This window comes from Paenibacillus bouchesdurhonensis, assembly GCF_900155685.1.
In the GTDB taxonomy this organism is placed as follows: Bacteria; Bacillota; Bacilli; order Paenibacillales; family Paenibacillaceae; genus Fontibacillus; species Fontibacillus bouchesdurhonensis.
Genome location: NZ_LT732548.1, coordinates 3,752,402 through 3,810,072 on the forward strand (window position 1 = coordinate 3,752,402; position 57,671 = coordinate 3,810,072).

At 45.7% G+C, this 57,671-nt stretch carries 52 protein-coding genes, 1 tRNA gene, 3 pseudogenes and 1 other annotated feature (1 of these 57 cut by a window edge); of the genes and pseudogenes, 18 read left to right on the plus strand and 38 right to left on the minus strand.

Annotated features, from left to right (window positions below):
* The first annotated feature begins 60 nt into the window (after positions 1-60).
* Positions 61-1,224, plus strand: a complete 1,164-nt coding sequence (locus CZ379_RS21005; protein ID WP_199925716.1) for an FAD-dependent monooxygenase — start codon at positions 61-63, stop codon at positions 1,222-1,224.
* Positions 1,225-1,238: 14 nt separating this feature from the next.
* On the opposite strand, the gene CZ379_RS21010 is transcribed toward CZ379_RS21005, so the two are convergent.
* A complete protein-coding gene (locus CZ379_RS21010) occupies positions 1,239-1,898 on the minus strand; it encodes a DUF1266 domain-containing protein (RefSeq protein ID WP_110933408.1) in 660 nt (219 codons plus the stop codon).
* Positions 1,895-3,814 (minus strand): J domain-containing protein, encoded by a 1,920-nt coding sequence (locus CZ379_RS21015; protein ID WP_110933409.1) that lies wholly within the window; start codon positions 3,812-3,814, stop codon positions 1,895-1,897. The genes CZ379_RS21010 and CZ379_RS21015 overlap by 4 nt, the downstream gene beginning before the upstream one ends.
* A gap of 155 nt (positions 3,815-3,969) precedes the next feature.
* On the opposite strand from CZ379_RS21015, the gene CZ379_RS21020 reads away from it, so the two are divergent.
* The 3 genes from CZ379_RS21020 to CZ379_RS21030 all read left to right on the plus strand — a co-directional run bounded on the left by CZ379_RS21020 (position 3,970) and on the right by CZ379_RS21030 (position 6,986).
* Positions 3,970-4,299 (plus strand): winged helix-turn-helix transcriptional regulator, encoded by a 330-nt coding sequence (locus CZ379_RS21020; protein WP_110934490.1) that lies wholly within the window; start codon positions 3,970-3,972, stop codon positions 4,297-4,299.
* Positions 4,300-4,303: 4 nt separating this feature from the next.
* Positions 4,304-5,230, plus strand: a complete 927-nt coding sequence (locus CZ379_RS21025; RefSeq protein ID WP_110933410.1) for a DsbA family oxidoreductase — start codon at positions 4,304-4,306, stop codon at positions 5,228-5,230.
* 64 nt (positions 5,231-5,294) lie between these two features.
* Positions 5,295-6,986, plus strand: coding sequence for a methyl-accepting chemotaxis protein (locus CZ379_RS21030; RefSeq protein WP_110933411.1), 1,692 nt, complete (start codon positions 5,295-5,297; stop codon positions 6,984-6,986).
* 70 nt (positions 6,987-7,056) lie between these two features.
* Here CZ379_RS21030 and CZ379_RS21035 read toward each other — a convergent pair whose 3' ends face one another.
* The 5 genes from CZ379_RS21035 to CZ379_RS21055 all read right to left on the minus strand — a co-directional run bounded on the left by CZ379_RS21035 (position 7,057) and on the right by CZ379_RS21055 (position 12,285).
* Positions 7,057-7,851 carry a Nif3-like dinuclear metal center hexameric protein gene (locus CZ379_RS21035; protein WP_110933412.1) on the minus strand — a complete coding sequence of 265 codons (795 nt, stop codon included), beginning with the start codon at positions 7,849-7,851 and terminating at the stop codon, positions 7,057-7,059.
* Between the two features lie 107 nt (positions 7,852-7,958).
* Positions 7,959-9,113, minus strand: a complete 1,155-nt coding sequence (locus CZ379_RS21040; protein ID WP_110933413.1) for a Gfo/Idh/MocA family protein — start codon at positions 9,111-9,113, stop codon at positions 7,959-7,961.
* Complete coding sequence (locus CZ379_RS21045) at positions 9,097-10,260, minus strand: Gfo/Idh/MocA family protein (RefSeq protein WP_110933414.1); 1,164 nt, start codon at positions 10,258-10,260, stop codon at positions 9,097-9,099. The genes CZ379_RS21040 and CZ379_RS21045 overlap by 17 nt, the downstream gene beginning before the upstream one ends.
* A 368-nt stretch (positions 10,261-10,628) precedes the next feature.
* Positions 10,629-11,546: a ribokinase gene (gene rbsK / locus CZ379_RS21050; RefSeq protein ID WP_110933415.1), complete on the minus strand. Its 918-nt coding sequence runs from the start codon at positions 11,544-11,546 to the stop codon at positions 10,629-10,631.
* A 139-nt stretch (positions 11,547-11,685) separates the two neighbouring features.
* Positions 11,686-12,285 (minus strand): DUF1697 domain-containing protein, encoded by a 600-nt coding sequence (locus tag CZ379_RS21055; protein ID WP_110933416.1) that lies wholly within the window; start codon positions 12,283-12,285, stop codon positions 11,686-11,688.
* Positions 12,286-12,373: 88 nt separating this feature from the next.
* On the opposite strand from CZ379_RS21055, the pseudogene CZ379_RS26780 reads away from it, so the two are divergent.
* Positions 12,374-12,555, plus strand: a pseudogene (locus CZ379_RS26780) (cupin domain-containing protein); the annotation flags it as partial.
* Between the two features lie 8 nt (positions 12,556-12,563).
* On the opposite strand, the gene CZ379_RS21065 reads toward CZ379_RS26780, so the two are convergent.
* The 6 genes from CZ379_RS21065 to CZ379_RS21090 all read right to left on the minus strand — a co-directional run bounded on the left by CZ379_RS21065 (position 12,564) and on the right by CZ379_RS21090 (position 16,429).
* Positions 12,564-13,172 (minus strand): flavin reductase family protein, encoded by a 609-nt coding sequence (locus tag CZ379_RS21065; protein WP_110933417.1) that lies wholly within the window; start codon positions 13,170-13,172, stop codon positions 12,564-12,566.
* Between the two features lie 32 nt (positions 13,173-13,204).
* Positions 13,205-13,819, minus strand: coding sequence for an alpha/beta hydrolase (locus tag CZ379_RS21070; RefSeq protein WP_110933418.1), 615 nt, complete (start codon positions 13,817-13,819; stop codon positions 13,205-13,207).
* Positions 13,816-14,769 carry a ring-cleaving dioxygenase gene (locus tag CZ379_RS21075; RefSeq protein ID WP_110933419.1) on the minus strand — a complete coding sequence of 318 codons (954 nt, stop codon included), beginning with the start codon at positions 14,767-14,769 and terminating at the stop codon, positions 13,816-13,818. Before CZ379_RS21075 ends, CZ379_RS21070 begins: the two co-directional genes overlap by 4 nt.
* 21 nt (positions 14,770-14,790) lie before the next feature.
* Positions 14,791-15,417: a nitroreductase family protein gene (locus tag CZ379_RS21080; RefSeq protein ID WP_110933420.1), complete on the minus strand. Its 627-nt coding sequence runs from the start codon at positions 15,415-15,417 to the stop codon at positions 14,791-14,793.
* Between the two features lie 41 nt (positions 15,418-15,458).
* Entirely contained in the window at positions 15,459-15,854 is a 396-nt protein-coding gene (locus CZ379_RS21085) for a DoxX family protein (protein WP_110933421.1), read from the minus strand.
* 128 nt (positions 15,855-15,982) lie between these two features.
* Positions 15,983-16,429 (minus strand): MarR family winged helix-turn-helix transcriptional regulator, encoded by a 447-nt coding sequence (locus tag CZ379_RS21090; protein ID WP_110933422.1) that lies wholly within the window; start codon positions 16,427-16,429, stop codon positions 15,983-15,985.
* A gap of 253 nt (positions 16,430-16,682) precedes the next feature.
* On the opposite strand from CZ379_RS21090, the gene CZ379_RS21095 reads away from it, so the two are divergent.
* Positions 16,683-17,339, plus strand: coding sequence for an SGNH/GDSL hydrolase family protein (locus tag CZ379_RS21095; protein WP_110933423.1), 657 nt, complete (start codon positions 16,683-16,685; stop codon positions 17,337-17,339).
* 1,281 nt (positions 17,340-18,620) lie between these two features.
* Here the strand turns inward: CZ379_RS21095 and CZ379_RS27225 are convergent.
* The 5 genes from CZ379_RS27225 to CZ379_RS21120 form a co-directional block, all read right to left on the minus strand.
* Entirely contained in the window at positions 18,621-18,740 is a 120-nt protein-coding gene (locus CZ379_RS27225; protein ID WP_199925718.1) for a transposase, read from the minus strand.
* Entirely contained in the window at positions 18,689-18,958 is a 270-nt protein-coding gene (locus CZ379_RS26360; RefSeq protein ID WP_199925857.1) for a hypothetical protein, read from the minus strand. The genes CZ379_RS27225 and CZ379_RS26360 overlap by 52 nt, the downstream gene beginning before the upstream one ends.
* Positions 18,959-19,467: 509 nt before the next feature.
* A complete protein-coding gene (locus CZ379_RS21110) occupies positions 19,468-19,941 on the minus strand; it encodes a low molecular weight protein-tyrosine-phosphatase (protein WP_110933425.1) in 474 nt (157 codons plus the stop codon).
* A 246-nt stretch (positions 19,942-20,187) separates the two neighbouring features.
* A complete protein-coding gene (locus CZ379_RS21115; protein ID WP_110933426.1) occupies positions 20,188-20,904 on the minus strand; it encodes a response regulator transcription factor in 717 nt (238 codons plus the stop codon).
* Positions 20,901-22,433: a sensor histidine kinase gene (locus tag CZ379_RS21120; RefSeq protein ID WP_110933427.1), complete on the minus strand. Its 1,533-nt coding sequence runs from the start codon at positions 22,431-22,433 to the stop codon at positions 20,901-20,903. Before CZ379_RS21120 ends, CZ379_RS21115 begins: the two co-directional genes overlap by 4 nt.
* A 196-nt stretch (positions 22,434-22,629) precedes the next feature.
* Here CZ379_RS21120 and CZ379_RS21125 point away from each other — a divergent pair, with 196 nt between their 5' ends.
* The 4 genes from CZ379_RS21125 (at position 22,630) to CZ379_RS21140 (ending at position 27,102) form a co-directional block, all read left to right on the plus strand.
* Positions 22,630-23,922, plus strand: coding sequence for an ABC transporter substrate-binding protein (locus CZ379_RS21125; protein ID WP_110933428.1), 1,293 nt, complete (start codon positions 22,630-22,632; stop codon positions 23,920-23,922).
* 67 nt (positions 23,923-23,989) lie between these two features.
* Complete coding sequence (locus CZ379_RS21130; RefSeq protein WP_110933429.1) at positions 23,990-24,877, plus strand: carbohydrate ABC transporter permease; 888 nt, start codon at positions 23,990-23,992, stop codon at positions 24,875-24,877.
* A 13-nt stretch (positions 24,878-24,890) separates the two neighbouring features.
* A complete protein-coding gene (locus CZ379_RS21135; protein WP_234404968.1) occupies positions 24,891-25,733 on the plus strand; it encodes a carbohydrate ABC transporter permease in 843 nt (280 codons plus the stop codon).
* A gap of 28 nt (positions 25,734-25,761) precedes the next feature.
* Positions 25,762-27,102: a glycoside hydrolase family 5 protein gene (locus tag CZ379_RS21140; RefSeq protein WP_110933430.1), complete on the plus strand. Its 1,341-nt coding sequence runs from the start codon at positions 25,762-25,764 to the stop codon at positions 27,100-27,102.
* 86 nt (positions 27,103-27,188) lie between these two features.
* On the opposite strand, the gene CZ379_RS21145 is transcribed toward CZ379_RS21140, so the two are convergent.
* The 7 genes and pseudogenes from CZ379_RS21145 to CZ379_RS21175 form a co-directional block, all read right to left on the minus strand.
* Positions 27,189-28,109: an aminoglycoside phosphotransferase family protein gene (locus CZ379_RS21145; RefSeq protein ID WP_234404969.1), complete on the minus strand. Its 921-nt coding sequence runs from the start codon at positions 28,107-28,109 to the stop codon at positions 27,189-27,191.
* 157 nt (positions 28,110-28,266) lie between these two features.
* Entirely contained in the window at positions 28,267-29,013 is a 747-nt protein-coding gene (gene map, locus CZ379_RS21150; protein WP_110933431.1) for a type I methionyl aminopeptidase, read from the minus strand.
* 40 nt (positions 29,014-29,053) lie between these two features.
* Positions 29,054-29,572 (minus strand): hypothetical protein, encoded by a 519-nt coding sequence (locus CZ379_RS21155; protein WP_110933432.1) that lies wholly within the window; start codon positions 29,570-29,572, stop codon positions 29,054-29,056.
* A gap of 242 nt (positions 29,573-29,814) precedes the next feature.
* A pseudogene (locus CZ379_RS21160) lies at positions 29,815-29,964 on the minus strand (FMN reductase); the annotation flags it as partial.
* A 41-nt stretch (positions 29,965-30,005) separates the two neighbouring features.
* A complete protein-coding gene (locus CZ379_RS21165; RefSeq protein WP_110933433.1) occupies positions 30,006-31,061 on the minus strand; it encodes an LLM class flavin-dependent oxidoreductase in 1,056 nt (351 codons plus the stop codon).
* 31 nt (positions 31,062-31,092) lie between these two features.
* Positions 31,093-32,034 carry a ring-cleaving dioxygenase gene (locus CZ379_RS21170; protein WP_110933434.1) on the minus strand — a complete coding sequence of 314 codons (942 nt, stop codon included), beginning with the start codon at positions 32,032-32,034 and terminating at the stop codon, positions 31,093-31,095.
* Positions 32,035-32,081: 47 nt separating this feature from the next.
* Positions 32,082-32,525 (minus strand): MarR family winged helix-turn-helix transcriptional regulator, encoded by a 444-nt coding sequence (locus CZ379_RS21175; protein ID WP_110933435.1) that lies wholly within the window; start codon positions 32,523-32,525, stop codon positions 32,082-32,084.
* A 218-nt stretch (positions 32,526-32,743) separates the two neighbouring features.
* On the opposite strand from CZ379_RS21175, the gene CZ379_RS21180 reads away from it, so the two are divergent.
* Entirely contained in the window at positions 32,744-33,727 is a 984-nt protein-coding gene (locus CZ379_RS21180) for a glycoside hydrolase family 43 protein (protein ID WP_110933436.1), read from the plus strand.
* 314 nt (positions 33,728-34,041) lie between these two features.
* Here CZ379_RS21180 and CZ379_RS26785 read toward each other — a convergent pair whose 3' ends face one another.
* From CZ379_RS26785 to CZ379_RS21225, 10 genes are all read right to left on the minus strand, one after another.
* Complete coding sequence (locus tag CZ379_RS26785; RefSeq protein ID WP_234404970.1) at positions 34,042-34,158, minus strand: YjcZ family sporulation protein; 117 nt, start codon at positions 34,156-34,158, stop codon at positions 34,042-34,044.
* Positions 34,159-34,270: 112 nt separating this feature from the next.
* Positions 34,271-36,205 (minus strand): TOMM precursor leader peptide-binding protein, encoded by a 1,935-nt coding sequence (locus CZ379_RS21185; protein ID WP_110933437.1) that lies wholly within the window; start codon positions 36,203-36,205, stop codon positions 34,271-34,273.
* On the minus strand, positions 36,202-37,740 hold the full coding sequence (locus CZ379_RS21190; RefSeq protein WP_110933438.1) for a hypothetical protein: 1,539 nt from the start codon (positions 37,738-37,740) through the stop codon (positions 36,202-36,204). Before CZ379_RS21190 ends, CZ379_RS21185 begins: the two co-directional genes overlap by 4 nt.
* A 152-nt stretch (positions 37,741-37,892) precedes the next feature.
* Positions 37,893-39,182, minus strand: a complete 1,290-nt coding sequence (locus CZ379_RS21195) for a sensor histidine kinase (RefSeq protein ID WP_110933439.1) — start codon at positions 39,180-39,182, stop codon at positions 37,893-37,895.
* The gene (locus CZ379_RS21200; protein ID WP_110933440.1) at positions 39,175-39,849 is read right to left on the minus strand and encodes a response regulator transcription factor; all 675 of its coding nucleotides are present in this window, start codon (positions 39,847-39,849) and stop codon (positions 39,175-39,177) included. Before CZ379_RS21200 ends, CZ379_RS21195 begins: the two co-directional genes overlap by 8 nt.
* Positions 39,850-39,874: 25 nt before the next feature.
* Positions 39,875-41,305 (minus strand): alpha/beta hydrolase family protein, encoded by a 1,431-nt coding sequence (locus tag CZ379_RS21205; protein ID WP_110933441.1) that lies wholly within the window; start codon positions 41,303-41,305, stop codon positions 39,875-39,877.
* 112 nt (positions 41,306-41,417) lie between these two features.
* Complete coding sequence (locus CZ379_RS21210) at positions 41,418-42,401, minus strand: ABC transporter ATP-binding protein (protein WP_110933442.1); 984 nt, start codon at positions 42,399-42,401, stop codon at positions 41,418-41,420.
* Positions 42,402-42,412: 11 nt separating this feature from the next.
* Positions 42,413-43,216: an ABC transporter permease gene (locus CZ379_RS21215; RefSeq protein WP_110933443.1), complete on the minus strand. Its 804-nt coding sequence runs from the start codon at positions 43,214-43,216 to the stop codon at positions 42,413-42,415.
* A 2-nt stretch (positions 43,217-43,218) separates the two neighbouring features.
* Positions 43,219-44,007 (minus strand): ABC transporter permease, encoded by a 789-nt coding sequence (locus CZ379_RS21220; protein WP_110933444.1) that lies wholly within the window; start codon positions 44,005-44,007, stop codon positions 43,219-43,221.
* A 386-nt stretch (positions 44,008-44,393) separates the two neighbouring features.
* Entirely contained in the window at positions 44,394-44,876 is a 483-nt protein-coding gene (locus tag CZ379_RS21225) for a nucleoside deaminase (protein ID WP_110933445.1), read from the minus strand.
* A 444-nt stretch (positions 44,877-45,320) separates the two neighbouring features.
* Between CZ379_RS21225 and CZ379_RS21230 the strand changes: the two genes are divergently transcribed.
* A complete protein-coding gene (locus CZ379_RS21230) occupies positions 45,321-45,977 on the plus strand; it encodes a transcriptional regulator (RefSeq protein ID WP_110933446.1) in 657 nt (218 codons plus the stop codon).
* 407 nt (positions 45,978-46,384) lie between these two features.
* On the opposite strand, the gene CZ379_RS21235 is transcribed toward CZ379_RS21230, so the two are convergent.
* Positions 46,385-47,026, minus strand: a complete 642-nt coding sequence (locus tag CZ379_RS21235; protein WP_110934493.1) for a nitroreductase family protein — start codon at positions 47,024-47,026, stop codon at positions 46,385-46,387.
* Positions 47,027-47,145: 119 nt separating this feature from the next.
* Between CZ379_RS21235 and CZ379_RS21240 the strand changes: the two genes are divergently transcribed.
* From CZ379_RS21240 to CZ379_RS21255, 4 genes and pseudogenes are all read left to right on the plus strand, one after another.
* Entirely contained in the window at positions 47,146-47,523 is a 378-nt protein-coding gene (locus tag CZ379_RS21240; RefSeq protein WP_234404971.1) for a MerR family transcriptional regulator, read from the plus strand.
* Positions 47,524-48,178: 655 nt separating this feature from the next.
* Positions 48,179-49,775, plus strand: a pseudogene (locus CZ379_RS21245) (spore germination protein).
* A gap of 46 nt (positions 49,776-49,821) precedes the next feature.
* A complete protein-coding gene (locus CZ379_RS21250) occupies positions 49,822-50,925 on the plus strand; it encodes a GerAB/ArcD/ProY family transporter (RefSeq protein ID WP_110934495.1) in 1,104 nt (367 codons plus the stop codon).
* Positions 50,847-52,109 (plus strand): Ger(x)C family spore germination protein, encoded by a 1,263-nt coding sequence (locus CZ379_RS21255; protein WP_110933447.1) that lies wholly within the window; start codon positions 50,847-50,849, stop codon positions 52,107-52,109. Before CZ379_RS21250 ends, CZ379_RS21255 begins: the two co-directional genes overlap by 79 nt.
* A 244-nt stretch (positions 52,110-52,353) precedes the next feature.
* Here CZ379_RS21255 and CZ379_RS21260 read toward each other — a convergent pair.
* Positions 52,354-52,427, minus strand: a tRNA-Ala gene (locus CZ379_RS21260).
* A gap of 425 nt (positions 52,428-52,852) precedes the next feature.
* Here CZ379_RS21260 and CZ379_RS21265 point away from each other — a divergent pair.
* Both CZ379_RS21265 and CZ379_RS21270 read left to right on the plus strand, forming a co-directional pair.
* Entirely contained in the window at positions 52,853-54,664 is a 1,812-nt protein-coding gene (locus CZ379_RS21265) for a hypothetical protein (protein WP_110933448.1), read from the plus strand.
* 97 nt (positions 54,665-54,761) lie between these two features.
* Positions 54,762-55,034 (plus strand) — a binding site (T-box leader).
* A 94-nt stretch (positions 55,035-55,128) separates the two neighbouring features.
* On the plus strand, positions 55,129-56,832 hold the full coding sequence (locus CZ379_RS21270; RefSeq protein WP_110933449.1) for a 2-isopropylmalate synthase: 1,704 nt from the start codon (positions 55,129-55,131) through the stop codon (positions 56,830-56,832).
* Between the two features lie 114 nt (positions 56,833-56,946).
* On the opposite strand, the gene CZ379_RS21275 is transcribed toward CZ379_RS21270, so the two are convergent.
* Positions 56,947-57,671, minus strand: partial view of a DEAD/DEAH box helicase gene (locus CZ379_RS21275; RefSeq protein WP_110933450.1) — the final stretch only. Its footprint extends 2,722 nt past the window's final position; only the last 725 of its 3,447 coding nucleotides appear in the window; its start codon lies off the right edge, out of view; it ends in the stop codon at positions 56,947-56,949.

The window sequence follows — 57,671 nt, forward strand, 5'->3', positions numbered from 1 at the left end:
ATGTACGTGAGCTTCCAGCAGCATTCGTCTATTAAATATAGGGAAAGGCGGCTGTTTAACTTGAAAGCAATCATCGTTGGAGCAGGTATTGGCGGGTTATGCGCGTCGATTGCGCTGCGCAAGGTCGGCGTGCATACTGTCCTTTTTGACAGACGGACAGAGGTTCATCTTGGCGGCGCCGGGCTCGGCCTCGGGGCTAATGCTGTACGCGCGCTACAGATGCTCGGGGCAGGCGAAGAACTATTCCGCTCGGGTAAGACGATGAGCAGCATTCAAATCATGACGGAGCAGGGGAAAGTTCTAAGCACAACGCATACCGCAGCAATTAGCCATAAATATGGCCCGGATAATGTGAATATCGACCGGGCCAAGCTGCTGGACATTTTACTTCGCGCGGCTGGAGATGAGCATCGCATCCACACGAGGAAAGAATGCGTAGGCTTTGAACAGCATGCGAAAGGCGTGAGAGTATGGTTCAAAGACGGAAGCTTCGCGGAGGGCGATCTGCTAATTGCTGCCGATGGACTACGTTCAATCATTCGCAGAAAGCTGCTCCCGCGAACGGAACCGCAGTACGCAGGCTATACCTGCTGGCGCGCAGTCGTGCCCGTGAACCCTTCCATGGCGTCGTTCAACCCCAATATATTTACAGAGACTTGGGGAAGGGGAGGACGACTGGGTCTGGTTCCATTGGCCAATGATTGGATTTATTGGTTCGCATGCTTAAACGCGCTGGAAAGCGATCCACGGTTTGCGGAATATACAGCCGGTGACCTTGCCCGGCACTTCCAGCATTATCATGAGCCCATCCCTCAAGTGCTCTCCGCCTCCCGGGAAGGGACTCTCCTTCACCATGACATTATGTTCCTGCCTCCAATTCGCCGCTATGCCTTTGGAAGAGTCGTACTGCTTGGAGACGCAGCGCATGCTACGACGCCGAATATGGGCCAGGGCGCCGGGCAAGCGATTGAGGATGCGATAATCCTAGCTGGAAATCTCAAGCGGTCGCAGGACGTAGTAGCAGCTCTGGAACGTTACAGTAAGCAACGCGTTAAGCGAACATCTTCTATTACCCGAATGTCGGGACGGGTTGGAAAAGTAGCCCAGTTGGATCAGCCAACCGCCGTATCGCTTCGAAATGCACTCATGCCGCTGCTGCCTGACGCGATTATTGCATGGCAAATGAAATACTTGTATCGTATTCGCCTTGAAGGCTTGATATAGTGACCCGCTTTTTTCTAAAGTCGGGTATGCCATCCTACGAATTTCTTAGCACTGAGCCTCCGAGCCAGCAATCGGGTGTACATGTATTGGTTATAAGTGCTGTACGGCATAATATCCGCGCTCTTTTTCGGAGCCAAATAATACATTCCGGCGATACAAGCAAGATTATAATCATCCCAACTTGCATATTGGCGCTGAGCAATTCGGGCGATCTCCCGGGAAAAGACTCTGGCTTCCCTCCACGCTAAATAACCTAATCTGACACCGGATTGGGCCAATGCCAGATAAAGCGCGTAGTCGTAAGCAGCAATTCCCCCCGCACCTAAGTATGGCATGATCTTGTCAACGCGCATCAGCTTTCTTTTTTGCTCATCCGCTTCGGGCAAGCTGGCGATGTATTCGCTTCGCTCCATCATTGCCATGGCGGATAGGCCATTTTTCAAACGATTGTATTCCAAGCGATATCCCTCGTATAAGAGCCACTTCAGCTTCTTGTTGCAAGAATGGGAATCCTTTATCCGGTGGCGACGATATATCCAGTTATCAAGCGCATCTCGCGAGGTCACTCCGAGTAAATTCAAGCTTCTAATGCTCGGATCATGTAATGGATCGTCCACAAAAAGGGCGTCTGTCATCGCACTATAATAAATTCTTCTTTTCGCTATTCCTATCATGGGTTATTCCTTTCTTTAAAAGCATCCTGTAACGTTCTTTTCTGCTCTTTTTGCAAACGTATAAACCAGATGAGGAAGAACAGCACGAATGCAAAAGCAAATACATTCATTTCTGTAATGAAAGATCGCTTATACTGCGGCCCCTCTTCAATATATTTAGAGTAGTAGCTCTCGGGCTTCTCCCTTTCCGAAGGAAGCCACTGCAATGCCTGAAATGCAGCAGATTCAACATCCGTAGAAGCTAGCTTATGGAAATATCCAGAGATGGCCACGGAGTACTCTTTTTCCTTTGCAGCATCTCCAAGCCATTTTTTTGATAAAAATATAACGTTCTGCTGCTTAAAGCTGCCTACATAAACATAGCTCTTTGCAAAGCCGTAATCCCTCAAATTCTTCTCAGCAAAAGTTCTTTCCTGAATTACAACCTTAGGATTTCGCGTGTCCGCTTCAAGCTCATATTGTCCTAAATTTAGATCCTTAACATCCGTCAAAGATAAGGTTACATAGCTCCCCTTCTTAGCGTTGTACAACTCATTCAGATTCGTGATGTTGATCGTTCCCCTGCTCCTTGTAGCTGTACCGTCCACCACGGAATAGACGAACCACCCTATGCTCATTAACAAAGCTGTAAATACGCATAGTAGCCGCCAGAAGAGCCTGCGATTTCTAACAAGCTGTCGTCTCTCGGCTTGCCTTCCTTGGCTGTGCAGCACCTTTACATATTCGGGATGCACAATTGCCAAGCCATTAAGCGCCTGGATCGCTTCCAGCGAGCCGGGTTCTGCTTCCCCAATCACTTCAAGAAAGCCATCTTTGGCTCTGTCGCCCTGGCCAAGCTTCAGCCAGCAATGACAAAGCAGCAGCCTCGCTTCGACAAGGCGAGGAACACAGGTTAGCAGCGCCTGAAGCTCCTCTGCCGCTTCGGCATACTCTCCTTGCTGAAATTTCATGCGTGCCAGCTGGAAATAACCGTCCATCTCTTCAGGCACCACTTGGATTAATTTGTCATAGGCCTCTAATGCTTGCGCATCGTTCCCCACTCGCGCATAATACTCTCCCATCAAACGCAGAAGATCGGGATCATCAGCAAATATTGCATAGGCTTGTTCGAGGAACGAGCCCGCTTCGTACAAATTGTTTGCCATCAATGCTTGATAGCCCTTATATCGAAGCCTTAAAAACTGTTCGACATTTTTATCGCAGGCATTCAATAAAAATTCATAACGCAGACCAGGTTCATCCAGCTGCTTGACGTAATATTGTGCAAAAGAATGAGCTCCCTCGTGTTCATACCCATTCCATCGTTCGCCTAGATCAAATCTCCAACCAAAGAAGCCCTCAAGCAGCTTCCATATCTCCTTTGGAAGAAAAGGGCGGCCTTCCAGCACTACGAGCAATCGTTCACTGATCTCTTCTATGTTGTAAATATTCCAAGTCACCTTCGAATTCAGCAACCCGACCCAGTCTTCGCTTGAAATTCTTGAAGGATAATGATCATATAAGGCGATCGCTCGCTCTATAAATTCATCGATTTTCTGGCTGCCTTCTGCCCATTCATCGAAGTCATGATCCAAAGAGGCCATATCCAGCGCGATGGGCAGTCTAGGTGGAATAAATACAGTTCGCTCAGGCTCGTCTGTATGTTGGCTCTCTGCTTGTTCAATCTGTCCTTCCTGTCGATCTTGCTGATCCTGTTCTATGTAGTTTAGTTCATTGAAACTTTGCTCCATTTCATTTCGCTGCTTGGCTATCTTTAATGCCCGATCATACGCCTCGCGAAGTTCCTGATAACCCGCCGGATCATCTTCAGGGTGATATACCTGAAGCTGCTTTTTATAGGCGCGTTTGATTTGTTTGATATCATTTGTAGGCTCGATGCCAAGCCACTGCCAAATGGTCATATAGGGTTCAGCCATACTGTACTCTCCATTAAAAATGTAATTTTTTCGAATATCCCCCTATTTTTATCGGAAGCTGAGAAATTTTCATTAATCATCTTGTATATATTTTATACTTGCTATACTTTTTATATTAAGTATAATTATTATATAAAGTTATGGAGGTGATATCCATTCAAATTTGCCCATACTTAGAGTATTCCTTCAGCATCCTCGGAAAGAAATGGAACGGATTAATCCTTCACTATCTCTCCCTCTGCGAGAATGGTTCTGCCCATTTCTCAGATATTAAGCGGGATCTGACTGACATAACATCAAGGGCATTGTCCTTGAAGCTGACCGAGCTCATCGATTACGGATTAATTGAAAAAAAGGTAACGGCGGAGCCCGCAGTCACCATTTCGTATGATTTGACTGATAAGGGTCATTCCTTAACAGCAGCACTCGTGCCTATCCAAAAATGGGCTCAGCAGTATGAAAATCCATCTAGAAAAGAGGAATAGAACGATGACAAACCAGAATATGATATGTGATTTACAAACAGGCGTATGCGGAGAAGTGAACGAAGACGGGATACAGGTTATCAATTTGAATGGGCCTGAGAAAAAGATTCGTCTCTATTACGTTACCGATCCGATTTGCTCCCATTGCTGGGCGCTTGAACCGGTACTGCGCCGTTTTGAGGCTCAGTACGGACGCTATTTCCAGTTCCAGACGGTTATGGGAGGTTTACTGGAGAGCTGGAACGGATTTGCCGACGTAAAGAACGGAATTAACAGCCCGGCAGATGTAGCCGGTCACTGGCGCGAAGTAGGAGCGCATTCCCGCATGCCGATCGATGGTACGCTATGGCTGGATAATCCTGTACGATCCTCCTTTATTCCTTCTCGTGTGTATAAAGTCATTCAGCAGCAGGATGAGCAGCTGGCGAACACGTTTTTACGCAGAGCTAGAGAAGCGGTATTTGCCTTTAACAAAAATATTGGAGAAGACGAAGTACTAATCGACATCGTGAATCAAATCGGTTTAGACGGTGCCTCCGTCGTAGAGCAAGCTGGGATGCCCGCTGCACAAAGCCTATTGGAGCAGGACTTCGAGCTGTCCCGTTCGCTTGGAGTACGGGGTTTTCCAACGATCATCATGGTCAATCAAGACAATAAAGGTGTGAAAATCGTCGGTGCAAGATCTTTAGCCGATTATGCGAACGCGCTGGAACAAGTATTGGAGGCAGGGACTCCACAAGCAGGCGCCCTTCCGGAAATGGCAGGCCTCCTGCAGAGGGAGCAGCATTTATTCTCTAAGGAGATTGAGGTTATGTATGATTTGCAGCCGCATGAGGTTAACGACTTTCTGGAAAAGTCGCTCTCATCTAGCGATTATACGCTATCAAAAATTATGGGCGAAACGTTTGTAGTGTCAAATTTATCCACTTAAGAATCGCATGCTTTATGTCGATAAATAAAGAAAAAATATCGATTCGATTCATAGGGGGAACAGTATGAGATCAGTCAAGGTAAAGCTTATCGGGTCGTTTGTCATTGTATTATTGTTTGTTGGCGTTATAGCATTAACGGGACTATTCCAGATTGGGAGAATGAGCGATTTTTCAAAAGAGCTTGCCCAGCGATGGATGTACGGGACTGCCATAGTAGACAAGATCAACTTGAATATCGAGCAATTTATGAATAATTATAATCAAACATTAACTGCGAAGGATCCGGAAAAGTTACAACAGCTTAACACGGCGATTGATTCTCTGTTACTCGAAATTGACGAAGGTATCATAAACTATGAAAGCACACTCCAAACCAATGAAGACAAGAGCTTGTATGGAGAGCTTGCAGATGCCTGGAGCAGATTCAGAGCTGGAATGGAGAAATTAAACAGCAACCAACTCAGTGCGGACGAGAAATCAATCACCACTGAAGAGGTTACGAAGGCGTTTGAGGAAATCAAGTCTTCCATTGCACAAATCAATGAAATTAATCAAACTGCAATCGAGCAAACCAATCAGCGTATAGATGAGCTATTTATTACAACCTCATCCATTGTATTTTATCTCGGAATTGGCATTCTAGCTGTGGTTGTGGTACTTGCTTGGCTGCTTGTCCGCAACTTAACAAGACCCCTGATCGCCACTACCGCAACGATGAACCGCATTGCCGCCGGCGATCTGGCCGTTGAGAAGCTGACCGTGAACCGTAAGGATGAGTACGGAACAATGATGGAAGCCGTCAACCGAACCATCGTTAACTTGCAGCTGTCTGTCAAGCAAATGCAGGACACCTCCAATGCCGTAGCCGGCGCTTCTACGCAATTGTTCGCCAGCTCGGAGCAGAACTCGGAAGCGGCGCGCCAGGTAGCGGACATGATCCAACAGGTGGCTACCGGCTCCGATGATCAAGCTACGACAGCGATGGAATGCGGAAGAGTCGTTGATGAAATGGCGGAAGGCGTTCAGCGTATTGCCGAGTCGGCCGGAGAAGTGTCGGAACTATCGCAACATGCCGCAATGCAAGCACGTGTTGGAGCAGATAAAATCGTAGAAGTCTCCGGCAATATGAAAAAGCTGAGCGTAACGGTTGAAGAAGCCAGCCATACCATTCAAAAGCTGGAGCAGCAATCACAGCAAATTAGCGAGATTTCATCACTCATTAGTCAAATTGCCGCCCAGACGAATTTGCTGGCCCTCAATGCGAATATCGAGGCTGCCCGAGCCGGGGAGCATGGCCGCGGATTTGCAGTCGTAGCAGGAGAAATCCGTAAATTGGCTGGTCAAAGCGATGAGTCCTCCCAAAATATTAGCGAGCTGATCGAGACGATTCAGCAGGATATGCTGCTTGCCGTTTCTTCTATGAGCCGCAGTCTGGAAGATGTTCACGAAGGAGTGGGCACTGTAGCTCAAGCAGAGCAAGCATTTAAAGAAATTGCCACATCCACGGGGGATGTTTCCCTAAGGGTTCAGGAGACAGCTGCCGCAACCGAGCAGCTTTCGGCTTCAACGGAAGAAGTTGCCGCATCGATCGCCAATATGGGCCAAATCGCTAAGCGAACGGCTGAGATGTCGCAGCAGGTAGCAGCCTCAACGGAGGAACAACTGGCATCCAGTGAAGAGATTACGAGTTCCTCCGAGTCCTTGTCGGCTACTTCCGTAGAATTGAATAACCTAGTCAATAAATTTACGCTGTAATGCAAAAAAGCCGACTGCTGCGAGAAACTCTCACAGCAGTCGGCCTTTTTCGGAAACTTATTGCTATAAATTATACGATTTGAAATAGTGACGGCTCCTCCAAGTTATAAACGGGAACCGAATGAAATGATGCTTGCAGTTGCTTCGCCAATGCTCTCATTCCCGGGGCTTCGCTTTCTGCATGACCAAGTACGATGAGAGCCGTCTGCCTTCCCTGCTGAACAGCATCTCTAACATACTCCGGCGTTTCCCACTCCGGGCCTTCCCCAATTATGACCAAATCGAGATGCTCTGCCGTGAATAAAGGAATCACATTAGCGCCTCCGCCCCGGTAACCGACCAATATGCCCGCTCGCTTGCAACTCATCGACATGTCGCCGACAACGCGCACATAGGGAATCCGCAACTTGCGCTTCATATAATCCGCAATCTCTTCTACAGTCATCTCAGGTAAATCAACTATTGTCGAAGTCGGGTGAACACGCTCGATGCAATCTTCCCATTCCAAAGCCTGAACCAGACCAGCCGTGATCCCATCCGGATTATATTTGTGAATGTAATCATGCAGCCGAAAAATGGCAATGCCCGACGCTTCCAGTAATCTTCGCTTCTGCAAATATACCGGGTCGCCCTCCAGCATATCTGTATTATGATGATGACTATAGCTGCTGCCCTCGTGAGCGATTAATAAATTGATTCCCAGATCGGCAGCACGCTGGGCAACATGGTATGTCGGCATAAAGGTGACGCCGATTCCGGCAACCAGTGTGTCGGGATTTCCAAATTCCAGTCGATCCACGGTATTTTCCAAAGAGCCGATTGGAGCGGTTAAATGATCCAATATTTGCTGTATCGTTATCGTCATGGTTATTGCCCTCTCTATACGTTGCTAATCAGATCTCATACTAAATTATAGCATGCGGCCCCATCATATAAAGATATCACGCGTTCTATAACGGTTGACCCGTCATCCTAACTCCCTTCCGCCCAACGCTGCTTTGTTGCTGTAATCGTCTCGCCAGTGAGAATTGCCTTCTCGATCATCATGCCAAGATAGTGATCCTGAGAAGCTTCTGCAAGGCTATAGAATCCTGGACCGCCATGAATATATTCAGCCATGCGCTGCAGACATCGCGCGATCGCAATTTCATCATCATACAGTCGTGCGGGGGCAAACGGATTGTCGTAGAGCCAATGTTCACCGCAAACGATCCCTTTCAGAAAATACCCCTCCTGATTTTCAAGCTCGCCTTTGTTGATACGCTTCAGTTCCAATTGCAGCGGAACGGTCGTTTCCTGCTGAATCAAGACGCGGTCGTCGAAAATTTCTCCCCGCTCCCCCCTGACCGAGAGGTGATTCGACCGAATCCAAGAGCGATGCTGATCTCGCGTAAAGTCGTAAATCCCCAACTGATCGCCAAAATCGAGCCACGCTAAATCTCTTTGTGAAGCAACCATTTTATCTTCCGTTGGCGGCCCTTGACGCGTTGGGCCTTGCACCCATTCGGATGTAAAACGCATGCCTTTAATTTTCACTTCCTCGTAAGTAATGCCAAGCATTTTTCGGATCAGACTGACGCCATGGTATAGATGAGAGATCGAAACGGTAGTTTCCGTAATTCTCCCGAGCCGCCCAGAATTAATAAGGGCTAACCGCGCTTCTTGAATGGGGTGAAACTGATATTGCTCAGCTACCTGAATGCGAGCGCCAGCGGCCGTTAATTGATCATGCAGCATTTCAAGTCCCTCTAGATTCGGTGCAGGCGGGGTCTCCATCAACGCAGGTATTCCTGCGTCAGCCAGCTTGATTAAATAAGCCATGCCCTCTGCTCCGCTGACTGAAACGACGATGAAGTCAGGATGCTCGTTCTGCAGCAACTGCTCAAGGGAACGATAAGTCATCGTGCCCCACTGCGCCTCCACCGCTCTAGCCTTGGATTCATTCCTCACCACCATGCCGCTAACCTGAAACTGCTCGGGCATAGCCTGAGCAATTCGCAAATAATATTGCGCGCGGAAGCCCGCTCCGCCAATAATGCCAAACTTCACCGGTTTTACGGCATGCTTCGAGTCCAGTACATTTTCTGCATTGATCTCATGTTCCTGATTCTTAAAGTGAATGTCCATTGCCGCCTCCAGAGTTTTGATCGTTCATTTGCCCCATTGTTGGCCTCGGCTTAGTATGGAAACGCGGAGCATTGGCCAAGATGCCTTCCCTCGTATAAAACGGACTGTCTTTCGTTAACGGAAGGCTCACGGCCCTCTTGGTGATAGACGCTTCGTAAATCGCCGTAATGAGTTCCAACACCCTTCTCCCTTCCTGTCCGTCGATAAGCACCTGTAGCGATTGATTCTCGATGGCTGTCAAAATGTCGTCAATTTGTCCAGCAAAACCGCTGTACTGTAGTGTTTCGATACTTTCGTAATACTGTTCAATCTCCTTCTCCAATTCCGTATTCGGCTTCGGAAATCCATTCTCCAACTGAGAGGAGGCGCATACCTTCCACGGGGCTGAAATCCGTGCACGCTCTCCCTGAAAGACCATCTGCCGCTCCTGACCATGATGTATGACCGAGCTCGCAATTTGCGCAAGACTCCCATTCGGATAAGAAAGGATCGCAATGGAAATGTCCTCAACTTCCGAATTGCGATGCGAGGTGTTGCTGATTACGGCTTGCACGCTTTGCGGCATGCCCATCATCCATTGCAGCATGTCCAGATGATGAACGCCATGATTAAGCGTGCAGCCGCCTCCCTCGCTTTCCCAGGTTCCCCTCCACCAGAGATCGTAGTAGTTTTCACCACGCCACCAGTAGGAATCCACCTGCGCATGAACGATTTTTCCTAATAGACCCGAATCCAGCGTATGCTTAAGCTTCCAATGGGGATCCAGAAAGCGGTTCTGACCCACCACCGATAGAAGAGTCCTGGATTCTGCAGCTGCCTCCAGCATTTGATCGCATTCCTCCAATGACATTGCCATCGGTTTTTCTACAATCACATGTTTGCCCGATCGCAGAAAATCGCTTGCCATCCGGGCATGCAATTGAGGAGGTGTGCAAATCGAAACCAGATCGACTTGCTCATTGTCAAGCAGCTCTGTGTAATCCTGCACAATCAGACAATCCAGCTGGAATTCGTCTCTGAAGCGGATTGCTTTTTCAATATTATGATTAACTAGGGCAACCACCTTGCAGCGCTCCGAAAAAGACAAATAAGCCTTTGCGTGGGATCGTGCTATAGAACCCGTTCCGATGATCGCTATGGAAATTATGACGAATCACTCCTTGATGGATTGTGTAAGGATAGCGCTTCCATGCCTTTGCATACAAACATTCTGTTTGCTACAGCAATATGCCTTGCTGTATCTATTCTATACTACCAATTCAATGGAGATGTTGACATACGGGTAATGCACAATTTATTATCAAATCCTCTAAAATTTAAAGGCGCTAAACGGTAAGCAAACTGGAGTTGCAACCTTATAGGATGCAGCCCTCGCAGTCCTCTGCTTGTTTAGCGCCGTGGCGGGCATTGGTTCAGTGAGCATTGGTTTTCTGGTGTGCAGCGAAAATGGCAATAGGATGACTTCAATTCCAGTTAGGGGATCTAGTAAACAACTGTTTCTCACAAATTCAATCGCTACACCAGAGCGTCAACCTCGCTCCGATCCGGTATGGATGTCTGTGCTCCTGACTTCGTGACTACGATAGAAGACACTTTTGTTGCAAATCCGATGGCGGCTTCAACGCTCTTGCCCTCGGACAAGCCTACGGCAAAAGCTGCAACAAACGAGTCGCCGGCTGCCGTTGTATCCACGGCTTTAACCGTCCGGGCCGGGACATGTACGGCACCATTCGCGCTCACATAGAGAGATCCATTACTGCCAAGCGTAACGATCAGATTGCTTACACCTTTGGAGAGCAATATTTTTGCCGCCTCTTCTGCCGCTGCTATGGAATCGACGGGCTGCCCGCTCAGCTTCTGCAGCTCGGTCTCGTTGGGAATTAAATAATCCAGTTTGCCAAGCACGTCATCAGGAATCGAATCCGGTGCCGGCGCCGGATTTAATATAACGGTTTTATTATGCTTGCTCGCCAATTCAACAGCCTTGTAAACCGCCTCATAAGGAATTTCCATTTGTAAAATAACGATGTCTGTATCCTTGACTAAATCCTCATGAGCCAAAATGTAGTCTTTGTTGCAAAGATCATTTGCCCCTGCCAGCACGACAATACTGTTGTCTCCTTCATCATTCACTTGAATGACGGCAAGCCCGGAAGATGCCTCTGATACAAGGTCGATGTGATCTGTATGTACGCCTGCCTGGTTCAGGTTATCGATGAGCGGATCTCCGAATTCATCTCCGCCGACCTTGCCCAGCATATAGACGTCAGCCCCTAGTTTTGCGGCGGTCACCGCTTGGTTCGCCCCTTTGCCGCCGGGAATCCGCTGAACAGAGCTGCCAAGCAAAGTTTCACCGACCTGCGGAATGTACGGAACCCGCAGCACCAAGTCCATATTAATGCTACCTATTACTAAAATTTTGCATGCTGCCATAACTCACACCCCTCAATTGCAGTACCTGGATATATACTTACCTATATCCAAAACTAATCCTACTTTATCTTAATATTCTCTCCAATACCAGTTGATCGAACCGTACATTCTCACATTCGGAAGGAATGAAGAGGAACTCCTACTGGGCCGGCAAGTTCAGTTCTATGGACTGATAATGTTGTTCCATTTCATTTGCGAGATGAATAAGCTTGTTCAACGTTTTAAAGTTTCGTACCGTTGCGGGAACGCCTAGTTTATCCAGTCTGCCGGACAGCTTTGAATTCCGTGTACTGTTGCCGTAGAGCAGATAGATTTCCTTGCCCTGTATCACGTATTGATCTTCGCCAAAATCGGTGGCTTGGAGCTTATCCACCTCTTCGGCAGGCAACTCCTCCCGCAAAATTGAGACGTACAGGCTTTCTCTCGTGGATGATTCCGCCGCTTTGGCGAGTTCCTCCGCAGTAAAAGGACAGCCCACTGCAATGTCTCGCAGTTCCGCGGCAGTTCTAAGTATAACGCTAACTGAGATTCCGAAGGCCGATTCAATCCCCTGCTCAATCCGTTTACGCAATGCGGATTCCTCTTCGCCGCTCGATTTAAACAAAACGTTCCCGCTCTGAATGTAGGTTTGTACCCGTACAAGGCCTAGCTCCTCTTCAAATACGCGTCTAAGCTCGGCCATTTTAATAATATTCTTGCCTCCCACGTTTATCCCTCGCAGCAGGGCAATATATATCATGCTCCATCACCACCTTGTCCCATTTTTAATTAAATTATAGCATAGGGAATTTCCTTCAATAAACTTGAATGTTATTATCAGTCTCAAAGTGCGCGAGCTCCATTGGAATCCCAATGCCGATGAATGGAAGTATTACCTTATGAGACAGGGGCGAATGACCGTATTTGCCGGAAAAGGAATCGCCCGCCCCTCGTGTACAGGGCGGGCGATGTCGGCTACGTTCCGTTTGCTTATGGCCACTATATTCCAAAATACCGGTCTAGCGCCCTTTTGTCTACCTACGGCCGCTCAATTTCGAACTGCTTGCCGAGAGCAGCATAGGAGCTGCCAGCGAGGCGGCTGACCGGGTTCAGCTTCAGGGGATCGATACGGCCCTGATTATAAATTTCCTCGTCCACGATAAAGCGCACGACCCGGGCAATGAGCAAATCCGTGGTCGGCGCCTCCTCCGTCCCGCCCAACGCTACGGATCTATCGAGCACACATTCCATCCGCATCTTCGCCTCCCGGATTCCGGGAACGGCAACGAGCTCGCTGTCAATTGGCGATAACCGGGTTAAGGAAATTTCACTTTCCTCCGGCGGCAGATTCGCCGCGGTCTCATTGACGGCGGAAACCATGCTTTCATCGACGATATGAACTACCAGTTCCCCGCGATCCATCGCATTTCTGGCTGTGTCCTTCGTCACTCCATTCTTGCGCTGCACTGCTATGGATAACATCGGCGGCGAGCTCGATACGATCGAAAAATAACTGAATGGCGCAGCGTTAAGCACACCTCTCTCGGACAAGGTCGTCACGAAAGCGATAGGCCTCGGAATGATGCTGCCGATCAGCAGCTTGTAATTATCCCGCTCACTTTGCGCTGACGGATCAATAGATATCACGATGCTTCCGCCTCCCGTCTCGTTTTTGGAAATTACTCATTGCCCATCTTTTCTCGGAACCACGCTGCGGCCGCGTTCACCTCGCTGCTTGTCAACTGATGCCCGAAGTTCTCCCAGTGCACAGTAACGTCGGCACCCGCTCCATTCAACAGCTTCTCCAGTTCTTCCGTCTCGCTGGGCGGACAAATCGGGTCATTGCTTCCCGCGCCGATAAAGACGGGTACCTCGGCTAGATTCGGAAGCTGCATTCCCCGCAGTGGAACCATCGGATGATGAAGTATCGCTCCTTTGAAGGCATGCTCATAATGGAAAAGAAGGCTGCCAGCAATGTTCGCTCCATTCGAGTAACCGATAGCCACTAGGTTCCCCCGATCAAATTCGTACTTCTTGGCAGACTGATCGAGGAATTCATTCAGCTCCTTCGTACGAAACACTAAATCCTCCTCATCGAATACACCCTCCGCAAGCCGTCTGAAAAAACGCGGCATCCCGTTCTCCAGCACGTTCCCTCTCACCGAAAGAACGGAGGAGTTCGGAGACACCAGCTTGGCGAGCGGGAGCAAATCCCGCTCTGTTCCGCCCGTACCATGGAAGAGTACAAGCGTAGGCGCTCCTGTGTCAATCCCTTGTTCAAAAATATGCTTCATGACTTTGTTCCCTCCTCTAGCTCCCTAACTTCGATGGGTTCAAGATTGGCCTCGATCTGCGAACGCACCGGTTCGAACCAGGATGGAAGCATCAGCTTCTCGCCGAGCGCGGAAGCCTCCTCGTCCCGGGCAAAGCCTGGAGGGTCAGTAGCTATTTCAAATAGTATGCCGCCTTTCTCCCGGAAGTATATAGCATTGAAGTACTGGCGGTCGATAATTTGTGTCGGCTGATAGCCGCTATCCCCGACCTTTTGCTGCCATTGCTCGTGTTCGTCGAAATCCTTTGCCCGCCAGGCGATATGGTGAACGGTGCCCGCTCCCCCGCTGCCCCATTCCATGTCCTTCAGCGGCACATCGATAATGTTGCCGATCTCTCCCGAAGCTTGGAACCGGGCGTAGAATTCGTCCTCCCCCACTTTGCTTAATCCGAGAACGTCCTCCAGCACGCGCATCGTTTGCTTAGCATCTACGCTGTACAAGACGGCGCCGCCAAAGCCTTTGATCGCCTTGTCCGCAGGAATGCCCCCGAACGACCAGGTGCTGTTCTCTCCCGCTTCCCGCTCTACGAGTTCAATCCATAAGCCCTCGTTATCGCGAAAATGAACATAGTCTTCACCGAACCGTGTGGTTCTCGTCTGGGAAATACCGAACGCCTTCAACCGCTCCTCCCAGAAGCCGAGCGCACCAGGCGGCACGACATACGTCGTAATTCCCACTTGGCCTCCTCCAACTTTCCCCCGCCGGGAACCTGACGATGGAAAGAAGGTAATGATTGTTCCCGGGCTGCCGTGTTCATCTCCAAAGTACAGATGATATACCTCGGGGGCATCGAAGTTAATCGTTTTTTTCACCAATCTCAAACCGAGAATTCCGGCGTAGAAATCGACGTTCTCCTGCGGACTTCGCGCAAATGCCGTGATATGATGAATTCCTGTTGTTTGTATATTCATAATCGTACACTCCTTTTTTAATTAAAAGCCGTTATACGTAACCAATTCTCCTACGGGCTTGCGATAACCGCGCAGCCGCTGTCCGGATACATCCTCTTTACCCAACGCAATCAACATAACTGGCACATACTGCTCCGGAATGTTCAGTTCCTCGCGCATTTGCTCCGGATCGAAGCCGATCATCGGACAAGTATCCCAGCCTTGATCCTTGGCAATCAGCATGAATAGCATCGCCGACAAGCTCGCATTGCGAATGGCCTCATCCCGTTTAAACGATTCTCCCCGATCCTCATAGAACTGAGTTACCGACTCCACCGTCATATCAAGCTCCTGTTTGTTTATGATGCCCAAATGCAGCATTCCTTCGTTCATCTTCCCCACATTCTCGTAAGCATTCAAATCGCCCAGAACGAGAATGGCTGCCGAAGCGGTCTTGACCTTGTATTGCTTGTTCGCGGTCTCGTACAATTTATTCTTCTTTTCTGGATCGCGTACGACGACGTAGTGGGCATGCTGCAAATTAAAAGCGGACGGCGCATACTTCACGAGACTGAATATCTCCTCCAGCTCTTGCTCGGTAATCTCCACCTCCGGATGAAATTTCGTCGCCGACCTTCTCTCTTTTAACACCTTCGTCAGTTCACTCATGATATAACCCTCCATCAATTTAACGTATTAAGTTCTATCCATTACAACAGAGCATCTACTGAAAAAGCGCCTGCGCCCGTCAACGCGATACCGATCACTACAACGAGCAAAACCAGTGGATATTCATAACCGTTTGCCGTCGACCACAAGCCGTTCTTGAAATGCACTTTGACGATCGCTCCCAGCATAGCCAGCGCAATGAGGGCTGCGGCCAGCGGGGTCAACAGACCGAGCGTGAAGAGCAGTCCGCCGACAAACTCCATCAGGCCTGCCAAGACCGCCATCAGCAGCCCTGGCTTGATCCCGATCGATTCCATCCAGCCTCCGGTACCTTTTGGCCCGTAGCCGCCGAACATCCCGAATAATTTCTGTGCCCCATGACCGATAAACAATATCCCTACAACCAAACGAATTAATAATAGTCCTGTATCCAACATGATTTCTCATCCTCCGAAATTTAGTTTGAACTCCATTATCTTTATTTCAAGATATTTATGAAAAAAAGAAGATTGAACAACTTCATAAATAATAATTTATTTATCGCAGCTTATTCGCCTGCGTTCTGCTAAGACTCCTCTGCCCCTTTACCAAGACGCTTTAGCAATTCAATCGCCTGAAGCTTCTCTTCGTAGCTAAGGCCGCTTAGTCTCGAATGCACGAACTCGGAATGGTCGGGAAAAATTTGTTCAAACATTTCTGTCCCATCCGTCGTAATTTCGGCGTAAATCACTCTCCGGTCTTGTTCGCAAGGCACCCGCCGAATGAGTCTCTTCTGAACCAGCTTGTCGATATTGTAGGTCACGCTTCCGCTGGTGATCAGAATTTTATCCCCGATCTGCTGCAAAGGAATCCGCCCTTTATTGTAGAGCACCTCCAGAATCGTAAACTCCGAAGGGGATAAGCCGCGCCGCTTCATATCCTTGATCGCCTGATCCATTATCGTCTTATAAGCTTTGGAGAGAACAACGAACAATTTCAGCGAAGCAGTATGTTCTTGATCCTGATCCGGCATTTCAGTCACCTCCATTTATCTCGTGTTCAAATATCTTGATTTAAAGATATATCATTTCGCGCCGGTTGTCAAAGCTATTTTGCGGTTAATTTCCCCCCTTCCCCCCTCCTTTCCCCTTTCATTCACAATTTTTTTTCCTAATTCACCTAGCCCTCAAAAGAGGATTTAAAGGCATTCAGGTAGAAAAGTGATCTTAGTAGCGCTATCAATGATTGGTTATCAGTCATATACCCGAAGGGAGAATTCAAAGAGAATGCTGTTGGAAAAAGGACAAAAACTGCTGTTCATTGGGGATTCGATTACAGATTGCGAGCGTCAACAACCGAATGGAGAAGGGTTGTTTTTTGCTCTAGGCAAAGGATATGTTGCTTTGGTTGATGCTTTGCTGCAAGCTGTTTACCCGGAGATGGGTATCCGTGTCGTCAACAGGGGGAACAGCGGCAACACCGTACGCGACCTGCAGGTGAGGTGGCAAGAGGACGTATTGGATCAGAAGCCGGACTGGCTATCCATCATGATCGGAATTAACGATGTATGGCGGCAATATGATACGCCTTTTATTCCCGAGTGGCATGTCTATGCCGAGGAATATGAAGAGACTTTGCGAAGGCTAGTGAACCAAACAAAGCCGCAATTGAAGGGGCTTGTGTTGATGACTCCGTTTTATTTGGAGCCCAATCCGGAGGACAAAATGCGCAAGACGATGGATGAATACGGGGCGATCGTGAAAAAGGTCGCTGCGGATACCGGAGCGGTGTTCGTCGATACCCAAGCGGCGTTTAACGTTGTGCTAGAAGAGCTCTACCCGGCAACGCTGGCTTGGGATCGCGTCCATCCTTCCTATGCCGGGCATATGGTACTGGCTCGGGCATTTTTGAAGGAAGTCGGGTTTGAGTGGAATAAGGGATAGGATCTGAAGTTTAGTTTAACAGAGCCTTAGCCTTCATATACTAGAAAAAATGACCTCTGGATGTGTTCGATCCGGAGTCATTTTTTCCTAAGCCTTTTTTAAAAAAAATTATTGTTTGATGTCACTTTGACTGCATACACCTTGATGATAAAATAAAAAACATCGCCTTGTTACCATGAACCGCCCTACCCACTACCACACAACTCACACTTCCCTACAACACTTACTGAACTCGTATCATGATCATTTGGAGGTCTTATGATGTCTCATTCGTTAGAGGTATTAATTGAGCCGCCGTTAGATTGTTGCGCTCTTTGCTATACTATTTTGATAATAGAAAAGACGGGAAGAGATACGCCCCGGTTCATCGCCGCATTCATGCAGCCGTGCGTGTCATTCCCGCCTATTTCTAGGCTTACATATAATCACGAAAAATCCGTCACATGGTGCTCAACTTAGGGGCAAGTTACGTTCAAGTTGTGTTCATTTTAGGGTCAATTCGTAATATATGTAGTATCAATTTTTCTAGTTTTACTGAGTTTCGTTTTTGTACACCTATGAAGAAAACGTTATTTAGACATTTTATTAGGCAAGTCTATAATCTCACTTTTAAAATTAATATTTAGAATAAACGCAGCAAATAGTATCAAAATAATTAGTACTCCCAGTATTATACCTAACACAACTAAGGTTCGCTTCATATAACAGCCTTTCTTTAATTATTAAAGATTAATTATACCCCTTCAAATTGTTGCTCCTTATTAATCCAGATCCATGATTCTTTTGAGGCAAGAACCATCCCATAAGTCGCTTCTTTAAATTCCCAATGGCTGGTAAAATACGCATATTGTCCGTCACTAGTGATTTATGGAGTGTTAGGATTCACACTAATCTGCGAAAGAGGCACAAAGTTCTGCTGGTGTCTAGAGTTCTTTAATTATCCCATATTAGGATTAATTATACAAAGGGTTCAAAAGTATTAGTGCACTTGCGTTGCAAGAATGCTGACATATATTTACATAATAAAACTTATATGGATTAATGATTATATTGAAACATTTATTTATATCGCAACATCAGTCTTGATGCTAAAAAGTCAAGGTGTGCTAAAGTGTAGGTTACGATGTTCCACTAAATGGATTTAGTGTTTTTTATCTCTTTGCCTTGCTTGGTTTAATTATCCCTATTGATGTGCGTAACGATGATGCCTTGGGACTTGTCCCTCACCTGATCCACAAGCAAAGCTGTGATTAAAGCCAGGAACAATTGATTCCATATGGTTTAAGGCTCATAACTGTGTAACTTTTTTAAGCGTAAATGTTGCTTCAGCCATTTGAAATAGAGTTCGATCAGCCAGCGATTTTTATAGATCTGAGCGATTTCATCAGCGGTCTTATCCATACAGAGATAAAAATTCGAAGTCCGTCACTGTTCGTCGTTAAACTCCACCAATCGAACGGGAGATGTTTCATCGAACGAAAAGCGCTGCCTACGTAAACTTTTGCATCCCGTGTAATGTGAGATCCGTCCGGAACCGAAAATTCCCCGATGATCGTGGCAAGTGCCCGATCCCGCATACGGATCACAAACTTAATGTTGTTCTCGATCCACTGATCCATCCGGGCGTAATCATTATAACCGCGACCATCACGTGGATTGCGTGTGCATCGGCAACCAGTTCAACGGCGCCCGCGCGATCCCCGACGTTGAGTGAGCTAGGGATCATGGCATCTGGGAATATCTTATTAGGAGCCGTGACGACAAGTCGCAGATGCATCTTGACTCCACTGCTCTTACTTGACATCTGAGCCCAACTCCCGAGTTTGAGGGGCAGTCGAAGAGCAAATGCTGATGCATATCGACTGTGTCAGCTTTTATGCAACGCTAGTGCATCGAATCCACCTAATCTCCTGAAACATTCGTTTGGAGCATAATTAGATACATCAATTCCATTTAGTCTAGCACTCGCCTTTACAATGACAAATGATTGCAAGCAAAGCTAAACGGCCTCAGTCCAATGGAATTCAGGACAAAGGCCGCTTGACTGATTTATTATTTGTACTGTCTAATTGACAGGACGCTTCACTTTAGGGACAGCCCCTTTTGCTTATCTGTAGTTCCGCAGATATTAATTCAAACCCTGCTCTTCCCGAATCACTTGAAGCAGACGCTTGCAGCCTTCGTCGATCATTTCATATACCTCCTGGAAATTGCCTGTATAGTACGGATCTGGGACATTTCCTCCGGCATGCTTCGGTACGAAATCAAGCATCTTCTTCACTTCAACCTTGCGGTCTTCCGGGAACCACTGTGCCAAATCCTTGACGTTCATATCATCCATGGCAATGATATATTGGAAGTCATGGAAATCAGTTTTGCTGACCTGTCTAGCGAACATTCCCGCGTCATCTATACCGTATTGCTTTAATATTTTCAAGGTTCCTTCATGCGGCGGTTTTCCGATATGCCAGTCCCCCGTACCCGCAGAGTCAACTACGATCTGATCCGCTAACCCAGCTTCCTTCACCTGGCTGCGAAATACCGCTTCCGCCATCGGAGATCTGCAAATATTCCCCAAACATACAAACAATACATTAATCATGGCTACAATTTTTCCTCCTATCATCAGTCGTACACATTTTATCTCTATTTATGGTTTTAGGCCAGCTCATCGGGCTTCTGTTAACTTTACTAATAAACCATTTCTTTTTCAATGCCGCTTTATCGTTTAAAGAGTAAAATGAGTTGCCAAGCTACTTACTATTACCTGACCTCTATCATTTAGCAATCGATCAAAAATTGGACAAGTGCAGAGGACACAGTATGGTCATACAAATATATAATCCGGCTATCCCATAGGAAGGCGAGATGGTTTACCCTTCCGCTGATTTAATATTTCCAGGAAATGAAGCTCTTGAAGCAGCCCAACAACTTGTTGAACACTGTCCTTTTCAAACTTTTTAAGGATACTGTTAATTTGCGACTTGATCGTCGAAACTTCTACATGTCTCATCCTACAGATTTCTTGCCGATTATATCCCTTCATTAATAATTCGAGTACTTCAATTTCAGTCGGCGTCAGTTGAGTGATGATGTGGAAGTTTTTCAAAAGGCTATCCTCAGCAGTCTTAATCCGTTTGAACTCCCGCGTGATTTTATTGGCGATATTGGAATGCAAGGTAGGCTTATCGAAAAAAGCATCCTTCACCGAATTTATAATGACGTCCGCAGGCATGTGCTTCAGCAAATAATTGGTTACTCCCAATTCAAAGGCATGGAAAATGGTGTTGTCCGTTTCACAAACGGTTAGGATCACGATTTTGATATCAGGCATATAGGTTAGGATCTCGGCAGTGGCTCGCAGACCCGCTTCTTTCTCTTCCAGTTCAATATCCATGAGGATGACATCCGGGGAATGCAGCGCAGCCAGCATCGTGGCTTCATAGCCATTTGCTGCTCTTCCTACACATTCAATCTGCGGATCATTGGCTAAAATCATTTGATAGCGCTTGGCGATTAAATGATCATCTTCTACTAGAAGAACCTTAATCATTCGTTCCTTCATTTTTCCTCAACTCCCGGTTCAGTATTTATGATGGCAAGTAAAGGAATCACCATTCTGAATGCAGTACCTTCTCCCTCTGTGCTCTCTACGGCTAGCTTCCCCTCATGCGCTGTGATGATGTTGTGGCATAGGGACAGGCCCATCCCCCAATTTTTCGATGTCGGTTTGGATGAGAAAAAAGGCTCGAAAATGTGATGCAAATATTTTTCTGGAATCCCTGCGCCATTGTCGCGAATGACCAGCTCTACCCACTTATTTTTAATGTTGATTTCGATCTGGATTCTTCTTGTTTTGTCTGGAATATTCTGAAGAGCGTCAACGGCATTGGACACGATATTCTCCACGCCTTGGGATAGGTAAAAGGAATCTGCCATGACCAGCGGCTGCTGCTTAGGCTTGGAAAAATCAACATGAATATTCTTCAGCTCAAGCGGCATTTCTTCAAGCAAATTTTCCACAAGGCTGCTTAAGGAAACCGGCTTCAAATCCATCTTTGATTTCAAGTTTTTCTGATGAATGGCATCCAAACGGCCATATAAATTGCGGCAGCGATGCTCGATAACCTGGATTTCTTGCCTTACTTCCGCTTGATCCTTGCACATTTCTTGCAAAAATTCACTTTGTGCAATAAGAGCCAGCATTTCATTTTTAATGTAATGACTGAACACCCTTGATGTAACTACAGCCGAATCTATATTTCGCGAAATGAGCGAATCCCTGTTCTTAATACGGTTTTGAATACGTGCATATTTGTATATGCCATATAAACAAAGGATAAGACAAAACGCCGATATATAAGGCAAAAGTGTATACATCGAAGGCTTGCCAGCTAAATTAATCGGTTTGAACCGCGTAAAATGAGCGGCCTTGGATACGATGATCAAAACGTTAGGTGCCCAGTACTGCATGTAGTAATAAGTCACCTGAATCGAAACATAGCAAATAAGAATCATTAAAATATTGCTTCGGATCAGACGAACCTTTGGCGCGTCAAAAAAGGCATAAATAAACAGGAATAGGCCAGCTACGATATAGGCCGTATTGATGACAAGAGTGATTTTATGAAACCAATCATAAGCTGTGACAAATTCAGGTGAATAAAACCGATAATATAGCCCGGTGTAAACGGAAGGATCATATAAAACAAACTGAATGATTGCCGGAATCGTGAGCAATAGCAGCAACCATTTTTCTTTCTTCTTCTCGATATTCATCGAGAAAAAAATAGCGGAACATAGTCCGGTATATAAAAACGACAGCGTAAAGAAATTCATAATTCTGACAAGGGAATAACGGGAAATAGGTAGAAAAACCAGTTGATTCTGAATGGTTTGCGTAATTCCAAAATATTTATAAAGGCTATTGTAATGATAAGCATCTTTAGACATGTAAATAATGACGGTGAGAACAACAAATAAGTAGGAGGTCACCATAAACATCATAAACAAAGTGGCTTTCGTGTAGCTTCTTTGTAAAAATGCAAAAACCACTATGATGACGATCAGGATAAGCATGAAGATCAGAAACATCGCTGCTCACTTCTTTTAATATTATTACTTCATTATAGATCACTGCCTTTTTCGTGTACAGGTTGATAATTTATCAACCTTTTACCATTGCAGCCGATGAATGATAGCGAAACTTCAACCTTATAGAACGCCGGAGTGGATTGATACAATAATAGCGAATGACGAATGACACAACACGAAGGGAAGGGTCAACGAAATGAAACATCACAAAAAATATGCTAGCCTGCTGCTGGCGGTTATTCTCATCTTGAGTCTGACTGCATGCGGAGACAACGGCAAGCAGGACGGCAACGCAGGGCAATCCAGCGACAAAGCCGTGCTTCAGTACTACACCTGGACGGATGAAGAAGATTATATGAGAAAAATCGTCGATGATTTCAACACAAAGCATGAAAACATTGAAGTCAAGCTCAACACGATCAGCAACGACGCCGACGAGTATAATACCAAAATTATGACGAATTTGTCCGGCGGATCCCAAATGGATGTGTACAGCATAAACGGGACAGCCAGTTTAGGGATGTACGCGCAAAAAAACCAGCTGCTTGATTTAACGGAGCAGATCAAGAATTCCAAAGTAGAGGTTAGCGCCTATGGCCAAAGCTTCCAAGATATCGTTACCGTTCTGACGGAAGGGAAATATTTCGCTCTGCCTTATCGCACTTCACAATATGCCATCTTCTATAATAAGGCTATTTTTGATAAGGAAGGGATTGAATATCCCGAACAGATGACATGGAACGAATATGCGGAACTGGCTAAACAGCTTACGAAGGGAGATGGAGTGGACAAGCAATGGGGAGGTTACTATGCAGACTGGCTAATCGCTCCTCTTGGCGGGCTGCAAAGCGGCAGCACTATTCTCGACGACAATCTTGAGCCGGTTGAAGGCTTCCTTCAGTTCCTGAATCGGATCTACTATGAGGATCAATCTCACATGAGCTATAAGCAAATGAAGGGAGAAAGTATTGATTGGATTAAACAGTTTGAGGTTGGCAATGTGGCGATGTTAATTAACGGGGAATGGACCATTAATATGTTGAAGGCGGATATTGACGCTGGCAAGACCGATATTGAATTCGATATGGCGCCGCTCCCCCTTCCTGATGGTGTACAGGATCAAACGACCGTTGGCGGAGTCAGCACTTTTATTGGCATTAATCCAGCTAGCAAAAATCAGGAAGCCGCCTTTGAATTCGTGAAATACGTTACTGGAAATGAAGGTGGAACGATAATCGCTGAATCCAACGTACTGCCTGCCTTCTCAAGCAAAGATACCAAGGAGTCTTACCTGAAAGCTACAAATATTCAAGGAAGCAGCTACTTCTTTGATGCCAAGACCGTGATGGAAAACCAGCCTGTTCCGAAAATCGATGAAGTCAATCGTATATTCAGTGAGCAACGGGATCTGTATCTGTTCCAAGAACAAGATCTTGAAACAACCATGAATACATTCCAACAACAGCGCAATCAATTGCTCCAGCAATAGTTAGACGTAAAAAACGGCTGCATTGCCGTGGCGGCAGCCGTTTTTTTACAGGAGGGTTTGAACAATCATGATCGAACGATCGAGTAAACTCCGTGCTTACTTACCAGGAGTACTCTTTATCTTACCAGCATTTTTACTGTTTGCTGTCTTCATTCTTTTCCCTCTGATCTATGGGATTGTCATGAGCTTTACCGATTATGGCGGTTTTAATCTAAAATCAAACTTCATCGGACTAGACAACTATGTGAACTTGTTCCGGGACGATTATTTCAAAATCTCCCTGAAGAACAATTTCATTTATGCAGCGTTATTTGTTCCGCTTACGATCATTTTGGCTTTACTATCAGCCGTCTCGTTAAACCGGATTATTCATTTGCGGAAGTACTTTCGGATGACATTTTACTTCCCGCATATTACTTCCATGGTATCGATTGCTATCGTTTGGGGATTGCTGCTTAATCCATTGAGAGGGCCTGTGAATTCCATGTTGAAGGGAATAGGCATTGCCAATCCTCCGGAATGGCTGATGTCCTCGAAGTGGGCTTTGATTGCTATCGTCCTCATCGCGGTCTGGAAGAGCTTTGGTTATTACATGATGATTTTGTTAGCAGGCATTCAGGGCGTACCAGAATATCTTTATGAGGCTGCTAAACTGGACGGAGCAAATGCGTTCAAGCGTTTTCGCTATGTCACGCTGCCAGGTCTATCGCCGACGCTATTTCTTGTATTGATATTAACGGTCGTGAGCTCCTTCCAGGTCTTTGACCTCGTATCCGTATTGACGGATGGCGGGCCTGGACGCTCGACGAATGTGCTCGTGTTCCGACTCTATCAGGAAGCATTTATCCATTATCGGATGGGTTATGCCTCTGCCATGTCTACTGTTCTATTTCTCATCATTATGGTTATATCCCTGATTCAATTCAGACTGGAGAAAAAATGGGTCACTTACTAAGGAGGAGAGCAATTTGAGCATCTTGGATAACTTGAAAGTACAAAAGTTGTTCTATTGGATTTTGTTGTTTGTTGTACTGCTCTCCTCTCTCGTCACGCTTTTTCCATTCCTTTGGATGATCGCTACATCACTAAGAACGGATGTTGAAATATTTCGCGATCCGATGAGCTGGATTCCAAAGTCCTTATACTTGAAAAACTACGAGCAAGTTTGGATGACGATTCCCTTTGGGCAGTACTTTCTCAATACAACGAAACTCACTTTAATCATCACTTCATTGCAGGTATTGATTTGTTCCATGGCGGCCTACGCCTTTGCAAAATTAAAGGTGCCTTTTAAGAACGTTATATTTATGCTGTTTCTAACCAACATTATGGTTCCCTGGCATTCGATCATGGTGCCGCAGTTTTCGATTATCAGTAAATTAGGGCTCTACAATACGCATTCCGGCTATATTCTTATCCAGATTTTCAGCGCTTTCGGAATTTTTCTATTGCGGCAGTTTTTCATGACTTTACCCGATGAGCTGAATGATGCGGCCCGGATTGATGGCTGCAATGAGTGGAAAATTTACTGGAAGATCATCATGCCTTTATCCCGGGCAGCCTTGTCCACACTCATTATATTTACATTTACTTTTATGTGGAATGACTATCTGGCGCCGCTGATCTACTTCCATGATGATTCCCTAAAAACCATACAGCTCGGGCTAAAACTGTTCCAAACCGAGCACACGATGGATTACGGCTTGTTAATGGCCGGAACGGTATGTGCGACCATTCCCATGATTATCATCTTCCTGATCGGGGAGCAGTACTTCACTAAAGGCATTGCTACGACAGGCATGAAAAACTAATAATTGAACCCCTTGGAGGAAAAGAAAAATGCAAAAAAACTTTGTTCAAGTACATTCGCAGGATTTTGTGGTAAATGGTGAGAAAATTGTGTTCCGCGGCTTTGGACTCGGCTCCTGGATGAATCTAGAGCATTTTATGATTGGTCTTCCCGGCACAGATTCCTTGATCAAAAAAACATTTTCAGAAGTCTACGGCGAAGAGAAAAGTTCTTTGTTCTTCGATAAATTTCTAATGGAATTTGTAGATGAGGACGATTTTAAATTTTTGAAGGATCTGGGCGTTAACTTGCTGCGAATCCCGTTCAGCTATAAGTTCTTTCTGGATGACCAATACCCCGATTCCTTTAAAACAGAAGGATTTAAATACTTGGATCATATTATATCGCTTTGTGAAAAGCATGAAATTTATGCCATCCTGGATCTTCATACGACCCCTGGAGGCCAAAATCCGGATTGGCATTGCGATACCGCCAGCGGTATTCCGATGCTATGGAATTACGGCGCTCTGCGGGACACCGTCATCGCACTTTGGGGCCACATTGCCAAATATTATCGCAATAACCCTTGGGTCGCCGGCTATGATATTGTGAACGAGCCATCCATGGTTAAGAATGCCGTCGTTTTTAATGAATTCTACGATAAAGTAGTTTCCGAAATTCGCAAGCATGACACCAACCATATTATTTTTATTGAAGGCAACCGCTTCTCAACAGACTTTTCGATGCTTGATCCGGTAGATGATCCGCAGGTAGCGTATACGTTTCATTTTTATCCTTTCGTCGATGAGCCTGCTGTTCTATCCCCCGAAATGAAGCGGGAAGATCGAAAGAAAATATTTTTAACCGAGTTTGAAAGACTAGTAAGCATCCGCGATAAATATAATAGACCTGTATGGTGCGGCGAATTTGGCCTCGTTCTGGATGAGGAGTCTATTCAATTACAGACTGAAATCATTGAAGACATGCTGGATCTATGCGAGAGCTATGACGTATCTTGGACATTGTGGACGTACAAGGATGCAGCCTGCATGGGAATCGTCTATCCGCAGGAGGATACGCCATGGATCAAGCTCACTACGAAAATCAGAGAAGAATGGAATCAGCACGAGGAACAGGCTAAAGGGGAACAACTGGTAGATCATATGGCTGAAACTTATTTTAAGCCGATAAGTGCAGATTTGCGCTACGAGCTGCAGTTCAGAATGAGAACGATCATGCAGGTCATATGCGTAGAACAGCATTTAAAACCATTCCTTCAATTGATGCCGTGGGAAGAAGCCTACCGCCTGCCTGAATCATTTCATTTCAACAATTGCACAAGCTGGGACGAGCTCTCCTTGCTAATCAAAAAATATACGCAGAAAGCATAAATGGATTTGTGCAACAAGGAACCTTATATGGGTGGTTCTCAGGCTGTCGAGGAAGCTCGGCAGCCTTTTTTTAGGCTATGCGGGATTTACCGCTCCATCTCACCTTTAGGCAAATACCAGCTCGGTACATCCGCTTCAAAATCGTCATACCATGCCAGCACCTTCTCCGCTCGTTCCAGCATTTGCGCTACTTCTGCTTCACCAAAGGGAATGGCCCAGGGAATAGATGAAATCTGGTTGCTCGCGATATATAATGCCATTAATTTAAAAAATGTATCGGGCACTTCGTCATGAAAATACCCGTGAATGCGGCCCGATGCAAACGACGCACTCTGGAAGGCGCACCAAGTAATCCGGTTGAACTCCTCCCAAGGATCGCCATAATCAATCCTGTTGAAATCGATGATGCCAAGCTCGCCAGAGTTAGTAATCACCATATTGCCGATATGATAGTCGCCATGCTGAAATGTCAACGGCCGCTGATCTAACAAATATCGATGACCTTCGATAAAGCTTAGAACCTTATCTGCTTCCTTTAAATGAAGCCCGCTGGCCCTGTAATTCGCGATATATTTATCGATTTTAGCATTATATCGCTCGGCCCATGATGGGAATTGGCTCGGCGCGGGAATTTCATGCATTGCCCTTAATATTTCTCCAGACTTCACGCCAAGCCGGTATTGATCCGCAGGATTCAACCTGGCCATTGCTTCGGCTGCATCCTCTCCTTCAACCCAAGTGAACAAGGAATACACGGATTGACCCTGATTGCAGATCCCGAAATCCACTGGACGAGACATGAGAATATCTAGATGCTCCAGCTGCCTTACAGCCTCGAACTCCTGCTTTTTCCGCTCATATTGCGATCTATCCGCCCATCTAAGCAGCAGCTTCCTATCATCATGCGTCCGGATATCGTATTTTTTGTCGCTCGACCAGCCTGCATGAATCTCTCTCATCGATGCCCACGACTCATAACCGGGAATTTGACTGAATAGGGCTCCCACTGTACACTTCCCCCTTTCATCCTTTATCCGAAGGAATACAATTCGCGCTGTCGTTCTTGACGGGCAAGCTCCTGCTGGCACGGCATGCAGTGGCCTCCTTTTTTAGCCGCCGAAATGAGCCGAGTATGCTCCCAGAAGGTATCGTAACCAGCCGCAATTATTGCTGCGTTAAAATAAGCGGGCCGTTTTTAGTTATAGCTATCGTATGTTCATACTGTGCTGATAATTTTCCATCGATGGTTCTCGCTGTCCAACCGTTAGCATCCATTCGGCTCTGCCACAAACCTTCATTGATCATAGGCTCGATGGTAATCACCATGCCTTCCTTAAGTCTTACTCCTCTTCCCGGGGATCCATAATGGAGAATTTGCGGCTCTTCGTGAATGGTGGCCCCAATGCCATGACCGGTGAAGTCTTTGACGACCGAGAATCCTTTGGATTCCGCATAGGTCTGAATGGCATGGCCGATATCCCCGACGCGATTGCCAATACAAGCCTCCTCAATCCCTTTATACAAACAGTTCTCCGTCACTTCCAACAATTCCTTTGCCTCGTTCGAAATATGTCCAACCGCATAGCTCCAGGCAGAGTCGGCCAGGCTGCCATTTAAATTGACAACAAAGTCAATCGTGACAATATCGCCATTCTTTAACGGGGCTTTCCGGGGATATCCATGGCAAATTTCATCGTTAATCGACGCACAAGTGGCAAATTGATAGCCCTTATACCCCTTCTGTTCAGCAGTGGCTCCATGTTTTTTCAAGTATTTTTCTACAAAATGATCTATTTCCATGGTGGAAATACCCGGCTCGATCATTTTCGCTAGTTCTTTATGGCAGGCAGCCAACAGCTTTCCTGATTCATGCATGAGTTGTATTTCTCTATCCGATTTTAAAGTAATCATGGTCATTTCTCCTTATTCATTATTTCATCGCTGCAGGTAGTCACAGTGAAGCCTGCGTCTCTATTTTCCTGTGGATGTAATGATGACGATTTCGGCAATTTGAGCTGCAAAATTTAGCCACTTTAGCACGCTGATAAGGAATATACCAATCCCCGCAATGGATGCAGGTTTGCAAATTAAACGTATTTTTCTCTATGGCCTCAAGCAAACTGATTATCGCCTCCATGTATTTCCGTTTTAATTGATCCGGTTCATCTACAAACTCCGTATGCAGCAAAATTTGTTGGCTGGTTCGTTCGACCTTGTCTTCATCGGAGAATAGATCTTCTATTTTTGAAACAAGGCTTACCTTTAAGCGGACAGCTTGATACTGTTCAAAAATATGATTGACTCTGTGCAGCAGGTTGTCAGAAATGGCCTCATTAGACCGAACCGATTCAGCAAGCTCCAGCAGAACTTCTCTCATCCCCTGCTCCAGGCTTCCCCTCTTCACTTCATGTTGGTTGGCTTCATTAATCACCGTTAGAAAATAGTTTTCACGGGATAAAATTGGGCACATCGGACTCTCTCCTTAGTTAGTACTCCTTAAATTAAATGTATTAATGTATTCAATACATTTATATCACTTAATGATCTAATTAACAATATTCCATGGGCAATAGCGACAGCTATCAAGGACTTAATCAAGGAGTTCCAAATGCACCCCATGCTTACCACGAGAAAAAGGACCGTGCGCCCCTCTTATTTTGGGGCTGCACAATCCCTTGTTGCTTACTTCGTCTCCATTCTAATTGCCTGCCTTTAAAAATCATACTCTGCATCTTTGATCTTGCGAATGCTTGAGTATGCATCAACCAGCAGTACGGTATCCTCCACTAAACGCTGCATACGAAACAGAATATCATCGTTGACAATTTCCTTGCGGTGAAAATCCTTTTCCTCAATCATTAGAGCCTGAAATAGCTACGATCTTCATATCCAACTCCTCCTTATTATTTAGCCGTATGTTTCTTGATCTCAGGCAAAATTTTCGTTGCAATCAGCTCGATATTTTTTGCGATCTTATCGAAGGGCACGCCGCCAAAATCGATTTGAGCCATAAAACGCTGCTGACCATACATTTCATATTGATAGAGCATTTTTTCAATAATTTGCTGCGGGCTGCCAATCATTAACGCATCACGGTAATCTGTAGCTTGTGCAAATTGCTGCTTTGGATAGCCGCTGCCGCGTAATGCCTGCATACCGGAATTCGCATGTGGATAGTACTCGCGAAGTGCGTCCTGTGTAGTTTCCGCAGTATAAAATAAACTTGTTGTCGCAATCGGTAGCGCTGCGGCATCAAAGCCGCTCCGCTCTGCGGCATCACGATACGCATCCACCGAGATTTTGAAGTTAATTGCAGGGCCGCCAAGCGTTGTCAACATCATGGGCACGCCGGCATATCCAGCCTTAATCGCGCTCGCGGGCGGGCCGCCTACGGCGCGCCAAATCGGCATGCGACCATTTTGAGGCTGCGGCAAAATATAGGCATTTTCGAGCGGTGCACGGAATTGGCCTGTCCACGTTACTTTGTCCTCGTTGTTCAACTGCAGAAGCAGCTCCATTTTCTCTTCAAATAATTCTTCATAATCACGTACATCAAAGCCAAGCAAGCTGTATGCTCCTACGCGCGAACCACGTCCAGCAACAATTTCTGCCCGGCCGTTTGAAATTAAATCGAGAGTGGCAAAGTCCTCATACACTCGTACAGGATCAGATGTACTTAACACCGTGGCCGAACTGGCAATTTTAATGTTTTTTGTAGCCTGTGCGATCGCTCCCAAGATGACCGTATGCGCTTGGGTAGTAAAATGCGTTTGATGACTTTCACCGACGGCAAACACATCAAATCCCGCCTCATCAGCCAGCTTGCTGGCTTCGATTAATTCATGTATACGCTGCTGAGCGCTAATCATTGAGCCTGTGTGCGGATTCGGCAAATGATCCCCGATGGAATACAAGCCGAATTCGAGACCGTTATTTTTTTGAATACGATACTGTTCCATGCTTCTCTCTCCTTTTTCTCATGCTATCTTGTTAGTCAATCGGCACCAATTTTGCTTCAATTTCTTCGCGCCGTTCTTCCAGGAAGGGAGGCAAATCCAAGGCTTGACCAAGCTCCTCAACCGTCGAATCTGCCGTGAATCCTGGACCGTCCGTTGCGATTTCGAATAAAATACCGTTTAAATCACGGAAGTATAGGCTTTGGAAGTAAAAACGGTCTACAACTCCTGTGGAGTGGAAGCCATTTTCTTTGACCACCATGTCCCAGTAACGTAATTCTTCCTCGTTCTTAACGCGTATTGCTAAGTGATGTATGCTTCCTTTTCCGGGCCGCTCACGGGCGCCTTCCTGTTGCTTAATGACAATCTCCCCGAAGGCTTCCCCGGTAATGGATTGATAAACGGCTTCGTCCATAGAACGAGACACTTCTGTATAGCCAAATAGATCCCTTAACACTTTTGCCAGCCGTTCCAGATCTCGTACCGTTATTTCCACCGTGCCCATGCCTAAAATGCGGTGCTCTAGCTCGACATCCGAGCCTTCCCATGCTGACCAGTTGCCAGGGATGTCTGCGCCATTATGATTTAACAGAACCAACCGCAGTCCTTCCGGATCCTCAAAATGCAAAGCATCTCTGCCCGCATATTTCGTAATTTCGCCATGATCTACTTTCCATGCTTCAAGGCGGTTTTTCCAGAAAATCAGGCTTTCATAGGACGGGACAAGTAAACCGATTTGAGTGATTGCATTTGTTCCACGAACGGTTTTTCCCGCATTGGGCATTTCAAAAAATGACAGTTCCGTTCCAGCGCTCCCCGTTAAATCTCCGTAAAAAAGATGATACATACTGGGATTATCCTGATTAACGGTCTTCTTCACCCTGCGCAGCCCTAATACCTGGCGATAAAATTGATGATTGATTCGAGCGTCTTTTGTGAGCATTGAAATATGATGATGTCCTGAAATGGTATACATTCTAACTCCTCCTTAACTTGACTAATCAAGTGTTAGGGTAAAAAAAATTACTCTGGCGGTAATTCTTTTTTTTGGCTGTGTTTGTGTACACGTGTTATTAATGTATATAGTGTCTTTTGTTCTTCATCGTTTAATACCTCGTCAAAAAACGACGTTTGAAATGCTAGCTGCTCAGGCATTACTTGATTCAAAACAGCCTCAGCTTTCGCAGTCAAGCTAATCGTTTTCGTTTTCCAGTCCTGCTTGCGCACAATATAGCCTTCCTTCTCAAGACGAGCGAGCATACGCGAAATTCCGCCTTGGGTTACCGTCACTTTCTCGGCTAATTCCATTTGCGTGAGAGGCTGATAAATACGAATTTGCATAAGTGTATCGAATTGTGCTGTCGTTAGATCAAAACGTTTTAGAAATTCATTGGACATCTGGTTGCTTTGATTCGTAAAACGCACTAAACGCAACCAAATTAACGAGCCTATCGTATTATTGCGCATATCGCTTCAGCTCCCCTCCTTCGCTAATCCCACTATCACTTTACCACTCAAGTGACAAGGTGTCAAGCAAGCCCGCCCACTCCCCCTCAGACTTCGGAATGAAGTAAAGTTTTTTGGTGAAAATCAAAGTATTTTCTGGGTTTGCTCCAGCTTTTATTTTGCTACAATAAAAGGTAACAATGCAGCATTTCAAGGACGTAACCAAGGAGGTAATTCCAATGACCAAACCAGTAAAACAGAATGAGCCCATAGTTACACATATTTATACGGCTGATCCATCCGCACACGTATTCGAAGGCAAGCTGTACATCTACCCTTCACATGATCTGGATCATGAAATGGAATCCAATGACAATGGCGATCAATATGACATGGAGGACTATCATGTTCTGTCCATGGAGGATATAAACTCCCCTTGCACCGATCATGGCGAGGCTCTCCATCTTCGTGATATTCCTTGGGCCAAGCAGCAGCTGTGGGCTCCCGATGCCGCTTATAAGAACAATACATACTATCTGTTCTTTCCGGCTCGGGATAAAGACGATATTTTCAGACTGGGCGTAGCTACCAGTTCTTCGCCTGCGGGCCCCTTCACGCCGCAGCCGGACTACATGCCGGGAAGCTACAGCATCGATCCAGCCGTTCTGGTCGATGAGGATGACAAAGCGTACATTTATTTCGGAGGCCTGTGGGGCGGACAACTGGAGAAGTGGCAAACCGGCACCTTTGAGCCGGACGCAGATGGGCCTACTGCAAACGAGCCTGCGCTTGGGCCAAGAGCTGCTGAGCTAAGCGAGGATATGCTGACCTTCAAAGAGGCGCCTGTGGAAATTTCCATCGTGGACGAGGATGGCAATCCGCTACTTGCTGGCGACGAGGATAGAAGATTTTTTGAAGGCCCTTGGGTTCATAAACATAGCGGGTATTACTACCTGTCCTATTCAACCGGTACTACGCACAAAATCGTGTATGCCATGAGTAAAAACCCGATGGGGCCTTATGTTTATAAGGGGACAATCCTGACGCCTGTCCTGGGCTGGACTACCCACCACTCTATCGTGCAATTCAAGGACAAATGGTATCTGTTCTATCATGACAGCTCCCTGTCTGGAGGCGCGGACAACAAGCGCAGCGTTAAATTCACGGAAATCAAATACAACGAAGATGGAACGATTCAAACGATCGATCCTTATAATAATTAAGAAGGAAACAAAATAGGATCGTGTGCCCCTCTTATTTTGGGGCTGCACGATCCCATTTTCAGAACTCGGTCGAACATTCCGCAACTATATCAATAGACAATTTGAAAATGAAGTTCAACAATTAAACTAGCTGAATTCTAAGAACATCCGCTTGATAATGCAAAATATTGATTACAAAAAGAAAGCCCAAGCGGTATGCCACTTGAGCTCTGTTTCGAGAGGACATCTTTGCTATTATACAGGATGACTCCTTTTATTTACTCCCTGTGAAACAGATCATTTCCCGCTGGGAGAAGGTTTGTTGGATACAATAATTAGTACACAAACGAACGAGATACAATAACCAACAGAATGAAGAGTACGAGAATTACACCTGTGCTTGTAAATACGCCTGCGCAGCTACAGCCGCCGATTCCACCCAGTTCACCCATTTTGACATCCTCCTCCCTCTTTTGTTTATGTTAAATTGTATGAGCATAAGGGATTTATGGACTGGACGTTTTTTAAAATGGGCGATTAACCTTTCGACGACTTCTGCCATCGTCACAGAAACGGATGGGGATAGGGATTTAGCTCCTGTGGAGTAAGCGTATGATTTACGTAGCCTAATTTCATGGGTATCTCCAAAACCCGATCCAGGCCGCTCAACCGAGTCAGGTGATGTCCGAATGTCATCGGCAGCATTCCGGGTATGAGCACTTTCACACAACGCAGCCCATTGCGACGCGTCTCACTTGACGACTGATCAATTACAATCACATCCATCTGAAGACGGCGGAATATTTGAAGAACCTGCCTTAAATCATCCGTTAAATCTTCATGGGCAGGGACAGAGGGAAACTCTTCAGCGAATGTACATAAAGGCCGGGAATCTTCCAATAAAAAATGGAGCCTTCTCTCCGCTTGCGGCAAACTGTACAGCAGTGAATGATCTTCCATATACTGTACAAGTTCCGAATCGCCAAACATCGCTTCGGCTTCCAGCCTCCGCTCCTCCCATCGCCTTTCGACCGTCGGGATCATCACTGCCAGCTCGTGTATAGCACTCTTAGCCGCTTGAACCGGGTCAAGATGAGCTCCCGCAGCACAGAGCAGGTTTACACACTGCTCCGTCCCTCCCTTTGCAAGTGCCCATATGCTCGGAATTCCGTTCTCCATCGTCATATTGTACAAACTTACCTCATATCCAGTAACCGCCCTTAAACGCTGGATCATCAGCACCAGTTCCGAATCTCCCGACGATATATAATCAAGCCGCGAAACATGTAGCTGTGCATACCAGGTTATCAAAAAAGCATCTCTCTCCACTACTTCGAAAATACCGTGTAAAACAGCTTCCTCTATACTGTTTCCTACCGCGCATCCATTGGAGGTTTCATAGACGAAACCACCGCCGCCACCGAGGCTGTAATAAGCCAACAGATGGGGGATCAAGACGGGACGCTCCTCTAAAAACGAATAGCCCCATACCCATTCCATGGGGGCATCCGGATCAAACGGGATGAATGGAAAATCAGGCTGCTCGTATCGCCCCTCTGCATGAAGACCCACCGTAGACGGATCTATCGCAGCTCCCTTAAATTGGGAATAACTGCCATGCATAACCGTTCTTTTACCGCGCACAGCTACACCGCAATAACGCTCCAGCCCCTCTAATATGCCAGCAAGTTCGCTATCCAAAAAGGAATGCGAACGTCCCCCCGTTATTTCATCGTAAAAGCCCAAGGGAAGATTAATGGCCGCGCCGGCAAAGGATGAAGATAGACTCCACTTCTTATCATTAAAAACTCCAGTGCGACTATCCCAGTAATCTCTTAACAGAACCCGCTGTAAATCACTCATCGCACGACAGCGGTAGGTGTTGTTGACTTTTAGGCACTTCTGCAGCGATATTTTTGCTAACTCCGGTGAATCATCCGGCAATTGACCGCAAACCGAGCAAGTCCCCACGGGTAGAACATAATGGATTGTGCTGCTCAAATTTTTCAAATCGATCAAATAAACATGTTCTTCCGTATTCGCTTTATCGCCTCGCAGCACCTTAGTCACTTCTGCCGCGATTATATGTGCCAGATAACCAGATCCCGCTGGAGATAATTCAGCAGTATAATTAGGAGCATAATCAGGAGATACCAGCTTCATCAGCATCTCGTCCACCTCTTGGCGATTGCTCCCCGCCAATGCTAGCCTTGTCTCAGCGCATTGGAAGCATCCAAACTTCCCCGGATGAATCAGTGGTCCTACCACTCCTTCACCTAATGATATATATGCGCATAACCATGGGGTTCCACGCGGCCGCAATACCTGTTCAGCTTCAAGATAAATAGATGAGCTATCCTGTTCCTCAAGTACCAATACCAGATCCGTGACGGGTATGGTTTCACTGAAATCTTTTCTGCGCACTGGCAGGAATTCGGACATTCGCTTATAAACGGCGTCTGCCAGTATTCCCTCTCCAACAATAACGACAGAATTCAATAGACTCCCCCCTCTTCGAGGCTGACTCCATAAATTTCAAACGGGCTTTTGCCCCACAAAGATTTGCTCGGCATATTGAACACTTCGAGGCGCTTATGATGCTGCTTCAGCGTTCGAACGGCCGATTGCATTAAAGATCCGTAATCTAGCGAACCGCTATCGGGAACTGGGGTTTCCTGCCATTCATTATTCCTCCAAGTAACCGCAGAAATCGAAGCAGCTTCCCTCTGATCCAACGCTTTCTGCAGGGATTGGCGGAGGGCAAGAGTAAAGCTGAGATCCGCGCTGACATACCACGAAGAGCCCCGATTTACCCATACGACCGGAAAACCAAGTAAAGGTTCACCGACGGCGATAACTGGCTCACCCTCTATGATGCTTAACGCTTGTAAATAATATTGACATCGCACATCTTTAATTTGTGTACACGCTATGCGTAGAACTGTCGGCTCATGAGACAGCGTTCGTTTGCCGAACTCTTTAGCTAAACAAGCTCTAAAACCCCGCCCAACGGCTTCGGCCAAATCGCACCCTGCTCCAATATTGATTTCTTGCTGCTGATGTGAGGGCAACCAGGAGAACATTAAGGGAATCATCCGAGCAGCATACGCTTCAAGCCCCGCAAGTCCAGATTCTCGCCGTGCCTCTTCATGCGTTAGCCCGCTCCGGATGATCACCGGGAGAAGAGGCGCAGGTTCTTCCGATAACAGATCCACGGGTTGAACAAGACACTGCGCCAGCGGCAGCTGGATTAAATCCGCCTCCTCCCATGCATGGAAAATGCCTGTTATCGTAGAAGTCAGCTGGTTCAACGCTGAAAACCACTTCTGTGGATTTGCCCGCTCATTATTGTCCCCAAAATGACGCTCTATGTTCTCCACCGGCCGAGCAGCCTCATATCCGAACACTAGAGGATGAGGAAGCACCTGGTGCCAGCCTCCGGTCAACGTAACCGGATCAAGTAAAAAGCAATGATTCCAGCTATACGCATCATTCTCGGCCGTAATTGCTTTATGCCATTCATGCACGAGTAGATTCGATAGTAAGCCTGCTGCTGCGACAGAGAGGCCTTTTTCACAACGGCTTTCAGGAAAGACGGACGAATGGATGCGCCGCCAAGCCGACTCCCATCGTCCGTTTCCATCACAATTCAGCAGAGGACCAGCCATTCCCATGCCTCTGACCAAGATCCCGGGGAGCATCTGTCTCCTTTCTGCTATACAGGCATTCTGAAGCTTCAGAAGTTCATCTAAACCCCCGTGCTCCGACACATACAGAATAAATTGAAACGGTCGAACAATCGCCCTCCAATTCAGATCCTCATCTCTTGCAGCAGCAATAATTTTTAACGAGGTCTCGGCCTCACGGCCATAAGCATGTTCGCAAAATTCCTTGAGTTTGCCCGTGTCTATCGGCTCCTTGCTTGTTACATAAACCGTGAGCTTGGACAAACCGAATTCATACCATGATTCAGCAAGCGAGAGCAGGATTGGACCGGAACCGATGACGAGCGTGCCTTCCTCCAGTAGAGACATCTCGCACAACTCCTTTCCCAACTTTTCACATCTTAAATGAACCATTCAGGCTGATTAAGCTTCTCCCGAGCGTTAAAATTCATTTTAAGATATGTGTCCCACTCCCTTTCTATGACTGATCAATAATTACTCCAAATCTTCCATATTGCTCGTCAGAGCAGAGGTAACTGAATGACAAACGCTTTTCCTCTCTCGCCTTCTGAACTTATATAAATGCTTCCTTGATGGATATCCACGATTTTCTTGACGATGGATAAACCTAAGCCATTGCCCTCTATATTTCGACCTCTTGCCCGATCCGCTTTGAAAAACCGACTGAATATCCGCTCTTTATCTTCATCGGCAATGAGGAGGCCATCATCATAAAAGCGGATCTCCACTTGGTCTTGGTCGGCCTTCAGTTCAATTGCAATTCTCCCGCCGGCAGAAGCAAACTTAATTGCATTTGACATGAGATTGATCCATACCTGACTTAGAAGTTCTTCATCCGCGTGAATCATCGTACGCTCCCCTTTCATCTCCACCTCCAGCTGTTTTTCCGACCAGAGGGCTTCAAAAGTGAGAACCGTACGCCGGATTTGTTCAGCAAGATCGAAATGGGTTGGAGCCATCACATGCCTTTCCGACTCCAATGCGGCCAAACGGAGTAAATTTTCGCTTAACCGCGATAAGCGTTCACTCTCCTGCATGATAATTTGAAGGGCTCGCGAGCGCTCCGGTGCTTTAAGCGACCCTTCGAGAAGCATAGCGGAGAAACCTTTAACCAGTGTTAACGGAGATTGGAATTCATGAGAAACGTTAGCGACAAACTCCTGCCGTTCACGATCCAATTCCCCCAACTCAGCAGCCATATGATTTATAGCCTTGGCCAATGTTCCCATCTCATCGCGCTGATTCTCGGACAGCCTTACATTAAAGTCACCGGTTGCCAATTGCTTAGCGGCAGCGGTTACCGTCTGTACAGGGGTAACCAAGCGCCTTGCAAAAAATAAGATAATAAGCCCGCCTACCAATAGGACGATAACTAATATCACTGTAATTTCCGTTAAGCCTGAGGATTCACTGAAAGCTGCCTGTGCAAGTTCGATTTGGTAAACACCTTCATCCAGCGGCCATGGCATTGTGACTGAAATATCACAATCACAGAAGTTATCTGCATCAGGCCAGTTAAATAGTTGGATCTCCTGAGAGTTTGGGGCAGTCACCTTCAATCTGACGGAAGAGAGCTGAGCTGCATTTTCCAGAAATGTCTGTTGATCCTCCGGTTGAGCTTGGCTGTACAATTGTATAAGCTGCTGCCCTTTTCTTGTAAGCTCCCTCTCAGTGTAACGTTCGGCGGAATCCTGAAATATAAAGATTGCTGCAGCCCAGGCGACTATAACCCCAATGAGTACTGCAGCAAGATAATAGAAGACAATTCGAACATATAGGGTCTTAAACATGCTTTACCTCCAGCTTGTACCCGAGTCCTCTGACGGTCACGATTTCAAAGCTGTCCGTCAACTCAGAGAATCTTTCTCTTAGCCGTTTTACGTGTACGTCTACCGTCCGTTCATCCCCTTCAAAGTCACTGCCCCATACATGTTCAATGATTTGTTCACGGGTCAAAGTGCGATTGGGCTGGGAGGCAAGCCGATACAAGAGTTCAAACTCTTTAGGAGGTAATGATACTTCTTTCTCACCCACGGACACTTGTCTCTGGGCATTCAAATACAATTGTCCGACTTGAAGAGAATATCCGCGGTCAAACCGATATCTTCGCAAAAGTGCTTTCACCCTATAGCTTAGCTCCTTAGGGTCAAAAGGCTTCACCACGTAATCATCCGTTCCTGCCTGAAAGCCCGCTACCTTGTCGATGTTCGTTCCCTTCGCAGTCAGCATAAGCACTGGGATGTCAAAGTACCGTTTGATTTCGCGGCACACTTCGAGCCCATCCGTGCCAGGCATCATGATGTCCACAATCACAAGCTCCAGTCTCTCTTCATGAATAAAAGCGATAGCCTCTGTACCATTTTTCGCTTCCAGAATGTTGTAATCATCTGACCGCAATGCAAGTCTGACCAGTTCGCGAATGAAAGGATCGTCATCTACTACTAATATTTTTATCATCCGGTTCTCCTCTGCCATTTCACGCTTATTCCACTAACTTCACATATTTATCCTTAACGTAATCATCGAAAAACTGCACTAATTTCTCATTAATTTCCCCAAGCAGAGATACGTCACGGCTGCCAAATAGAGGCGAGTACAGCGTGATATCAGAAAAGCTCATATGGTCAGCTCCAGGAACCACCCATTCGATCCCGCCATTTTTCAAAATTCCTTCCTTTCTTTGAACGAGCTCTGCCGCTTCCTTCACGTATTCCTCCTTTACGGCGAGTCCTGGGTACTTATCAGGATCAGACCACTCTTCCTCTAAAAGCTCCAGATTGGCGAACTCATCGCTGTATGTCGTTTGAATGTATAAGAACGGATTGGGCAGGCCGTCTTCGATCACAGCACCATACGGAAATCCGTCCATATTTACGCCTGAGCTCAACCGAGAATCCTGGTGCATGACCTGTGCTGCGGCTGCGCCTCCAAAAGAATGGCCAAGCATACCCAGCCGCTGAAGATCCATCTTCCCGGTTAAAATATGCTGGGAATCCTTTTCATTCAGATCATACAATCTATCGAGAACAAACTTAACATCGTCTACCCACAGCTGCATATGTTCCTCCATGCTGTCCCAAACTGACGAATCATCAGCGATGACCGCTTTTTCTTTGGTGATCCGTCCATCAGGAAACAAAGTCGGGATTTCCGTGTAATACGGATGCTCGATCGCTACTACGATATATCCATGGCTCGCTAAATTTTCCGTCATACTGGTGTACATGAAGTTGGATGCTCCAAAACCCGGAGATAAGAGAAGAACGGGATACCCCGCCTTATCCGATGAGATCGGTACTTGCAGATAGGAATGTGTCGTTATGTTTATCATAGAATCTACGATTGCTTTCACATACAATGGTTGGCCATCGCTTAATGACTTCATCTCTTCAACAGAATGCGCATAAGGAGCGGGCTTCATAGGATCGATTGACTTAGCAGGATACCAGACTCGAACCACAATCTCCCGTTTATCGTCCTCTTCAGCCGTCCAAGGCTCCGAGCGGCTGTCATCAATCCAGTGGTAGTTGATCGTACCGATATCATGAGATCCCGTTGGATTCGGCAAGACGATTGGCGGCAATACATATAGAGGAATGACAAGCGCGGCTGCCAGCGTCAAGGTGCCCAAGCTCAAAACGGCGAGCCGCTTCCATAATTTTGATCTTCCATGCATTTTAACCGTTCTTCTAAATAAGCCCGATAGAATGAAGCATAACCAAATTACTGCGAAGAGAAGATAGAACAATATCATTTGTACCCTATAGCCTTCCAGCAGAACATGCAATCCAACGGTCAAAACGCCAATACCAGTCACTATAAACATTCTTTTTCCCTTCATTAGAACGCCCGTTACGTATCCGGATATAGTAACCAGCATGATCAGAGCCATGCCCATCTCCAACCACTTCATCTAAATCTCTCCTTTCTATATGTAAAAGGAGGATAACAGGGAAATATGAACATTTGATGAATGAAATGGGACTGCCTTCGAATGGCTACAGGCTTCTGATAACATGAATGGTTTATTTGCTTCCAACAGTATATAAATTTTCAACGGCTTCCTCCATATTAGGTTCCTTAATTTTGATATCTTCAATTTCTCCAATTTCCGACATCATAGCGAGGCATTCAGTGACACTGATTTCTTCCTTCTTGAAGAGCACAGTGATTCTGTTTTCTTGCAAATCAAGTACTTTTAACCTTGGATCATCGATGCTGCTATATTTATTTTTATAATTTACGGTGAGCTGATGACCGACACTATAGGTATGCTTAAATAGATCAAGCGAGCCGTCAAAAATCTTCTCCCCCTTCTCGATCGTAATGACACGATTGCAAATTTGATCGATATCGTCCATATCGTGGGTGGTCAGAATGACCGTCGTATTTTTCTCTTGATTCAGCTGCCTAATGAATTTTCTAATTTTCTGCTTTACGAGAATATCAAGCCCAATGGTAGGCTCATCCAAGTAAAGGATTTTAGGATCATGCAGCAACGAGACTACAAGCTCCGCCCTCATTCTTTGACCAAGGCTCAACTGCCTGACTGGAGTTCTTAAGAACGGCTGCATCTCTAGCAGCTCAACGAAAAAGTCTACATTTTTCTTGAATTGCATGGCATCGACTTTGTATATCTTTTTGTATAAATCAAAAGTTTCCTCCATCGGCAAATTCCAATAGAGCTGGGTACGTTGGCCGAACACCACTCCTATTTTTCTAGCGTTGACCTTTCTGTTCTTATAAGGCACTAAATCATCGACGACAATGCTGCCGCTCGTAGGGACAAGAATACCAGATAGCATTTTGATCGTTGTGGATTTCCCCGCTCCATTCGAGCCGATATATCCCACGACTTCTCCTTCATCAATGTTGAAGGACAAATCCTTGACGGCGTATTTTACGATGTAATCCCTTCTAAATAAGGCCTTAATGGAAGAGGCAACCCCCTTCTCCCTCCTGTTAATCCTGAATTCTTTGTTCACGCCAGTGACTTGTATTAAAGACATTGGTATCCCCCTCACGAACCGGTGCTCTTATAGTGATTAATTCCCACGCTCCAAAATAGATAGGCTAAACTAAAAAGCCCTACCCCAATGACGGGTGTCAAATACTGAAAGGCGGGATTGAATATGGAGAATTCATGCTTATCCAAGAAAAATTGCGCCGGATAGAAGTTAATGAAAGCATAAGGAAGGATTAACGTTAAAATAACTTGAATCGGCATAGCAAAAATTGAGAGCGGATAGCGAATGAACCCCTTGGCCTGGAAAAATAGGATATCCCTGAGTCCACCACTTTCAACGACCCAGAAAGCCGGGACAGACGTAATAATCAATGCAGCTCCTTGAATTAAAGCCCCTCCGATCAAAGTAACGAGCAAGAACATGCTGTTCACCAGATGCATAGGGATTTGCAGAGAGTGAATCGAATAGGCAATCACAAGAAGGGACAATAGAAAGTGGCTCAGATAACCGGTATTGAATTCCCTGCACACTAAGTACCAAAAACTGTTCAAGGGCTTCACGAGCAATTCGTCAAAGGTCCCGTCCTTGATCATGGACGATAGCTGTACCGTCGGATTGAAAAAGAAGAAGCCCGCGATCGCATATGAGCATAGATTTAATCCGTAGAGAAGCAGCACCTCCGGCGCCTCCCATCCGTTGATCGTCTGAAATCGCGTCACGACGACCCATATGAGAAAAAACTCCGCGAAATAAGACACAAACTGAGCTATAGCTCCAATCACAAACGCTTTTCTGTACTCAGCGATTCCAAGTATCCTTATTTTGATAAATTCCATATACAATTGAACGTAATGCATCCTTATCCTCCGTGTACAACGATCTTTTTCTGGGCGCCTGACCAGATCAGCCTCTCGAATGCAACGAGTATCGCCAGCCAAAGCAATTGTATGCCGATAATGGACAATGAATAATCATAAGAATATTTATTTAGGAATATGGAGATCGGCTCGAAAAAAATCATGCGGAAAGGAAGCATTAAGCTAATATTTTTCAGCCACTCCGGAAAAAACCATAGCGGAATCGTTGAACCCGAGAACAGTTCAAAGACCGCAAATACAAAAAAGGGAATATACCATGAGGTCTCCAGCCAGAAAGCAAACAAACCTATGATGTACTTGATATAAAATGAAATGAGGACGCCCAGTACAACAGAGATGACAAAAATCATAGAGTTGATGAAATCACCGGGCCAAGTGAAGCCATAAAACAAGCTTACGATGAACACGGAAGGCAAAGAGATAAAGATGACCTGAAAGAAATTATTGCCGAGGTCTTCGGCAAATAAATAATTTTTGAAATTAACAGGTCTTGTGAAATCGCTGATAATAGAGCCGTCTTCTATTTTTCTCCCTATCTTATTCCCTGCTTCAGACTTCGTAAGCGTAAAAATGATCGAAGAGATCATCACATATATAATCATTTGCTGCAAACTTGCCGAATCAACCGTGCTCCCCTTGTACAAGGCTTCCCAGACGTTAATTTGTACGAAAATAACTAATAAACTTGCCAAGATCGATATGTAAAAGTCAAATTTGTACGCATATTTCTCCTTGAACGCCAATACAAGAAACTTGCTGAACAAGCCCATCCTATACCTCCACACGTTATCTGCTTTATCTGCTGTTTATACTTTCTGAATTGAATTTACTGGTTAAAGCCACTTAAGCTGAAATAATAATTAGGGTTAATGAACGGATCAATCTTGCCGCCGAGCTTCGAAAGCGATTACATTTACTCGATCGATCCAGAGGGGCGATAAATCTATCATAATATCTGTTCAATGTTAATATATTCTAATTCTATTTAATACCATAATAATTAGTCATAAATCCATATACAATATTGAAATAATTGTTCTCAGCGCGCATGCCAGCTCCAAACTCATGACTTACACACACGAGATAGCGCTAGGAGCTTACCAAAAAAAATAAGAGGCCAATCCTATGGATCAACCTCTTATTATGTATGGTTGTGTCAATGCTTCTTCGTGTGAAACTGCCGATGCAGCTCTCGAACTTCCTCCGCAAGCTCAGGTACAGGGCCATCTACAACAGTATCACGAATGACGTCCTGGATTGGAAGATTCCGTACACGAGATGCAGGAACTCCTAGCTCACTCAGCCACTGCACCAGTTGTTTAGAAGAACTGGCATAAACAATCCGACCTAAACCGACCCAGCCATGGGCTGCAGCACACATCGGGCAATGTTCACCGGAAGTATATACCGTCGCCTTTGCCCGCTCTTCCTTAGGCAGATTATTTGCTGCCCAGCGTGCCAACGCAAACTCCGGATGCTGAGTATGGTCTCCGCCAGAAACATGATTATGGTCTTCCGCAAGCACTTCCCCATCGGCCGAGACTAGAATTGAACCGAACGGTTCATCACCAACCTCCAGAGCCTCCTTGGCAAGCTGAACACAACGACGTAAATGCTTCAGATCCGTATCATTGATCATAATTAACCTCCTCCGTGCAACCTATCAGGCAGACGTAATGTCCCTGCCCCTGGTTTCACCTCTATAGAAACATGTTACCACAAAATGAGGCGGGGTACAGGAAAGCTCCACAGTGAATACAAAGTTGTTCATTGCCATCGCTGCTCCATGTTGTCTAAATGGCTGTAATGCTCTGCCAGCATATATAAACAAAGAATGCTCTTGTCCATTGGTGTTGAAGAACGCAATTACTCGAAATACACCTTAACAAATGAATAACTAATGATATAATTAAATTCAGCATACACCACGTTGGCACCGTTATCGATGAGTTGTATCGTTTAGAGTGTTAAAGTAAAATTTTCGGTGAGAAGCACATGCCGCTTTGATACGATGCTCCTAGAGCATAAACGTATTAAGGCGGTTTTTTTATATTATTAGGAATGAACAAAGGATGGTGAAATGATGAGTTTATTATTTAAGGAGACTTATAACTCTTGGTTAAGCAAGCAAATTTCAGAAGAAAAAAATCCTAGGCGTCAGGAGCTGTTAAGAAAAGGGTTGAGCCATGGTACCGTTACATTTCTACGTTCAATTTGGCTCCCAACCATCGGAAACCTCGATAATTTGTTTCCCGAATATGAGGTTCGTGATTTGAATAACAGATATCGTTATTTGGATCTCGCTTATATGCCGGGAGGCGAGAAAGGTTGTATTGAAATTCAAGATTACAGCAGTCATGCAAGAGATGTTGAAACTGGCAGGTTTAAAGATTTATGTATGAAACAAGCGCTGCTGACGCTGGATGATTGGTGTTTCCTGCCAATTGCCTACTTATCTATTCGGGATGATCCCGGAGTTTGCAAAAACTTAGTACTTTCATTTGTCGGAAAATTTTTGTCCATCAATATGTCTTCCTCCTCCAAGTTAACTTGGTCTGAAGCTGAAACGCTGCGGTTTGCCCGGAGACTAATGCGTCCTTTTACAGCTACAGAGTTGTCCGCGCATCTTTTGTTGTCTGAAAATCGCACTAGAGTTATTCTTCGTTCACTCATTACCAAAAGTTTGCTGGTTGTTGCAAGTGGAAACCAGCGCTACCGTACATTTCGGCTGAACGTATAGTATATCTATCTCTAACGGTTGCGACAGTCGTAATTCATGTAAAAAAAGACGATTCAAAATTCTAACGGTTGCAGTTAGCACTATTTGAGAATGAACTGCGTAAAAGTACATTAATCATAGCAAATAAGCTTAACCATAACCGTTAAACTTAAAATTAGCTTAAAAAGCCGATTTAACCACTTTGACAACCGTTAAAAATCAAATCCAATTCCGCCAACTGGTAGTCTCATCGGTATGGCTAACCTTGTATTCCCTGAACAATTAATCGAAATTAGCGCTGTCGCACACATTAATTAAAATTGAGGTAATCCACACCAAAAAAGACGTACATTCTAAATATCGTGTACGTCTTTTTTGGAAAACTATAAAGAATAAATAAGGATATGCCAATGCACGGGGGCGTTTAGTTATGCCCAAGTTGTTGTCGTTTCAACGGGTAAGCGGTAGGTCGGATGTCCTTCTGAAGCCGCTTTTCCAATTGAGATCAACATAACTGGTCGAAATCGCTCCTTATCTAGATTAAAAGCTTCTGCAATCTTATCTTTCTCATATCCTGCCATTGGATTCGTGTCATAGCCATGAGAACGAGCAATTAACATCAATTGCATCGATACAAGTCCCGAATCAAGAAGGTTCACATCATTCAATTCGGCTGCCTCCAAGGATTTATAATAGGACTTCGCTTGCTGCAAAATGGTATTTTTAATATCCGGAATCATATATCCAAGCTCTACTGCCTTGCCGTAAATTTCATCCATATATTCAATGTTGTTCACATCATAGAACACTGCAATAACAGCTGAAGATGTACGGACTTGCGTTTGGTTAAAAGTAGCCAAGGAAGCAAGCTTTTCTTTGCCTTCAGCGCTGTCAACGACTAAAAATCGCCAAGGTTGCATGTTAATTGCCGAAGGGGCTCGAGAAGCTTTCTCCAGTATATCCGTCATTTCTTCTCGACTAATTTTCACATCAGAATCATACGTTTTAATGGAGCGACGATTTAAAACGATTTTGTTAAAATCGTTCGTTTTTTGAACCTTACTACTCATTAAAGTCATACAAATTTCTCTCCTTTTTTATATTTGTGAGATTATGCGACATATTCATTTGTCTCACTTTAAAAAGCGTAAACTATAAAGTATACTTCATAGCAAGTAAAGAAAATGAGGTGATTCAAATACAGATTAGTGAGGTTGCAAAAAATGTTAAGCTTCCGATATCTACCATTCGTTACTATGAGAAAATGGGTTTAATCCCAGAAGAGTATATATTAAGAGAAGCGAATAATTATCGAAACTATAAAATAGAAATCGTTCATCATCTAAATGTGATTAAGAATTGTCTAACTGTTGGTTTTTCAATAAATGAAGTTAAATCAATGATCTCAAAAAATAAAATAACAAAAGATGAACAGACACATTTCCTCAAACAAAAAATATTAGAGATTGAAGAGGCACAAAAGCAATTAAATGCCTCCAAACAAGCTCTCTATGACATTCTTGAGACTGGAATTGTGTGTGAGAGTGGGTTTGCTAAACATGAATAAAAATCAAAAAATCCATTCTTTGAAATGGAAGAAAAGGGATTGGATAGTCATTTGAGAAGATTATTGATCTTAATCCTGATTTGATTATTTCCTGGGGAGCTGCTAATTACGAATGACTTATATTTCGATGATCCTATTGCCATTGAAAAGCAAATTGAAATATTCACTGAGGTGATATTGCAGGATCAATAAGACAGTGCGGTTGCCCTGTCGGCGGATCTTCCGATAGGATATTTAAATTAAAAATTTAAACGCCCCGTGTAATCCCTGCTCAAGCAGAAATTACACGGGGCGTTTTACTAAAGTACACAACAATTCGCAACATTTTATAAAAACAGCTTAATCAGCTAAAGTCTATTCACATTACATTGTTTCATTAAATTATGTATGGTGGAGTCTAGGGGGATCGAGACAACAGGCAGTTCAGCGCCAGCACGGCAGGGCATCATTAGCCAGCAATTGGCAAGCACAGAACCGCCTTAGTGAGCAGGGATGAGCCAGCCTAGCCATAACGTGAGGGACCTAGTGGCGATCTTTGCCGCTAGGTTTTCTTATGAACCCCCGAAAAAAAGCTTCTCCTTTTTGGTCACTTGCATAAATACCTATGAATAGGAAATGAATACTTGTAGAAAACCTGTACTTTGGAGGCTTATTCGTGACTCAATTCCTTAAACGATTCTCGAAATCATCTTTAAAAAAACAGGCTCGGCGGGAAGTTTTACTGCAAGAAAATCATAGTCGTCCAAGCCAACAATTTGTTTCGGATTTGAATCAAAATGAACAAGCTATGAAAGAACTATTTCAAAACTGTTCCGACGTTGTATACCGCTCTATTCAAATTCATGAACAAAAGAAAACACTACTGATCTATGTCGATGGAATGGTGGATACGAAAAGCTTAGAACAAACCTTACTTATGCCCCTAGTCCTCAAAGGAATACCGGAAAGATCGAGTAGCCTGGAGTCTTTTGAAAAACTTATCCGTGATCAAGCTATCGCAACCCGGCAAACAAAGCTGGCAAGCAATATATTAGAAACAGTGCAGGATGTTTTAAAGGGTCACGTCGCGATTTTTGTGGAGGGAGAGAATCAAGCATTACTCGCTGACCTTAAAGGTTATGAAAAACGGCAAATTACAGAACCGACGGTCGAATCCGTCATACGCGGTCCCCGGGAAGGGTTTACCGAATCGTTACGAACGAATACGAGCTTATTAAGGCGAAGATTGCAAAGTGCCAGATTAAAAATCGAATCTTTAACGATTGGAACATTGTCTCAGACGGATGTGGCCATTGTATATATTGAAGGTATTGCTCAAGATTCGATCTTGGAGGAAGTCCGGAAGAGAGTTGGCCGTATTCAGATAGATGCTGTATTGGATTCGGGATTTATTGAAGAATTTATCGAAGACAACCCCTTTTCTCCGTTCCCGCTGGTACAAAATTCAGAACGACCGGACGTAGTGCTCTCAAGCCTGTTGGAAGGCAAAATCGCTATTATAGTGGACGGCACGCCGTTTGCGCTTATTGTTCCTCTGACGTTTTGGTCGGTCGTCCAAGCTGCGGAAGATTACTATGAGCATTTCATCTATACAACAGCGATTCGGTGGCTGCGATTCATGTTGCTGGGTATTTCGTTCCTACTCCCGTCACTATATGTTGCAGCCACCACGTTCCATCCCCAGTTAATTCCAGTGAGTCTTCTGCTTAGTGTCTCTGCCGCTCGAGAAGGCGTTCCTTTTCCGGCCGTTGTGGAAGCGTTATTGATGGAAGTCATGTTCGAGGCGCTTAGGGAAGCCGGCATTCGTTTGCCCAAACCGGTCGGTTCGACGGTCAGTATGGTCGGGGCATTGGTAATTGGGGAATCCGCGGTGCGTGCCGGCATCGTTTCGGCGCCCATGGTCATTGTTGTTGCGTTTACAGGTATAGCCTCATTTTCTATTCCCCGTTACAATTTGGGGCTAGCTTTTCGAATTCTGCGGTTCCCGCTATTAATCTTGGCGGGCACGCTAGGTTTTTACGGAATTGGCTTCGGATTAAATCGCGCTCCTTATTCATCTGGTCAATCTTCGTTCGTTTGGAGTACCTTTTCTAGCCCCGGTTGCTCCTCAGAATCCCGGAATTTTCAAGGATGTTCTGTTCCGTTCACCGCGATGGACTATGAACGCTCGACCGACATACATTGCAGGAAGAGATAAAAAGCGCATTCCAAAAGGACAAAAGCCTGATGAAAAACGAGGGAGAAACGAATAGGCATTGAAAATCGTATCCGATTAGCCATTGATAGGAGTGCTTGCGAATGAAAATATCCGGACTGCAGCTTTTCTGGCTGATCCTAAATACGATAACCGGCCTTGGTATTTTGTTTACGCTGTCTCCAGCCATTGCCGAGGCTAAACAAGATGCTTGGATTTCCATCACGTTGTCTGGAATAATCGGGATCTGCATGATGATCCTCGCTGTAAAGGTAAGCCTTCTTTACCCCGAGCAAACATTTATACAATATAGCCAGACGATATTAGGAAAATGGTTGGGGAAAATTCTCGTCGTTCCTTACTTTATAATGTGGTATTCAGTAAGCGGGATTATTTTACGCAATTCCTCCGAATTTATATATGTTGCGCTGTTTAATGAAACTCCCTTAACCGTGTTATCAATCGTAGTATTAATTTTGGCGATTTACGTTGTTTATACGGGAGGCCTTGAAGGAATCGCACGTTGCAGTGAATTGATGGGCCCATTTATTGTACTTATGCTTTTGGGCACTTTCGTTCTTAGCTTAAATCAGTCGGACTGGCAGCAATTAACACCCGTCTATGCTGATTCCGGCTGGAAGTCCATTTTAAAAGGGGCAATCCCCCTCGTTGCTTTTTATGGCGATATCATCTTGTTTGTCATGGTGTTTCGTTTTCTTAGGGATTTCCGTCAAGCATTCACACGGTCCATGTGGGGAATAGCTGTTTCCTCTATTTTGACTATTGCAGCAACTGCGATGATCATTATGACATTTGGATCGACGCTCCCCTCGCGAATGTGGTTTCCTTTTTTAAGTATGACGCGATTTATTTCCGTCTTGGGATTTATTGAAAATGTCGACATCTTTGTCGTGATCATCTGGATGTTTTCTGTTTTTATCAAATTGTCTTTGTACTTGTTTGTCACCATTTACGGAACCGCGCAATGGCTCAATATGAAAGATTGGAGAAAGTTAATTTGGATTGTTGTTCCAATTATATTTCTTTACTCGCTGTTGCCAAAGAACATTACGGAGGTCGTGGTTGATTACCAACAGTCTTTGCTGCCTCGTGCTCTGCTCATCTACGCATGTGTCTTTCTCCTATTATTATGGATTGTTGGGTTGATCCGCAAAAAGAGATCCAACAAGAAAGTGAGCCCGCAATGAAACCAATACACTTTATGATTCCTATCCTATTACTTTTGCTCATGCTATTGATGACAGGTTGCTGGGATCGCAAAGAACTAAACGACCAAGCCATTATCACCGCCTGGGGATTTGACTTGAATGAAGATAAAATGTTTACGGGGACTGCGCAGTTTGCAATTCCGTCAAAACTAGGCGTCGGTGAAGGGAAGAGCCAGGGCAAGGCTTTTTTTACCGTATCGGGAAATGGGGAAAATATGTACGATGCCTCTAAGAATATGCGGTTAAAACTATCAAGGCCGTGGTTTGAAGGGCATAGCGGGATAGTCCTGATTGGGGAAACATTAGCGAAACATGGCCTTGCAAACATTTTAGATGAATTAGGCCGGGATCCAACTGTTCGGCTGCGAAGGGACATAATGCTCTTAAAGGGGGGCTCGGTACAGGATTTTCTCGAATTGACGTATCCGCTGGAAAGCCTATCCGCTGATGCTATTGTCAAAATGCATGAGACAGCTGGATTAAAGGCCAATCACACGTTACGAAACTTTTATATGGCTGCTGAGAGCGAGGAAAGCAGCCCCTTCTTGCCTGTGATCGAGATGACTGGCAGTTCTTCCGAGGGAAGCTCTGAACTAACAGATCCAAAGATGAAGCTATGGGGTTTCGCTATTTTTAACAAGGACTCCCGTCTCGCCGGATATTTGCCGATGAATAAGGGCTACTTCCAGCAATGGATCAAAGAGCAATTGAAATCAATAATCATCACGGTGGATATTCCTGGGGAGAAGGGAAACGTCGTAGTGGAGGCAAATCATTTGAAAAGAAAAATCGTGGCATCCCCGCAGGGCACGAAGGTACATTTTCTCGTAACGCTTAGCGGAAAGGGGAAAATTCGGGAAAACAACACTCGCTTAGACTTGGCTGTTTCTAAAAACATAGCTCTGGTCCAAAATGAATTAAATACACAAGCCGGTACATATGTCCATCAGATCATACAGGAGGTGCAGCCTCTCGGCACAGACATTTTCGGTTTTGGCGAAGCTTTTCACCGACAACATCCGTATACATGGAAAACGTTAAAAAAGGAATGGCCAGAGAAATTTGCAAAGGCGGAAGTTTCCGTTTCACTGAATCTGCAGATTCAAGAAACAGGATTAGTGGGTGCACCATATATTTTGAAAAAAAGGGAGGTCAAAAAATAAATAACAATTGCGTTGCAAATATTATGAAATCACAGATCCTAGCTATTTGAGCCGCTATTGCTTGCCATTGACGGTCTATCAAGTGGTTCGGCATCAACGGTCAGTAATCAAAATCTCCGAAAACAGAACAAGGTGCCACTAATATTGGCACCTTAGACATTGATCGCATAAGAACAAATTTAACTTATCCAAAACAAAATACATAATAAAAATAAACGGCATCTCTGCCGTTTGTATTAGATGTTGGTGGAGCTACGCGGAATCGAACCGCGGACTCTACACTGCCAGTGTAGCGTATTCCCGCTATACTATAGCCCCACATATAATTTTTATTTAATTAAGCCCTGTATTTGGGGCAGTGTAACCGACAACGGTGGAATCCCAGCTGAGCTAAGACCCCGTAAGCGACTATTTCATTGTATTAAATTGCTTGCTGAATGTCAAGCTCTCTGTACAGTTATCATTTTCTTGCCGGATTCTAGCAAAAATGTGACTTCACGCTTATGTCTTAAGACGGCCTAATCCACGTTACGATCTCTGCTCCCCATTCTAAAGTCACAAAAGACACTTATCTACCATAAAAGAAAAATAATTACATATTCATAGGGATATATGCTCTTGGTGGGATTAATAATATTCGGCTTTATAAGCATAATGGGTATATATTCCAAGTCCATTAACATGTAAGGCTGCTGTCCAACTCGCAAGTAATCATGTTTTCAAAATGAGAGGAGTGGGAAAGATTGATTAAATCTCTATTTCGCAGCTTAAGCTTATGCTTTACGGTATTGGCAATTATTTTATCTGGATTTTCCGGAATCCTCGGCCTAACCACACATAGTTACGCAGCTTCCGGTTCGGAGCAAACTGCCATGGATTGGTCGAGAGATTACGGAAATCGATCATCCGGCAAAGGAGTAATTGCCACATCAGATGGTGGATATCTAATGCTAGGCGAGATTCAGGAAACAGGCTCTTCAGGTTATTTGGATTCACTTGCTTACATCGTTAAAACCGATCCGGAAGGCAATACGGAATGGGTAACGAAAATCAACTACTCCTCGAGCGACCAGGCTAGAAATGCCGTAGAAACGGAGGACGGCGGCTACTTGGTCACAGGCACAATCACGGATTACAGCGGCAAGCCTTACAGCGTACTCTACTTGGTTAAACTGGATGGCAGCGGCAACATTCAATGGGAAAATACTTATGATGACCCTTACTACCATAACTACTCTTTCTCGGTGATCGAGACCGTAGACGGCGGCTTTGCAGTCGCGGGATATGGCGCGACCAGCGCCGGCTTCTATAGCGCCTTCGCCCTTCGGACAAATATCCTCGGCGAGCAGCTGTGGTTCAAGAAATATTGGTTCGGGGACGACCAGGTTATTTATGACATCGTTCAAACCCCGGACGGCGGATTTCTCGCCGTAGGTAGTATTACAAGAGAAAACTACGAACCTGTTGAAATCCAAAGTGCCCTGCTCATCATTAAGCTGAACGGGCAAGGTCAGATGGAATGGAACAAGCAGTACCAGGATAAAACAGCAACCTTCTATGCCCATACCCTTATCCCGGCCAAAGACGGCGGCTATCTGATCGGGTACCGCAAGTCGGCATTCGGTAAAATTGCAAATATGCTGGCCAAAATCGACACTAGCGGCAGCCTGCTGTGGGAAAAAGCTTATCCCTCAGAATACGCCTCGGGAAGCAGGTCGTATAGCAAGCTGGTTTCCGCCGAGTACGGATATGCCCTGATTGGAGCCAATACAAAAGGGGACTATCCGAACGTAAGGAGACAATATGCTGTGCTGACCGTCGATGACGGGGGGCAAACGCTGGGCGATTATCTGTACGAGGGCCCGTCGCTGTATAACCATGGCGATGCGGCCGCTGCCTCGGACGGCGGGTTCATCGTAACCGGCACGATCAAACGCGGCGACATTTACAAGGCCCAATTGAGCAAGCTGCCCAAGCCGCAGGAAGCTGCTCCGCCCGGCGAGCGGACGCTGATGAATATCGCTTTTACGGAATCCGAGAAAAAAGTGCTCAAAGGCCATAGCTCTCCTACCGTCATTCAAGCAGTTTATTCGGACGGATATACGAATACGCTCTCAGCGGCCGCCCAGTACCTGATTGAAGATCCTTCGATTGCTGCGGTAGACGGCCTAGGCCGGATAACGGGAATCGAGCCTGGTACTACCCGCCTTATTGCAAGCCATCAAGGCTTGCAAGCCACCCTGCCAATTATCGTGCTTCCCCATGATTCAGATGAACTCGAGCCAGCTAGCTTATATCTGGATTCCACCGAATATTCGCTCTCTGTCGGAGACAAACTGGACACAAGGACATACCTTTACGACTATTCGACTTCTTACCAGCGTATAGACATCACCCACATGACCACATTTAGAAGCGATAACCCGGAAATTGCCGACTACGACGAGAACGGCGATCTTGTGGGGCTCAAAGCTGGAACGACTAAAATATACGCTTATTACAAAGGGAGCTACAGATCCGCAACCGTTCAGGTGGTTCGCTCCTCCATCCCTTAAAGGAGTACGGCAAATCGTCTTCAGCGCAAATAATTACCAAGCCATGCTAAAAATATCTTGATTCCCTTGCAGCGTTGTAGTAAACTAACGTCAATATTCAAATACGTCGAAGAGGAATAGTAGGATTGACGCAAGCGCCCAGAGAGCTGTTGGCCGGTGCAAAACAGCCGCAAGCCAGATCCGAACTCACCTTGAAGTAGCTCGCTGAAATTGTATTAGAGTAGGTGGAGCCGGAGCCTAACCGTTACAGTAGGAGGATATAAGGCCGTGTCTCGTTCGAGTGCGCAGCCCGTATCCGGTAGAGTGCATACCGTTAAGGTATGAATCAGAGTGGTACCGCGTAAGCTGTCAACAGCCTTTCGTCTCTAATTGTTTTTGGAGATGGAAGGCTTTTTTTATACTCCAAATACAAATAAGCTGTAAATTTATGAAAATTCTAATTCGATGGAAAGGTGGTCATTCACATGAAAAATTACGAAAAGTACACAAGAGGTTATTTTATGCCTCCGCAAACTAGTCTGAAATGGACGCAGAAAGAGTACATCACCGAAGCCCCTACTTGGTGCAGTGTCGATCTTCGCGATGGGAACCAAGCGCTGGTCGTCCCGATGAATTTGGAGGAGAAGCTGGAATTTTTCCAAGTACTCGTCAAGCTGGGCTTTAAGGAAATCGAGGTTGGATTCCCGGCTGCTTCCGAGACAGAATATACTTTCCTGCGTACCCTCATCGAACAAAATCTTATTCCCGATGACGTGACGATCCAAGTGCTTACCCAGTCTAGGGAGCATATTATTCAAAAGACGTTTGAGTCGCTTAAAGGAGCGAAGCAGGCGGTAGTCCATCTCTACAACTCTACCTCCGTCGCTCAGCGCGAACAGGTATTCCGGAAGTCCAAGCAAGAAATTATCGATATCGCGGTAACCGGAGCCGGGCTTCTGAAAAAATACGCAGCGGAAACCGAGGGCAACTTCAAATTCCAATACTCGCCGGAAAGCTTCACGGGCACCGAGATTGATTTCGCGCTTGAAATTTGTAATGCTGTGCTCGATGTATGGCAGCCAACCGCAGATAATAAGGTCATTATTAACCTGCCGGCTACAGTCTCCATGTCGATGTCGCACGTCTACGCCAGCCAAATCGAATATATGAGCGATCATATGAAATACCGGGACAATGTCATCCTGTCCCTGCATCCTCATAATGACCGGGGAACCGGAATTGCCGATACGGAGCTCGCCCTGCTTGCCGGCGGCCAGCGCGTCGAAGGCACGCTGTTCGGCAACGGGGAGCGCACGGGGAATGTCGACATTGTTACCCTAGCCTTGAACATGTACTCCCACGGGGTCGACCCGAAGCTGAATTTCGAGAACATCCTGGAAATCATCGAAGTTTATGAGCGCATGACCAAAATGAAAGTGAACGAAAGACAGCCTTATGCAGGCAAGCTTGTATTCGCCGCTTTCTCCGGCTCCCATCAGGACGCGATTGCCAAAGGCATGAAATGGCGCGAAGAACATGACTGCGAGCATTGGACGGTTCCTTATCTGCCGATCGACCCGAAGGATATCGGGCGCGAATACGAAGGCGACGTTATCCGCATCAACAGCCAATCCGGCAAAGGCGGCATCGGCTACCTGCTCGAGCAACATTACGGCCTCGATCTCCCGCCAAAAATGCGCGAGGATTTCGGCTACCGGGTAAAGAATGTTTCCGACCGCCTGCATAAAGAACTGGTAGCGAACGAAATTTACGATATTTTCAAAGATGTCTATGTCAATATCAAGTCTCCTGTGGAGTTTCTGAAATACCACTTCAACCATCACGATGATTACGAGACGACGATTACTGTGAAGGAAAACGAAGAAGTTCAGGAGCTCAACGGCGTCGGAAACGGACGGCTTGACGCGATTAGCAACGCCCTGCAATCGAAGCTTGACATCAGCTACAGCAACCTGATTTACAAAGAGCATGCACTAGAAGTAGGCTCCGGCTCCCAAGCGGTCTCCTACGTCGGCATTACGGCGCCAGATGGCAAACTTCATTGGGGCTGCGGCATCGATGTGGATATCATGACCTCTTCGGTCAAAGCGTTGTTCAGTGCAGTGAACAATATGATTCGAGTGCAAAGCGAGCAGGCGGACGTACAAGAAGCGGTCGTCAAAAAATAAAACAGCTCGACTTCGCGGACTTGCCCGAGTGTATACGTTTTTACAACAACAACCATGTCCCTTGCCGGGACATGGTTGTTTTGTTTTGCTATAGACCTGCATATAACACGCTGCCTAAATCATCAGAATTTCGCGGATCTCCTCTTCCGTCAATGAGGACAGCGCCTCCTGCCCCGGCTGTATAACTTCATCGATCAAATTTTTCTTCTTCTGCTGAAGCTCGTACATTTTGTCTTCGACGGTTCCTTGCGTCACTAAACGAATGACGTGGACTACGTTCTTCTGCCCCATTCGGTGCGCGCGGTCTGCAGCTTGTTCTTCTACGGCAGGATTCCACCACAGATCATACAATATAACTGTATCGGCTCCGGTAAGGTTGAGCCCTGTTCCGCCCGCCTTGAGCGAAATCAGGAACACATCCTTCTCTCCGTTGTTGAAGCGATCGCAGAGCTCCACCCGCTCCGCAGCCGGAGTCTTGCCATCCAGATAATAGAAAGGAATGCCCTCGTACCCCAGCTCCCGACCGATAATCCCCAGCATTTCCGTGAACTGCGAAAAGATCAGCATACGTTTCCCCGCACTTTGGCACTCCTCTACAATTTCAAGCAGCTGCTCGAATTTAGCTGAGCTCCCGTTATAGTCATCCACGAAAAGTGCCGGATGGCAGCATAGCTGGCGCAGTCTTGTAAGACCCGCTAATATTTTTATGCGATTCCGCTTAAATTCATCCTGATCCAGATGCTTCAGCGTCTCTTGTTGCAGTTTGGCCAAATAAGCCAGATACAGCTTCTTCTGTTCGGGAAGCAGCTCGGAAGCTTGCAGTGTCTCGATTTTCTCCG

Excerpts from the sequence above, each read along its gene's own strand:
- CZ379_RS21200 (WP_110933440.1), bottom strand. The coding sequence starts at position 39,849 with ATGATAAAAATATTAGTAGTAGATGACGATCCTTTCATTCGCGAACTG.
- CZ379_RS26785 (WP_234404970.1), bottom strand. The coding sequence starts at position 34,158 with ATGGGTGAACTGGGTGGAATCGGCGGCTGTAGCTGCGCAGGCGTATTT.
- CZ379_RS21235 (WP_110934493.1), bottom strand. The coding sequence starts at position 47,026 with ATGAGTAGTAAGGTTCAAAAAACGAACGATTTTAACAAAATCGTTTTA.
- CZ379_RS21070 (WP_110933418.1), bottom strand. The coding sequence starts at position 13,819 with ATGAAGCATATTTTTGAACAAGGGATTGACACAGGAGCGCCTACGCTT.
- CZ379_RS21195 (WP_110933439.1), bottom strand. The coding sequence starts at position 39,182 with ATGTTTAAGACCCTATATGTTCGAATTGTCTTCTATTATCTTGCTGCA.
- CZ379_RS21165 (WP_110933433.1), bottom strand. The coding sequence starts at position 31,061 with ATGGAACAGTATCGTATTCAAAAAAATAACGGTCTCGAATTCGGCTTG.
- CZ379_RS21270 (WP_110933449.1), top strand. The coding sequence starts at position 55,129 with ATGAAAAATTACGAAAAGTACACAAGAGGTTATTTTATGCCTCCGCAA.
- rbsK (WP_110933415.1), bottom strand. The coding sequence starts at position 11,546 with ATGGCAGCATGCAAAATTTTAGTAATAGGTAGCATTAATATGGACTTG.
- CZ379_RS21250 (WP_110934495.1), top strand. The coding sequence starts at position 49,822 with ATGAAAATATCCGGACTGCAGCTTTTCTGGCTGATCCTAAATACGATA.
- CZ379_RS21210 (WP_110933442.1), bottom strand. The coding sequence starts at position 42,401 with ATGTCTTTAATACAAGTCACTGGCGTGAACAAAGAATTCAGGATTAAC.
- CZ379_RS21180 (WP_110933436.1), top strand. The coding sequence starts at position 32,744 with ATGACCAAACCAGTAAAACAGAATGAGCCCATAGTTACACATATTTAT.
- CZ379_RS21110 (WP_110933425.1), bottom strand. The coding sequence starts at position 19,941 with ATGATTAATGTATTGTTTGTATGTTTGGGGAATATTTGCAGATCTCCG.
- CZ379_RS21120 (WP_110933427.1), bottom strand. The coding sequence starts at position 22,433 with ATGTTTCTGATCTTCATGCTTATCCTGATCGTCATCATAGTGGTTTTT.
- CZ379_RS21080 (WP_110933420.1), bottom strand. The coding sequence starts at position 15,417 with ATGAGTGAACTGACGAAGGTGTTAAAAGAGAGAAGGTCGGCGACGAAA.
- map (WP_110933431.1), bottom strand. The coding sequence starts at position 29,013 with ATGATTACTTTAAAATCGGATAGAGAAATACAACTCATGCATGAATCA.
- CZ379_RS21230 (WP_110933446.1), top strand. The coding sequence starts at position 45,321 with ATGAGTTTATTATTTAAGGAGACTTATAACTCTTGGTTAAGCAAGCAA.
- CZ379_RS21225 (WP_110933445.1), bottom strand. The coding sequence starts at position 44,876 with ATGATCAATGATACGGATCTGAAGCATTTACGTCGTTGTGTTCAGCTT.
- CZ379_RS21140 (WP_110933430.1), top strand. The coding sequence starts at position 25,762 with ATGCAAAAAAACTTTGTTCAAGTACATTCGCAGGATTTTGTGGTAAAT.
- CZ379_RS21085 (WP_110933421.1), bottom strand. The coding sequence starts at position 15,854 with ATGTTGGATACAGGACTATTATTAATTCGTTTGGTTGTAGGGATATTG.
- CZ379_RS21015 (WP_110933409.1), bottom strand. The coding sequence starts at position 3,814 with ATGGCTGAACCCTATATGACCATTTGGCAGTGGCTTGGCATCGAGCCT.
- CZ379_RS21155 (WP_110933432.1), bottom strand. The coding sequence starts at position 29,572 with ATGTGCCCAATTTTATCCCGTGAAAACTATTTTCTAACGGTGATTAAT.
- CZ379_RS27225 (WP_199925718.1), bottom strand. The coding sequence starts at position 18,740 with ATGGATAAGACCGCTGATGAAATCGCTCAGATCTATAAAAATCGCTGG.
- CZ379_RS21090 (WP_110933422.1), bottom strand. The coding sequence starts at position 16,429 with ATGCCGGATCAGGATCAAGAACATACTGCTTCGCTGAAATTGTTCGTT.
- CZ379_RS21175 (WP_110933435.1), bottom strand. The coding sequence starts at position 32,525 with ATGCGCAATAATACGATAGGCTCGTTAATTTGGTTGCGTTTAGTGCGT.
- CZ379_RS21170 (WP_110933434.1), bottom strand. The coding sequence starts at position 32,034 with ATGTATACCATTTCAGGACATCATCATATTTCAATGCTCACAAAAGAC.
- CZ379_RS21130 (WP_110933429.1), top strand. The coding sequence starts at position 23,990 with ATGATCGAACGATCGAGTAAACTCCGTGCTTACTTACCAGGAGTACTC.
- CZ379_RS21220 (WP_110933444.1), bottom strand. The coding sequence starts at position 44,007 with ATGGGCTTGTTCAGCAAGTTTCTTGTATTGGCGTTCAAGGAGAAATAT.
- CZ379_RS21010 (WP_110933408.1), bottom strand. The coding sequence starts at position 1,898 with ATGATAGGAATAGCGAAAAGAAGAATTTATTATAGTGCGATGACAGAC.
- CZ379_RS21215 (WP_110933443.1), bottom strand. The coding sequence starts at position 43,216 with ATGCATTACGTTCAATTGTATATGGAATTTATCAAAATAAGGATACTT.
- CZ379_RS21035 (WP_110933412.1), bottom strand. The coding sequence starts at position 7,851 with ATGACGATAACGATACAGCAAATATTGGATCATTTAACCGCTCCAATC.
- CZ379_RS21055 (WP_110933416.1), bottom strand. The coding sequence starts at position 12,285 with ATGATATATATTGCCCTGCTGCGAGGGATAAACGTGGGAGGCAAGAAT.
- CZ379_RS21205 (WP_110933441.1), bottom strand. The coding sequence starts at position 41,305 with ATGAAGTGGTTGGAGATGGGCATGGCTCTGATCATGCTGGTTACTATA.
- CZ379_RS21125 (WP_110933428.1), top strand. The coding sequence starts at position 22,630 with ATGAAACATCACAAAAAATATGCTAGCCTGCTGCTGGCGGTTATTCTC.
- CZ379_RS21030 (WP_110933411.1), top strand. The coding sequence starts at position 5,295 with ATGAGATCAGTCAAGGTAAAGCTTATCGGGTCGTTTGTCATTGTATTA.
- CZ379_RS21190 (WP_110933438.1), bottom strand. The coding sequence starts at position 37,740 with ATGTCTCTACTGGAGGAAGGCACGCTCGTCATCGGTTCCGGTCCAATC.
- CZ379_RS26360 (WP_199925857.1), bottom strand. The coding sequence starts at position 18,958 with ATGGATCAGTGGATCGAGAACAACATTAAGTTTGTGATCCGTATGCGG.
- CZ379_RS21115 (WP_110933426.1), bottom strand. The coding sequence starts at position 20,904 with ATGAAGGAACGAATGATTAAGGTTCTTCTAGTAGAAGATGATCATTTA.
- CZ379_RS21040 (WP_110933413.1), bottom strand. The coding sequence starts at position 9,113 with ATGGACATTCACTTTAAGAATCAGGAACATGAGATCAATGCAGAAAAT.
- CZ379_RS21095 (WP_110933423.1), top strand. The coding sequence starts at position 16,683 with ATGCTGTTGGAAAAAGGACAAAAACTGCTGTTCATTGGGGATTCGATT.
- CZ379_RS21075 (WP_110933419.1), bottom strand. The coding sequence starts at position 14,769 with ATGAATATACAAACAACAGGAATTCATCATATCACGGCATTTGCGCGA.
- CZ379_RS21255 (WP_110933447.1), top strand. The coding sequence starts at position 50,847 with ATGTGTCTTTCTCCTATTATTATGGATTGTTGGGTTGATCCGCAAAAA.
- CZ379_RS21025 (WP_110933410.1), top strand. The coding sequence starts at position 4,304 with ATGACAAACCAGAATATGATATGTGATTTACAAACAGGCGTATGCGGA.